General features: G+C 66.7%; 56 protein-coding genes and 1 pseudogene (2 of these 57 cut by a window edge). 31 read left to right on the top strand and 26 right to left on the bottom strand.

The genetic code is table 11. The features are described from left to right. The 5 genes and pseudogenes from THPRO_RS14125 to THPRO_RS14105 form a co-directional block, all read left to right on the top strand. A protein-coding gene (locus THPRO_RS14125) for an efflux RND transporter permease subunit (protein WP_065089783.1) crosses the window boundary here: on the top strand, positions 1 to 1858 show its 3' portion. 1172 nt of this gene lie to the left of the window's left edge; 1858 of the gene's 3030 nt are visible here — the last part of the coding sequence; its start codon lies beyond the left edge, outside the window; it ends in the stop codon at positions 1856 to 1858. Positions 1859 to 1935: 77 nt separating this feature from the next. Beyond that, positions 1936 to 3006: pseudogene (locus tag THPRO_RS14120) on the top strand (carbohydrate porin). Positions 3007 to 3179: 173 nt separating this feature from the next. After that, complete coding sequence (locus THPRO_RS14115; RefSeq protein WP_082954666.1) at positions 3180 to 4862, top strand: methyl-accepting chemotaxis protein; 1683 nt, start codon at positions 3180 to 3182, stop codon at positions 4860 to 4862. Positions 4863 to 5022: 160 nt separating this feature from the next. After that, a complete protein-coding gene (locus THPRO_RS14110; protein WP_038090745.1) occupies positions 5023 to 5382 on the top strand; it encodes a hypothetical protein in 360 nt (119 codons plus the stop codon). Between the two features lie 106 nt (positions 5383 to 5488). Continuing rightward, positions 5489 to 6292, top strand: a complete 804-nt coding sequence (locus THPRO_RS14105) for a hypothetical protein (RefSeq protein WP_038090749.1) — start codon at positions 5489 to 5491, stop codon at positions 6290 to 6292. Positions 6293 to 6337: 45 nt separating this feature from the next. On the opposite strand, the gene THPRO_RS14100 is transcribed toward THPRO_RS14105, so the two are convergent. Further along, complete coding sequence (locus THPRO_RS14100) at positions 6338 to 6742, bottom strand: NUDIX hydrolase (RefSeq protein ID WP_038090759.1); 405 nt, start codon at positions 6740 to 6742, stop codon at positions 6338 to 6340. Between the two features lie 109 nt (positions 6743 to 6851). Here THPRO_RS14100 and THPRO_RS14095 point away from each other — a divergent pair, with 109 nt between their 5' ends. Then, positions 6852 to 7487: a LysE/ArgO family amino acid transporter gene (locus THPRO_RS14095; protein WP_161489994.1), complete on the top strand. Its 636-nt coding sequence runs from the start codon at positions 6852 to 6854 to the stop codon at positions 7485 to 7487. 31 nt (positions 7488 to 7518) lie between these two features. Here THPRO_RS14095 and THPRO_RS14090 read toward each other — a convergent pair whose 3' ends face one another. The 4 genes from THPRO_RS14090 to wrbA all read right to left on the bottom strand — a co-directional run bounded on the left by THPRO_RS14090 (position 7519) and on the right by wrbA (position 13113). Next, positions 7519 to 8181 carry a thiopurine S-methyltransferase gene (locus THPRO_RS14090; protein ID WP_038090764.1) on the bottom strand — a complete coding sequence of 221 codons (663 nt, stop codon included), beginning with the start codon at positions 8179 to 8181 and terminating at the stop codon, positions 7519 to 7521. Positions 8182 to 8220: 39 nt separating this feature from the next. After that, the gene (locus tag THPRO_RS14085; RefSeq protein ID WP_052064431.1) at positions 8221 to 8646 is read right to left on the bottom strand and encodes a rhodanese-like domain-containing protein; all 426 of its coding nucleotides are present in this window, start codon (positions 8644 to 8646) and stop codon (positions 8221 to 8223) included. Positions 8647 to 8712: 66 nt separating this feature from the next. After that, the gene (gene metH, locus THPRO_RS14080) at positions 8713 to 12405 is read right to left on the bottom strand and encodes a methionine synthase (protein WP_065089780.1); all 3693 of its coding nucleotides are present in this window, start codon (positions 12403 to 12405) and stop codon (positions 8713 to 8715) included. Positions 12406 to 12492: 87 nt separating this feature from the next. Further along, positions 12493 to 13113 carry an NAD(P)H:quinone oxidoreductase gene (wrbA, locus tag THPRO_RS14075; RefSeq protein ID WP_038090769.1) on the bottom strand — a complete coding sequence of 207 codons (621 nt, stop codon included), beginning with the start codon at positions 13111 to 13113 and terminating at the stop codon, positions 12493 to 12495. A 241-nt stretch (positions 13114 to 13354) separates the two neighbouring features. Here wrbA and THPRO_RS14070 point away from each other — a divergent pair, with 241 nt between their 5' ends. Further along, complete coding sequence (locus tag THPRO_RS14070; RefSeq protein WP_038090779.1) at positions 13355 to 14071, top strand: arginyltransferase; 717 nt, start codon at positions 13355 to 13357, stop codon at positions 14069 to 14071. A gap of 63 nt (positions 14072 to 14134) precedes the next feature. Then, on the top strand, positions 14135 to 14770 hold the full coding sequence (locus THPRO_RS14065) for a histidine phosphatase family protein (protein ID WP_052064433.1): 636 nt from the start codon (positions 14135 to 14137) through the stop codon (positions 14768 to 14770). Between the two features lie 188 nt (positions 14771 to 14958). On the opposite strand, the gene THPRO_RS14060 is transcribed toward THPRO_RS14065, so the two are convergent. Further along, positions 14959 to 15732: an inositol monophosphatase family protein gene (locus THPRO_RS14060; protein ID WP_038090785.1), complete on the bottom strand. Its 774-nt coding sequence runs from the start codon at positions 15730 to 15732 to the stop codon at positions 14959 to 14961. Positions 15733 to 15845: 113 nt separating this feature from the next. Between THPRO_RS14060 and THPRO_RS14055 the strand changes: the two genes are divergently transcribed. From THPRO_RS14055 to THPRO_RS14035, 5 genes are all read left to right on the top strand, one after another. Beyond that, the gene (locus THPRO_RS14055; protein ID WP_038090789.1) at positions 15846 to 16175 is read left to right on the top strand and encodes a DUF2322 family protein; all 330 of its coding nucleotides are present in this window, start codon (positions 15846 to 15848) and stop codon (positions 16173 to 16175) included. A 72-nt stretch (positions 16176 to 16247) separates the two neighbouring features. Next, positions 16248 to 17405, top strand: a complete 1158-nt coding sequence (locus THPRO_RS14050) for an efflux RND transporter periplasmic adaptor subunit (RefSeq protein WP_038090794.1) — start codon at positions 16248 to 16250, stop codon at positions 17403 to 17405. Beyond that, positions 17389 to 18123 (top strand): ABC transporter ATP-binding protein, encoded by a 735-nt coding sequence (locus THPRO_RS14045; protein WP_052064435.1) that lies wholly within the window; start codon positions 17389 to 17391, stop codon positions 18121 to 18123. The genes THPRO_RS14050 and THPRO_RS14045 overlap by 17 nt, the downstream gene beginning before the upstream one ends. Further along, positions 18120 to 19346 (top strand): ABC transporter permease, encoded by a 1227-nt coding sequence (locus tag THPRO_RS14040; protein ID WP_236717324.1) that lies wholly within the window; start codon positions 18120 to 18122, stop codon positions 19344 to 19346. The genes THPRO_RS14045 and THPRO_RS14040 overlap by 4 nt, the downstream gene beginning before the upstream one ends. A gap of 7 nt (positions 19347 to 19353) precedes the next feature. Beyond that, positions 19354 to 20553 (top strand): ABC transporter permease, encoded by a 1200-nt coding sequence (locus tag THPRO_RS14035; RefSeq protein WP_038090799.1) that lies wholly within the window; start codon positions 19354 to 19356, stop codon positions 20551 to 20553. 18 nt (positions 20554 to 20571) lie between these two features. On the opposite strand, the gene THPRO_RS14030 is transcribed toward THPRO_RS14035, so the two are convergent. Further along, complete coding sequence (locus THPRO_RS14030; protein WP_038090805.1) at positions 20572 to 22836, bottom strand: putative bifunctional diguanylate cyclase/phosphodiesterase; 2265 nt, start codon at positions 22834 to 22836, stop codon at positions 20572 to 20574. A gap of 167 nt (positions 22837 to 23003) precedes the next feature. Here THPRO_RS14030 and THPRO_RS14025 point away from each other — a divergent pair, with 167 nt between their 5' ends. After that, a complete protein-coding gene (locus THPRO_RS14025; protein WP_038090811.1) occupies positions 23004 to 23774 on the top strand; it encodes a hypothetical protein in 771 nt (256 codons plus the stop codon). Positions 23775 to 23800: 26 nt separating this feature from the next. On the opposite strand, the gene THPRO_RS14020 is transcribed toward THPRO_RS14025, so the two are convergent. The 5 genes from THPRO_RS14020 to THPRO_RS14000 form a co-directional block, all read right to left on the bottom strand. Beyond that, on the bottom strand, positions 23801 to 25132 hold the full coding sequence (locus THPRO_RS14020; RefSeq protein WP_201787000.1) for an HD-GYP domain-containing protein: 1332 nt from the start codon (positions 25130 to 25132) through the stop codon (positions 23801 to 23803). Positions 25133 to 25200: 68 nt separating this feature from the next. Then, positions 25201 to 25815: a histidine phosphatase family protein gene (locus THPRO_RS14015; RefSeq protein ID WP_236717323.1), complete on the bottom strand. Its 615-nt coding sequence runs from the start codon at positions 25813 to 25815 to the stop codon at positions 25201 to 25203. Next, positions 25803 to 26726 carry a regulatory signaling modulator protein AmpE gene (gene ampE / locus THPRO_RS14010; RefSeq protein WP_065089779.1) on the bottom strand — a complete coding sequence of 308 codons (924 nt, stop codon included), beginning with the start codon at positions 26724 to 26726 and terminating at the stop codon, positions 25803 to 25805. The genes THPRO_RS14015 and ampE overlap by 13 nt, the downstream gene beginning before the upstream one ends. A gap of 51 nt (positions 26727 to 26777) precedes the next feature. Further along, positions 26778 to 27347: a 1,6-anhydro-N-acetylmuramyl-L-alanine amidase AmpD gene (gene ampD / locus THPRO_RS14005; RefSeq protein WP_038090818.1), complete on the bottom strand. Its 570-nt coding sequence runs from the start codon at positions 27345 to 27347 to the stop codon at positions 26778 to 26780. Then, positions 27344 to 27691, bottom strand: coding sequence for a thioredoxin family protein (locus THPRO_RS14000; protein WP_052064441.1), 348 nt, complete (start codon positions 27689 to 27691; stop codon positions 27344 to 27346). The genes ampD and THPRO_RS14000 overlap by 4 nt, the downstream gene beginning before the upstream one ends. A gap of 114 nt (positions 27692 to 27805) precedes the next feature. On the opposite strand from THPRO_RS14000, the gene THPRO_RS13995 reads away from it, so the two are divergent. From THPRO_RS13995 to THPRO_RS13950, 10 genes are all read left to right on the top strand, one after another. Further along, on the top strand, positions 27806 to 28507 hold the full coding sequence (locus THPRO_RS13995) for a hypothetical protein (RefSeq protein ID WP_038090822.1): 702 nt from the start codon (positions 27806 to 27808) through the stop codon (positions 28505 to 28507). 8 nt (positions 28508 to 28515) lie between these two features. After that, entirely contained in the window at positions 28516 to 28866 is a 351-nt protein-coding gene (locus tag THPRO_RS13990; protein WP_052064442.1) for a hypothetical protein, read from the top strand. Positions 28867 to 28955: 89 nt separating this feature from the next. After that, a complete protein-coding gene (locus THPRO_RS13985) occupies positions 28956 to 29366 on the top strand; it encodes a heavy metal-responsive transcriptional regulator (protein WP_038090823.1) in 411 nt (136 codons plus the stop codon). A gap of 26 nt (positions 29367 to 29392) precedes the next feature. After that, positions 29393 to 31888 carry a heavy metal translocating P-type ATPase gene (locus tag THPRO_RS13980; protein WP_052064443.1) on the top strand — a complete coding sequence of 832 codons (2496 nt, stop codon included), beginning with the start codon at positions 29393 to 29395 and terminating at the stop codon, positions 31886 to 31888. Positions 31889 to 31919: 31 nt separating this feature from the next. Further along, a complete protein-coding gene (locus tag THPRO_RS13975; protein WP_038090824.1) occupies positions 31920 to 32123 on the top strand; it encodes a CopZ family metallochaperone in 204 nt (67 codons plus the stop codon). Then, positions 32107 to 32397, top strand: coding sequence for a glutaredoxin family protein (locus tag THPRO_RS13970; RefSeq protein ID WP_236717322.1), 291 nt, complete (start codon positions 32107 to 32109; stop codon positions 32395 to 32397). The genes THPRO_RS13975 and THPRO_RS13970 overlap by 17 nt, the downstream gene beginning before the upstream one ends. A 69-nt stretch (positions 32398 to 32466) precedes the next feature. Then, positions 32467 to 33783, top strand: a complete 1317-nt coding sequence (locus THPRO_RS13965; protein ID WP_065089777.1) for an EAL and HDOD domain-containing protein — start codon at positions 32467 to 32469, stop codon at positions 33781 to 33783. 192 nt (positions 33784 to 33975) lie between these two features. Beyond that, entirely contained in the window at positions 33976 to 34494 is a 519-nt protein-coding gene (locus THPRO_RS13960; RefSeq protein WP_065089776.1) for a PAS domain-containing protein, read from the top strand. Further along, the gene (locus THPRO_RS13955) at positions 34469 to 35938 is read left to right on the top strand and encodes a methyl-accepting chemotaxis protein (protein WP_082954663.1); all 1470 of its coding nucleotides are present in this window, start codon (positions 34469 to 34471) and stop codon (positions 35936 to 35938) included. The genes THPRO_RS13960 and THPRO_RS13955 overlap by 26 nt, the downstream gene beginning before the upstream one ends. A gap of 62 nt (positions 35939 to 36000) precedes the next feature. Next, a complete protein-coding gene (locus THPRO_RS13950) occupies positions 36001 to 36519 on the top strand; it encodes a PAS domain-containing protein (RefSeq protein WP_038090825.1) in 519 nt (172 codons plus the stop codon). Positions 36520 to 36602: 83 nt separating this feature from the next. Here THPRO_RS13950 and folA read toward each other — a convergent pair whose 3' ends face one another. Genes folA through THPRO_RS13925 form a run of 5 tightly spaced genes read right to left on the bottom strand, consistent with a single transcriptional unit; the run spans position 36603 to position 40706 of the window. Continuing rightward, positions 36603 to 37109, bottom strand: a complete 507-nt coding sequence (gene folA / locus THPRO_RS13945) for a type 3 dihydrofolate reductase (RefSeq protein ID WP_038090827.1) — start codon at positions 37107 to 37109, stop codon at positions 36603 to 36605. Further along, positions 37106 to 37900: a thymidylate synthase gene (locus THPRO_RS13940; RefSeq protein WP_038090828.1), complete on the bottom strand. Its 795-nt coding sequence runs from the start codon at positions 37898 to 37900 to the stop codon at positions 37106 to 37108. Before THPRO_RS13940 ends, folA begins: the two co-directional genes overlap by 4 nt. After that, positions 37897 to 38694 carry a prolipoprotein diacylglyceryl transferase gene (gene lgt, locus THPRO_RS13935; RefSeq protein ID WP_038090829.1) on the bottom strand — a complete coding sequence of 266 codons (798 nt, stop codon included), beginning with the start codon at positions 38692 to 38694 and terminating at the stop codon, positions 37897 to 37899. Before lgt ends, THPRO_RS13940 begins: the two co-directional genes overlap by 4 nt. Before the next feature lie 23 nt (positions 38695 to 38717). Next, on the bottom strand, positions 38718 to 39917 hold the full coding sequence (locus THPRO_RS13930; RefSeq protein ID WP_038090830.1) for a class I SAM-dependent rRNA methyltransferase: 1200 nt from the start codon (positions 39915 to 39917) through the stop codon (positions 38718 to 38720). A 51-nt stretch (positions 39918 to 39968) separates the two neighbouring features. Continuing rightward, on the bottom strand, positions 39969 to 40706 hold the full coding sequence (locus THPRO_RS13925) for a phage protein NinX family protein (protein WP_038090833.1): 738 nt from the start codon (positions 40704 to 40706) through the stop codon (positions 39969 to 39971). 123 nt (positions 40707 to 40829) lie between these two features. On the opposite strand from THPRO_RS13925, the gene THPRO_RS13920 reads away from it, so the two are divergent. Continuing rightward, positions 40830 to 42920 carry a thioredoxin domain-containing protein gene (locus tag THPRO_RS13920; RefSeq protein WP_052064448.1) on the top strand — a complete coding sequence of 697 codons (2091 nt, stop codon included), beginning with the start codon at positions 40830 to 40832 and terminating at the stop codon, positions 42918 to 42920. Between the two features lie 21 nt (positions 42921 to 42941). Here the strand turns inward: THPRO_RS13920 and THPRO_RS13915 are convergent, their stop codons facing one another. Together THPRO_RS13915 and THPRO_RS13910 are read right to left on the bottom strand one after the other, a co-directional pair. After that, complete coding sequence (locus THPRO_RS13915; RefSeq protein ID WP_065089774.1) at positions 42942 to 44540, bottom strand: phospholipase C; 1599 nt, start codon at positions 44538 to 44540, stop codon at positions 42942 to 42944. 106 nt (positions 44541 to 44646) lie between these two features. Beyond that, complete coding sequence (locus tag THPRO_RS13910; RefSeq protein ID WP_038090841.1) at positions 44647 to 45417, bottom strand: oxygen-binding di-iron domain-containing protein; 771 nt, start codon at positions 45415 to 45417, stop codon at positions 44647 to 44649. A 95-nt stretch (positions 45418 to 45512) separates the two neighbouring features. Here THPRO_RS13910 and THPRO_RS13905 point away from each other — a divergent pair, with 95 nt between their 5' ends. The 5 genes from THPRO_RS13905 (at position 45513) to THPRO_RS13885 (ending at position 49401) form a co-directional block, all read left to right on the top strand. Then, the gene (locus THPRO_RS13905) at positions 45513 to 45923 is read left to right on the top strand and encodes a rhodanese-like domain-containing protein (protein WP_038090842.1); all 411 of its coding nucleotides are present in this window, start codon (positions 45513 to 45515) and stop codon (positions 45921 to 45923) included. 93 nt (positions 45924 to 46016) lie between these two features. After that, a complete protein-coding gene (locus THPRO_RS13900; RefSeq protein ID WP_065089773.1) occupies positions 46017 to 46850 on the top strand; it encodes a GNAT family N-acetyltransferase in 834 nt (277 codons plus the stop codon). After that, the gene (locus THPRO_RS13895; RefSeq protein ID WP_052064449.1) at positions 46825 to 47625 is read left to right on the top strand and encodes a lysophospholipid acyltransferase family protein; all 801 of its coding nucleotides are present in this window, start codon (positions 46825 to 46827) and stop codon (positions 47623 to 47625) included. The genes THPRO_RS13900 and THPRO_RS13895 overlap by 26 nt, the downstream gene beginning before the upstream one ends. After that, complete coding sequence (locus THPRO_RS13890; RefSeq protein WP_082954661.1) at positions 47622 to 48875, top strand: glycosyltransferase family 4 protein; 1254 nt, start codon at positions 47622 to 47624, stop codon at positions 48873 to 48875. Before THPRO_RS13895 ends, THPRO_RS13890 begins: the two co-directional genes overlap by 4 nt. Continuing rightward, the gene (locus tag THPRO_RS13885; RefSeq protein ID WP_145930870.1) at positions 48862 to 49401 is read left to right on the top strand and encodes a phosphatase PAP2 family protein; all 540 of its coding nucleotides are present in this window, start codon (positions 48862 to 48864) and stop codon (positions 49399 to 49401) included. Before THPRO_RS13890 ends, THPRO_RS13885 begins: the two co-directional genes overlap by 14 nt. On the opposite strand, the gene THPRO_RS13880 is transcribed toward THPRO_RS13885, so the two are convergent. The 7 genes from THPRO_RS13880 to THPRO_RS13850 form a co-directional block, all read right to left on the bottom strand. Next, positions 49398 to 49700: a FeoC-like transcriptional regulator gene (locus THPRO_RS13880; RefSeq protein ID WP_052064450.1), complete on the bottom strand. Its 303-nt coding sequence runs from the start codon at positions 49698 to 49700 to the stop codon at positions 49398 to 49400. The genes THPRO_RS13885 and THPRO_RS13880 overlap by 4 nt on opposite strands. Next, entirely contained in the window at positions 49700 to 52033 is a 2334-nt protein-coding gene (feoB, locus tag THPRO_RS13875) for a Fe(2+) transporter permease subunit FeoB (protein WP_038090843.1), read from the bottom strand. The genes THPRO_RS13880 and feoB overlap by 1 nt, the downstream gene beginning before the upstream one ends. Positions 52034 to 52099: 66 nt before the next feature. Beyond that, positions 52100 to 52327 carry a FeoA family protein gene (locus tag THPRO_RS13870; RefSeq protein ID WP_038090844.1) on the bottom strand — a complete coding sequence of 76 codons (228 nt, stop codon included), beginning with the start codon at positions 52325 to 52327 and terminating at the stop codon, positions 52100 to 52102. A gap of 16 nt (positions 52328 to 52343) precedes the next feature. Continuing rightward, complete coding sequence (locus THPRO_RS13865) at positions 52344 to 52622, bottom strand: FeoA family protein (protein ID WP_052064451.1); 279 nt, start codon at positions 52620 to 52622, stop codon at positions 52344 to 52346. 82 nt (positions 52623 to 52704) lie between these two features. Further along, positions 52705 to 53508: a zinc ABC transporter permease subunit ZnuB gene (gene znuB, locus THPRO_RS13860; RefSeq protein ID WP_065089771.1), complete on the bottom strand. Its 804-nt coding sequence runs from the start codon at positions 53506 to 53508 to the stop codon at positions 52705 to 52707. Continuing rightward, a complete protein-coding gene (locus tag THPRO_RS13855) occupies positions 53501 to 54277 on the bottom strand; it encodes an ATP-binding cassette domain-containing protein (protein ID WP_236717321.1) in 777 nt (258 codons plus the stop codon). Before THPRO_RS13855 ends, znuB begins: the two co-directional genes overlap by 8 nt. Then, positions 54274 to 54756 carry a Fur family transcriptional regulator gene (locus THPRO_RS13850; protein WP_052064452.1) on the bottom strand — a complete coding sequence of 161 codons (483 nt, stop codon included), beginning with the start codon at positions 54754 to 54756 and terminating at the stop codon, positions 54274 to 54276. The genes THPRO_RS13855 and THPRO_RS13850 overlap by 4 nt, the downstream gene beginning before the upstream one ends. 65 nt (positions 54757 to 54821) lie before the next feature. On the opposite strand from THPRO_RS13850, the gene THPRO_RS13845 reads away from it, so the two are divergent. Next, positions 54822 to 55508: the 5' portion of a zinc ABC transporter substrate-binding protein gene (locus tag THPRO_RS13845; protein WP_052064453.1), read on the top strand. The gene runs 273 nt beyond the window's last position; the window shows 687 of its 960 coding nt (coding positions 1-687); the start codon lies at positions 54822 to 54824; the stop codon falls past the right edge of the window.

The raw sequence follows: 55508 nt of genomic DNA, 5'->3' as shown, positions 1-55508 counted from the left end.
CGCGGTCGGCCTGCTGGCCGACGATGGCATCATCGTCCTCGAGGCGATCTACCATCGCTGGGAACGCGGCGTGGCCGGCATCGAAGGCGTGCGTGCGGGGCTGAAGGACATCGCCGGCGCCGACATCACCGGCACGCTGACCACCGTCGCCGCCTATCTGCCGCTGCTCGCGGTCGGCGGTCTGGCCGGCCTGTTCTCCAACCCCTTTGCCCTCGCCATGAGCCTCGCACTGCTCGCCTCCCTGTTGGTTTCGCTGACGCTCATCCCCCTGCTGCTCTCCCACATCGGCTCGGCCGGCCGGACATCACGCAGCGGCGGCAGCCTGCTCGCATGGCTGCAACGCGGCAACCACCGTCTACTGGGGCTGACCCTGCGCCGGCCAGGCCTCAGCGCGCTGGCCGCGGCAGGGCTGTTCCTGCTGAGCCTGATCGCCCTGGCCGTCGTCCCGATGAATTTTCTCCCGCTGCCCAACGAAGGCGTGCTGCTGGACGGTTTCACCCTGCCGCCCGGCAGCACGCTGGCCCAGACACGCAGTGCCGTGGCCCAGCTCACCCGCCACCTGCGCGCCGACCCCGACGTCGCGCACACCTTCGCGCGCATCGGTTCGGCGCGCGGCACCGCCTACACCGAACGCGCCTTCGCCGGTGAAATACAGATCGTGCTCAAGCCGGGCGTGCATACCGCCTCGCTCAGCAAGGTCGCCGCGCGGCTACTGAACGAAGCGGCGATCGACGGCGTACAGCAAAGCATCGATACCCCCACCATCGAGCGCCTGGGCGAAAGCCTTTCCGGCCTGCCCCAACCCTTCGAAATCACGCTCTACGGCGCCCGGCTCGGCACCCTGGAATCGCTCTCCGGGCAAATCGCCGCGCGCCTGCGGCACGTCCCCGCGCTGGCGGACGTGTTCAACAACGACAGCTATCCCGTACCCGTGCTACGGGTCGAGCCGCGTGACGACGCCTTGCGCGCCCACGGCCTCGATCCGCAGGGGTTCTACCGGCAGATGGCGCTGTTGCTGCGCGGGCGGACACTGGCACGGGTACCCGACGGCGAATGGCCGCTCTCGATCTATCTGCGGCTGCCGCATCCGCAAGCGCTCGGACTGGTCGGCCTGCGCCGGCTGCAGCTGCGCACCGCTCACGGCTGGACGCCGCTTGGGCAGCTGGCCGACCTGACGGTAACGCAGACGCCCAACCAGATCCGACATCTCGACGGCGCGCGCGCCGTCGAGATCCTGGCCACGCCACTGGCGCCACTGGGCACGGTAACCGCCCAGGCTCGGCAGGCACTGCATGACCTCAAGCTGCCGAGCGGCTATCGCTACGCCTTCGGCGGGCTGTACCCGCTGCTGATGCATACCGCCTGGGTGCTGGGCTTGGCCGCACTCGGCGCGCTGGCGCTGACGCTGGGCATCGTGTCCCTGCAGTTCGACGGCCTGCGTCTGGCCGGCATTCTGTTGCTGCAGGCGCCGCTGGCCTTCACCGGCGGCGCGCTGGCCCTCGCCGCCAGCGGCGTCGGCCTCAACGCGACCGCGCTGGTCGGATTCCTCACCCTGATCGGCATTAGCCTCAATCACGGCATCGTGCTGCTCAGCTACGCACGTGCCAACGAACGCGCCGGGCAGTCGCCCGAAGAAGCCGTACGCGAGGCCGTGCGTGCCCGCTTCCGCCCCATCGTGCTCACCACGCTCACGGCGGCCCTGGGCATGCTGCCGACCGCGCTCGGCTGGGGACTCGGCGCCGCACCCGAGCAGGGGCTCGCCATCGTCGTGCTCGGCGGCGTGCTGTGGAGCTCGCTGCTGAGCACCAATCTGCTGCCCGCGCTTTATCTGCGCTGGGGGCGTCGGCAGTCGGCATAGCGGGAAGGGATGGATTGCCCGCCCCCTCGTCTTGTGATAATAATTCTCATTCTTATAAAATAAGACGACCGAAACCCATGCACATGAATACCCGTCTCCTGCGCCGGCTTTGCCTGGCGCCGCTCGTTCTTGCGGCCGGCGCCGCAGCCGCCACCCCGTCGCTCGACACCAGTCTCATCTGGAACAACGAGGCCGTCTACACCCCTGACGGTGCCCTGCGCGCCGGCACCACCTACGACAGCATGCTGCTGGCCGCGCTGGACGCAGGCACCGGCGATGCCGGCGCGCACAGCAGCGTGCACCTGTCCTTCCTCGCCGTGCGCAGCGGCCTGCCCAGCGGCCGCTACATCGGCGATTTTCAGACCGCCTCCAATATCGAGGCCCCGGACGCCACTCGACTCTACAGCGCCTGGTATCGACAAACTTGGTCGCACGCCAACAGCCTGCAGATTGGTCTGATCGACCTCAACACCCTATTCGACGTGACCGATGCCGCCGGCTTGCTGCTCAACGCCTCCTTCGGACTCGATCCGACGCTCAGCGGCAACCTGCCCGTCTCCACCTATCCGGAACCGGGTTACGGCCTCGTCTACGGCCGCAGACAGGGCGCGCTGACCTTGCACGCCGGTCTATTCCAGGCAGACCCCGGCCAGCGCATGCGGCCGCTCGGCAACGGCGCACTGACCATTGTCGAGCTCGACTACGGCTACGGCGCGGAAGCGCCCACGCAGATCGGCATCGGGCTGTGGCGTTACCGTCAGCCGGACACCGCGCTCGCAGCCACCGCGCTCGACGGCGGCTACCTCAATCTATCGCAGGCCCTTAACGGCCCGGGGACGCGTCATGTCCGCGCGTTTCTGCGTCTGGGGCTGGCGCCAGGCGGCGACAGCACGGTGCCGCGCCATCTCAGTCTGGGGGTCGACGTTTCCGCGCCACTGGCATCGCGGCCGGACGATCATTTCTCCCTCGGCATGACGCGTGCCGACCTGCGCGGCCTGCGGGCGTAAACCGCCATCGAGGCGACCTATCAGCTTGCGCTGGACCGGCGCTTCGCGCTGCAGCCGGACATCCAGTACATCCGCAACGTGGCCGGCACTGCCCGCGACGCCACCGTGCTGCTGCTGCGCCTGCAAATGGCACTGGATTGATCTATAAGCCTGCGTAACGGCTCACAAAACACAACGATAATCCGGCATTAAAGGATTTTTATGGCAAGCCGATAAGCTGCATGAGTATCGCGTACCCGTACCGCCGGGGGGGGTAGCTCGACAGGTCACCGCGGTGCGGAAAGCGCATAACCCACCATAAGAAAGGAACCGCCATGACCCTAATGGTCCGCACCATCTCCGCGCGCATCATGGCCAGCGTCGGCGTCGCCGCCCTCTTCGCCATCACCGCCGTGCTCACGCCCGTCTGGTTCGGCAGCATCATCAAGCGCGACACCCTGCGCAGCGATCAGGAAGCCACGCTGCTGCAGACGCTGGAACACATGAACAGCGCCACCCTGCGCACCGGCGTCGCGATACGCGACAACGTACTCAACATGAATCTTTCGCGCACCGGCGGCATGGACCCCAAGCAGGTCGAAAAACTGATGAAGGACAGTATCGACGGCAAATACGTCGCGGCCGCGCGTCGCTACGTGGACGACGCCGACAAGTCCTACCGGCAGGCCGAGGCCATCGTGGCCGACTACCCGGAATTCAAGGAAAAGCTCGACCAGATCGGCGTGCTCTGGGCGCAGAGCAAAGCCGACTACGAGCAGACCATCGAACGTCTGAAATCGCTGCAGTTCGCCGCCGCCCAAAGCGAGCTGGTGACCGTCGCCTATCCGGAATCCGAGGAAATCGACCGCCAGTTAACCGCGTTGATCAAGCAGGTGCAGGCGCGGGCAACCCAAGACAAGGAACAGGTGCTCCACGATCTGCAGGTCTCCAAGATACTCAGTCTGAGCCTGCTCATGCTGGCCCTGCTCGTGGGCGCGAGCCTCATCGGCGCGGCCGTGTTGAGCATGCGCAAGCGCCTGTGCACCGCCGTCAGCACCATGCGCGACATCGCCCAGGGAGAGGGCGACCTGACCCGCCGCATGAGTACCCGCGGACAGGACGAACTGGACCAGCTCGCCGATGCATTCAACCAGTTCGTGGAGCGTATCCAGAAGGTCGTCAGCCAGGTGGCTGGGTCCACCGCGCAGCTTGCCGCGGCGGCCGAGGAGCTCTCCGCCACCAGCGAGGAAACCAATCGCCACGTCGGCAGCCAGCAAAGCGAAACCGAACAGGTGGCCGCGGCGATGAACGAAATGTCCTCCACCGTGCAGGAAGTCGCGAAAAACGCCAACGACGCGGCACGGGCCGCGCAGGATGCCAGCGGCGCCACCACGAAAGGGCAGAAGGTGGTCGGCAGCACCATCCAGGCGATCAGTCAGCTCGCCGACGAGGTCGAACGCACCGCCGAGGTCATCCATGCGCTCGAGGGCGACAGCGCGCAGATCGGGCGCGTGCTGGAAGTGATCAGCGGGATTTCGGAACAGACCAATCTGCTGGCGCTGAACGCGGCGATCGAGGCGGCGCGCGCGGGCGAGCAGGGCCGAGGCTTTGCCGTGGTGGCGGACGAGGTGCGCACCCTGGCCAAACGCACGCAGGACTCAACCGAGGAAATCCGCGGCATGATCGAGCGCCTGCAGGCAGGCTCGAAGGGTGCGGTGGAAGCCATGGCCTCCGGGCGCGAACGCGCCCAGGCAAGCGTGACGCAGGCCCAGGAGGCGGGCACCTCGCTCGACGAGATCGGCACCTCGGTGGCGCGCATCAACGACATGAATGCGCTGATCGCAAGCGCCGCAGAGGAACAGTCCACCGTCGCCGAGGAAATCAACCGCAACATCAGCAACATCAGCCACTCGACCGACCAGACGGCCGCCGGCGCGCAACAGACCGCGAGCGCCAGCGAGGAACTCGCCAAGCTATCGGCCGAGCTGCAGTCGCTGGTCAACCAGTTCAAGATCTGATTCCCGCCCGCGGCCGGCCTCAGGGCCGGCCGCGTCGGCGCCAGCCGGATTTCATTCCCTTCCCACGGAACCTTTTCCCCCGTCTCCGCGTGTCTTGGGATAAGCGCGACGCAAGCGCGCCGACATCATCACAAGACAACACGTCCAGGAGACCGACACCATGAACAAACTCTCGCATACGCGCCATCTGCTCATCGCCCTGATCGCCGCCTTCGGCGTCAATCTCGCGGCCCTGGGCGCTGCCGCCGCTGCCGTCGACACCAGCCCGGACGTGATCACCACTCCCGGCATCAATCCGACGCCGGACACGGATTCGCTCAACACCGGGACCAGCAGCGCCGACGTGGAAACCCCCGACGTCGGCAACTCAGGCATCGAGAAGCCGGAGGTCGAAAAACCCGAGATCGAGAAGCCCGAGGTGGAACGCCCGGACGTGCAGACGCCCGACGTATCCCGTCCCGAGATTCAGCAGCCCGAAATCCAGCGTCCCGAGGTGCAGACCCCCGAGGTCGACCACTGATACCAGCCGCATCCGGGTATCGCGACACTGCCGGCCAACCGCCGGCAGTGTCGCGTCCGGTTTCGGCAAGCCATAACAACAAGATTCGATTCAGGGAGAGACACCCATGACAAACACGCTCCGCACCACGACCTGGATGGCCATCGCAGCACTCGGCACGGCCCTGCTCCCCGGCGGCGCCCATGCGCAGGCCGCGCAGTGGACGGTAGGCAGCGTTCCCGCCTATTTCACCGGCAAGTACGGCACCGCCAATACCATCGATATTTTCTACCTGCCGACCTATATCCAGTACCGCAAGGATCGCCTGCGCATCAAGCTGACCGTGCCCTACGAATCGGTCACAGGCCTGCCGCAGGGCGCCACGCTCGCGGGCAGCAACCTGTCCACCCGCGGCACGCAGACACAGACCCGCTCGGCGTCCGGCATGGGCGACACCTGGCTGACCGTGCGCTATGCGGCCACGCACGCGCGCGACGGACATATCGGCGTACACCCCTACGCCAAGATCAAGATCGCGACCGCCTCGCATTCGGCCGGTCTCGGCTCAGGCCACAACGACTATGAATTCGGCGTCGGCCTGGACGGGCGTGCGGGCGGCTACACCTTTCCCTTCGCGCACGTGGGCTACCGCCTGGTCGGCAAACCCGCGAATTCCAATCTACAGAACATCATGACCTACGATTTCGGCGCGAGCTACGTGCTGCCCCGCTCGCAGGCAAACATCCTCACCGCGATGTTCTCCGGTTCGCAATCCGAGCAGAAGGGGTATGCCGGTCCGGCCGACGTGATCGTCGCCTGGAACCACAACGTCACGCGTGCGGGCAGCGGCTTCCAGCTCTATGTCGACAAGGGCCTGAGCAACGGCAGCGCACGCTACGGCATCGGCTTCGGCGGACAGATCGTTTTCTAATCCGGGCGTCTCGACGTGCCGCACCTTGCGCAAGGTGCGGCACGCTCAATAGGCCGCGTATGCGACCTTGCCGCTGAAATTCAGGCAGTCCTCCACACGCGCGCGCTGCACCGGGCGCAGGGTATCCAGCGTGAAATAACCCCACTCCGAATGTTCCTCGCTCAACACAATGCGTGCCGGCAGGCGCAGGCTGGCGCGATAGATCGCCGAATGCGAATTCACGGCGCCGTGATAGTAGATGCCGCTGAGATAGGCGACCTCGATCTCGCAGCCCAGTTCCTCGCGACATTCGCGAATCAGGGTTTCGATCAGCGTCTCGCCGGGATCGACGGCACCGCCCGGAAGTCCCCAGTGACGCTCGGCATAATCCGCCTTGAGCATGAGAATGCGCCCTGCGTCGTCGGTGATCACCGCGTGCGCGCTCAGACGATAAAAATCCTCGAAGGCCATGGGCCGTTCTCCATCCGTCCTGGCAGACAGATTAGCCGCACGACGGCCCTGCGGCCAGCGTTGCGCAATGCCTGATAGACTGGTGGACTGCCCATTCAAGAGACTCAACATGTTCGGCAGCTACACCAGCGGTCTGCTTCTCGGCCTCAGCCTGATCGTCGCGATCGGCGCCCAGAACGCCTATATCCTGCGACAGGCCATCCGGCGCGAGCACCATTGGCTGGTCGCCTCGCTGTGCAGCCTGAGCGATCTCGGCTTGATCCTGCTCGGGGTCATGGGGCTGGGCGCGGTCATCCAGGCCAGTCCGCGAATCGAAACCGTACTCTACCTTGGCGGCGCCGCATTTCTCGCCCACCACGCCTACCGCGCGGGGCTCGATGCAGTCCGTGCGAAGCAGGCGCTGACCGTCGAAACCGCCGGCATTGGCGCCCCCCCCCGACGCCGCGGGATCGCGCTCAACGCACTGGCGCTGAGCTGGCTCAACCCGCATGCCTGGCTGGACACCGCGGTTTTGCTCGGCACCTTCTCGCTACGCTACCATGGCGGCGAACGGGCGGCCTTCGCGGGCGGCGCCATCAGCGGATCGGTTCTCTGGTTCTTCGGCATCACCCTGCTCGCGGCCACGCTTTCGCGCTGGCTGAAGCGTCCGAAGGTGTGGCGGGCGATCAACATCGCGGTCACCGCCATCATGATCTACGCCGCAACGGTATTCCTGCAGGCGGGCATCACGCTCATTCGCAGCTGACAGGACGCAGGCCCGCGCGGCGGCGGGGATGTCAGGCGCTAGTGCGCCGCAACCGAAACACGCGCTCCTGCATCCGCGACAGACCGGCCTTGCGGAAGCGCTCGTTCTCGGTCAGCACGTCCTCGGCGACCAGCGCGACAACCTCGAAGGCCGCATCGTACAGCGCGTGCACTTCGTCTTCGCTCACCGCGAAGGGCGGCCCCTGCATCTCGGACTGCGGGTAGTCGAAGGTGATCAGCAGGGTTTGCGCGTCCGCCGGCAGCAGGGTCGCCATATGCGCCGCATAGCGGCGGCGCATGTCCGGCGGCAACGCGACCAATGAGGCCCGATCGTAGACCGCCGCCACGCCAGCCAGATCGACCGCGCCCAGGTCGAAGAAATCGCCGCAGCGAATCTCGATCTCGCCCACCCGATAGCACTCGAAATCCCCTTCCCGGGTCACGGTCGGCGACAATCCGCTTTCGACGAAAAAGGCCTCCGCGGCAAGCGGGCTGAGTTCGACGCCGATCACCCGGTGCCCCTGTCCCGCCAACCAGAGCATGTCCCGGCTTTTGCCGCACAGGGGCACGAACACGGCCGTCTCGGCAGGCACGTGCAACGCGGGCCAGTACTGCTCCAGATGGACATTCACCCGATCCTGATGGAAACCGATCTGCTGGTTGCGCCAGCGTTCGAGCCAGAAATCCGCCTGCATGTCGTGACCTCCTCCCGCAAGGGCCGTGTGTCGGGCGTTTCAGACGTAGCGCGCCTCGTGCACCACCGGCTTGCCGGCTTGCGACCAGCCGCCGAATCCGCCGACCAGACTGTAGACCTCGGCGAAACCCATCATCTGCAATACGGCGGCGGCCATGGCCGAACGCCCGCCGGTGGCGCAGTAGGTCACGACCGGACGGTTGCGGGCGGCGGCCAGGATTTCGTCGTGGTTCGGAAAGGCCGGGTCGGCCGCGGCTTCGAGAATGCCGCGCGGCACCAGGTGGGCACCTTCGATATGGCCCTGCTCATGCTCGGACGATTCGCGCACGTCGAGAATCAGCAGGTCGGGCTTTTCCTGCTTCATACGCTGCAGCTCGTCGGGGCCGATCTCGCTCACGCAGGACTTGGCGGCCTTGACGAAATCGATCAGGCCAACGGGTTGTTGCGGTTTGAATACGTCGTACATTGGCATGCCTCGGGTTGTTGAATCGCGTTCGGAATATTGTGGTGATAGCGCCGACGTGCGGCGGGGTCAATCCGGGTCGTAGGCCAGCACCGGCGCCAGCCATTGCTCGGCGGTGGCGATCGTCCAACCCTTGCGACGCGCGTAGTCCTCGACCTGATCGCGGCCGATCTTGCCGACGCCGAAATAGTGCGCGTCCGGGTGGGCGAAGTACCAGCCGGAGACCGCCGCCGCCGGCCACATGGCATAGCTTTCGGTGAGCTGCAGACCCGCATGGTCCGTGGGATCGAGCAGCGACCACAGCGTGCCCTTCTCGGTGTGCTCCGGACAGGCCGGATAGCCGGGCGCCGGGCGGATGCCGGCGTAGGCCTCCTTGATCAGGGCTTCGTTGTCGAGCATCTCGTCGGCCGCATACCCCCAGAATTCCCGGCGCACGCGCGCGTGCATCAGCTCGGCGAAGGCCTCGGCGAAGCGGTCGGCCAGGGCCTTGGCCATGATCGCGCGGTAGTCATCGTGTTCGGCCTCGAAGCGCGCGACGTGTTCGTCCAGGCCTTCGCCGGCCTGCACGGCGAAGGCGCCGAGGTAGTCGGCCAGACCGCTGTCGGTGGGCGCGACGAAGTCGGCCAGGCAGCGGTTGGGGCGCCCTGCCGGGCGCTCGGTCTGCTGGCGCAGGTGGTGCAGCACGGTGCGCACCTCGGCGCGCGTGTCGTCCGTGTAGAGAGCAATGTCGTCATCGTCGATACGGTTGGCCGGGAAGAAGCCGATCACCCCCCGCGCGCGCAGCCACTTCTCCGCGATGATCTGCTTGAGCATGACCTGGGCGTCGGCGAACAGCTTGCGCGCCTCCTCGCCGACGACCTCGTCCTCCAGGATGCGCGGGTAGCTCGCGTGCAGCTCCCAGGCGTGGAAGAAGGGCGTCCAGTCGATGTAGCGCGCGATCTCCTCCAGCGGATAGTCGTCGAACGTCCGGATGCCGAGGAAGCTCGGCTTGGGCGGCACGTAGCCGGACCAGTCGATCGGCATGCGGTTGGCACGTGCCGCGGCGAGCGGGATCAGCTTGTCGCGCCCCTTGCGTGCGGCGAGCTGCTCGCGCACCTCGGCGTATTCGGCACGGATCTTCTCCGCGAACGGACCGCGCAGTTCGGGGCTGATCAGGTTCTGCGCCACGCCCACGGCGCGCGAGGCGTCCTTGACCCACACGGTCGGCGCCCGCGTGTAGCCCGGCTCGATGCGCGAGGCGGTATGCGCGCGCGAGGTGGTGGCGCCGCCGATCAGCAGCGGCAGCTCGAAGCCCTGGCGCTCCATCTCCTTGGCCAGATGCGCCATCTCGTCCAGCGAGGGCGTGATCAGTCCGGACAGGCCGATGAGGTCCACGTCCTGCTCGCGGGCGGCGTCGAGGATCTTCTGCGCGGGCACCATCACGCCGAGGTCGATCACCTCGAAGTTGTTGCACTGCAGCACCACGCCGACGATGTTCTTGCCGATGTCGTGCACGTCGCCCTTGACCGTCGCCATCAAAATGCGGCCGTTGGAGCGCGCGCCGTCCGCTTTCTCGGCCTCGATGAAGGGAATCAGGTGCGCCACGGCTTTCTTCATCACGCGCGCACTCTTGACCACCTGCGGCAGGAACATCTTGCCGTCGCCGAACAGGTCGCCGACCACGTTCATGCCGTCCATCAGCGGCCCCTCGATCACCTCGATCGGACGCGCGGCCTCGAGGCGCGCGGCCTCGGTATCCTCGATCACCCAGGTATCGACGCCCTTGACCAGGGCGTGCTCCAGGCGCTTGGCCACCGGCCATTCGCGCCAGCCGAGATCCTCCTGCTTGGCCTGGGTCCCGTCGCCCTTGTAGCGGTCGGCGATCTCCAGCAGGCGCTCGGTGGCGTCCTCGCGGCGGTTGAGCACCACGTCCTCGACCCGCTCGCGCAGCTCGGCGGGCAGGTCGTCGTAGACCGCGAGCTGGCCGGCGTTGACGATACCCATGTCCATCCCCGCCTTGATCGCGTGGTACAGGAACACGGCGTGGATCGCCTCGCGCACCGGGTTGTTGCCGCGGAACGAGAACGACACGTTGGACACGCCGCCGGAGATCATCGCGTGCGGCAGGCGCCGCTTGATTTCGCGCGTGGCCTCGATGAAGTCCACCGCGTAGTTGTTGTGTTCCTCGATGCCGGTGGCGATGGCGAAGATGTTGGGGTCGAAGATGATGTCCTCGGGCGGGAAGCCGACCCGCTCGGTGAGGAGCTGGTAGGAGCGCGCGCAGATCTCGATCTTGCGTTCGCGCGTGTCGGCCTGGCCGGTCTCGTCGAAGGCCATGACGATCACTGCCGCGCCGTACTGGCGCACCAGCCGCGCCTGTTCCAGGAACTTGTCCTCGCCTTCCTTGAGCGAGATCGAGTTGACGATGCCCTTGCCCTGCAGGCACTTGAGCCCGGCTTCGATGATCGGCCACTTGGAGGAGTCGATCATTACCGGCACGCGCGAGATTTCCGGCTCGGCGGCGATCAGGTTGATGAAGCGGCGCATCGCGGCCTCGCCGTCGAGCATCGCCTCGTCCATGTTGATGTCGATGACCTGGGCGCCGTTCTCGACCTGCTCCTGGGCCACGGCCAAGGCCTCGTCGTAGCGCTCGTCGAGAATCAGGCGCTTGAACTTGGCCGAGCCGGTGACGTTGGTGCGCTCGCCGACGTTGACGAACAGCGAGTCGGCGCCGATGTTGAGCGGTTCCAGGCCGGACAGGCGGCAGGCGACCGGCGTCTCGGGGCGCCGGCGCGGCGGCTTGCCGGCCACCGCCTGGGCGATGGCGCGGATGTGCGCGGGGCTGGTGCCGCAGCAGCCGCCGACGATGTTGAGAAAGCCCGCATCCGCCCACTCGGCGATTTCCTGCGCCATCTCCGCGGCCTGCAGGTCGTAGCCGCCCATCTCGTTGGGCAGGCCGGCGTTGGGGTGCGCCGAGACGAGGTATTCGGAGACGCGCGACATCTCCTCGACGTACTGGCGCAGCTCGTAGGGGCCGAGCGCGCAGTTCAGGCCGATCGACAGCGGCGCGGCATGGCGCAGCGAGTTGTAGAAGGCCTCGGTGGTCTGGCCGGTGAGCGTGCGCCCGGAGGCGTCAGTGATCGTGCCGGAGATCATGATCGGCAGCTCGATGCCGAGCTTGTCGAAGGTCGATTGGATGGCGAACGCCGCCGCCTTGGCGTTGAGCGTGTCGAAAATGGTCTCGATCATCAGCAGATCGACGCCGCCTTCGATCAGCGCCTCGGCGGCCTCGGCGTAGGCGGCCGCCAGGGTGTCGAAGTCGATGTTGCGAAAGCCCGGGTCGTTGACGTCGGGCGACAGCGAGGCGGTGCGGTTGGTCGGCCCCAGCACGCCGGCGACGAACCGTGGCCGGTCGGGCGTCTTCGCGCTGTAGGCGTCGGCCGCTTCGCGTGCCAGCCGTGCCGCGGCCAGGTTGATCTCGCCGCTCAGCGCCTCCATGCCGTAGTCCGCCATGGACACCCGGTTGGCGTTGAAGGTGTTGGTCTCGAGGATGTCCGCTCCGGCCTCCAGATAGGCCTCGTGAATGGCGCGGATCACCTCGGGGCGGGTGATCGCCAGCAGGTCGTTGTTGCCCTTGAGGTCGCTCGGCCAGTCGGCGAAGCGCTCGCCGCGGTAGTCGGCCTCGCCAAGCTTGTAGGACTGGATCATGGTGCCCATGGCACCGTCGAGGATCAGGATGCGTTCCTGCAGGGCGGTCTTAAGCCGCGTGGCGCGATCATTCATCGGGGAGGCTGCGTCGCTGTGTGAAAACGAACGCGGGATTCTAGCATGCCGACGCCGCCGGGCCGGGCGACCCGGCGGCGGGCGCGATCAGCTGCCGGCCTTGAGGCGCCGTGCGATGCCGGTCACGTGCTCGCCCTGGAAACGGGCGATGGCGAGCTCGTTCTCGCTCGGCTGACGCGAGCCGTCGCCGGACGCCAGCGTGCCGGCGCCGTAGGGCGAACCACCGCTGATCTCGTCCATGGTCAGCAGGCGCTGCTCGCTGTAGGGCACGCCGACGATGATCATGCCCTGATGCAGCAGGGTCGTGTGGAAGCTGGTGATGGTGGTTTCATGGCCGCCGTGCTGGGTGCCAGTGGAGGTGAACACGCTGCCGACCTTGCCGATCAGCTTGCCCTGCATCCACAGCCCGCCGGTCTGGTCGAGGAAATTGCGCATCTGCGCGGTCATCATGCCGAAGCGGGTCGGCGTGCCGAAGATGATCGCATCGGCCTCGGCCAGCTGCTCCGGCTGGATCACGGGCACATGGGCATAGGCCGCCTGCGCCTGCTTGGCGCCGTACTTTTCGAGCACCTCGTCCGGCACCAGTTCGGCCACGCGGTACACGTCCACGTCGGCGCCGGCCGCGCGCGCGCCCTCTGCGACCGCCTCGGCCATTTTGTATATGTGGCCGTACATGCTGTAGAAAACGACCTGAACCTTCACGGACATCACGATCTCCTCCAGAATGGGATTGCAGCCGATCTTGTGCGTACAGATTAGAACGATCGCCCAGGCCCGAGCGTGACGTTTTCTCAACGACTCACTCAAATTTTCTGAGCGATCGCGACCGGGCGGACGCGCGGACGCATGCCCATGGAACCGGGTTGTCGGAACTATGCTCTGAAGGGAGGAGGGAGCGAACGATGCATATCCTGGCCGACGCGGACACAGCAGCACGGATACCGCCGATGTGAAACGACTGAGATTCTATGCGACGGTACCGCACCCCTGCCCGTATCTACCCGAACGCAGTGCGGTGGATGTGGTGACCGACCCGGGCATGCCCATCGACCAGGGCACGCTCAGCGATCTGTTTCGCATGGGGTTCAGGCGCAGCGGCATTTTCGTCTATCGGCCCGAGTGCCCGGGTTGCCAGTCGTGCATTGCCGTACGCATTCCCGTGCACGACTTCCGGCCCAACCGCGCACAGCGCCGGTGCCTTGCCCGCAACGCTGAGCTGACGCTCGAATCGCGCCCTCCTCACTACAGCGACGAGCTGTTCCGCCTCTACCGCGCCTATCTCAAGCATCGCCACCCCGGTGGCGGCATGGACAAGCCCACGCCGGATTCGTTTCGCGAGTTCCTCTGCACGCCCGGCGTCGAAACCGAGTTCCTGCTGTTTCGCGCCGGCGGACGGCTGCTCTCGGTGGCCGTCACCGATCGCCTGCACGACGGCCTTTCGGCCAACTACACCTTCTTCGCGCCCAACGCGCCCGAGCGCTCGCTCGGCACCTACGCCATCCTCAGTCAGGTCGCCGAGGCGCGGCGGCGCGGGCTCGACTACGTCTATCTCGGCTATTGGATCGCCGAATCGCCGAAGATGCGTTACAAGAATCGCTTCCGCCCGCTTGAATTCTATGCCGACGAATACTGGCAACGCTGCGAACGCCCGCCCGCTGCCGACTGACCCGCCATCGAACCCTGGCACGGGCATGCGGTCGAAAACCAGAGACCCCAAGCGGCACCGCCCATGCCCAGCGAGCCCGCACAACAACCCGACCTGATCGTGGTACGTCACGGCGCGACGCCCTGGAGCGCCTGCGGCCGGCACACCTCTCGCACCGATCTCGGCCTGACGCCCGTCGGCCGCGCCGAGGCACGACGGCTGCGCCCCTGGCTTGCGCAGTGGTCGCCCGCGACGGTCTGGACCAGCCCACTGCGACGGGCGCGGGAAACGGCGAACGCCTGCGGTTTCCCCGACGCACGCGTGGTGCAGGCGCTGCACGAATGGGACTACGGCGATTACGAGGGTCTGACCCTCCGCGAGATTCAGGCCGAATCGCCTGGCTGGAGCGTGTTCGCGGCCGGCGGCGCAGGCGCAGACGGCGAAAGCCCGGCAATGGTGGCGGCGCGGGTCGACGATCTGATCGCGCGGGTACGCGGGCACGAGGCGGGCCCGGTGCTGATCTTCGCACATGGGCATCTGCTGCGCGCCCTTGCGGCGCGCTGGCTGGGTCAGGACGTTCGCCTCGGCGCGCGCCTCGGCCTGGACTCGGGCGCGCTCGGCCTGCTGGGACGTCTGCACGGGGAACCGGCCCTGCTGGCCTGGAATCTGCGGCCTGCCGATACGGGCGGTCCGGCAGGCGGACTCGGACGTGAGGCCTGAGAAGGCCGGCGCTCCCTGGGAGGAGGTCCAAAGCGCCGCCACCCCGCCGTGCGAGTTCGCCTGCCGGGCCGCCCGACCATCCGGATCGGCCCTGCGCCCCCCGTCAGTGGCTGGACGGTCGGCTTACGATCAGACTAGGCGCTGCCGCAGGCCTCGCCAAGTGACATATTGCCGCAGCGGCGGCCCGCTCAGTCCGCTCGCAGGCGGTCGAGCGCCAGCGTATGCAGGGCGCGGGTGCCGGCCGCCAGCACGCTGCCGGTTTCCAGGCCGATCGCACCACCGTCAAGCGTCGTGAAAACGCCGCCCGCCTCCTCCACGATCACCGACAGCGCAGCGACGTCGAGGATATTGAGATCCGATTCGATCACCAGGTCGAGTTGGCCGGCAGCCAACATGTGGTAGTGGCAGAAGTCGCCATAGCCGCGCGTACGATTGACGCCCGCGACGATGTCGCCCAGGCGTGCCCAGCCCTCGCCCTGCGCCAGGGACTTGATATTGCCGAGCGAAATCGCCGCATCCGCCAACGCCGTCACCTCGCCGGTACGGACCGCCAGGCCGTTGACGAAGGCACCGGCGCCGCGCTCGGCCCAGGCCATTTCGCCGTACAGCGGTGCGTTGGACACCCCCAGCAACAGGCGTTCGCCCTGCATCAACGCAATCTGCGTCGAGAAGAACGGCGTCCGCCGGATGAAGCTCTTGGTGCCGTCGATGGGGTCGATCAGCCAGGTGTATTCGGCCCCCTCCCGCGTACGGCCGGTCTCCTCGCCGTAAAAGCCATGCGTCGGGAAGGCCTCCAGGATCACCTGGCGGATGGCCTGCTCGGCCGCCACGTCGGCCTCGGTCACGGGACTCTGATCGGCCTTCAGGCGCACCTCGACGCCTTCGGCCCAGTATCGACGGATCACATCCTCGGCGGCGCGCGCGGCGGCCAGTGCGGTCTGCAGGTAGACGCTTTGTTGCATGGGCAATCCTTGCATGAACGGTTCGGCGCATTGTAGCAGCCGTCCCGCGCTTGAGCCGCCGCGCCTCGCTCACTACACTGCGCATCCACCCACGGTCGGAGAAGCCACCCGCCATGTCCCGCTTCGATGAGAACCTCAAGGCGCTCAAGCAGCCGCACCAGCGCCTCGCCGCCCTCGAAGGCTATGCCGACGGCTACGAGCCCGTCTTCGTGATCGAGAACCGCCCCGGCAGCCAGGGCGCGCTGGCCGTCTACTACGAAGTCGCCGTCAAACACGGCGGGCTGACGCCCAAGGCCGCCGAGGATGCGCTCGCGCTGTTTGCCGAGCACACCGAGGACGCGCGCGCGAACCCCGGCGCGCACCCCAACATCGACCGTCTGTTCGCGATCGTCGATCAAGGTCTCTACTACTCGATCAAGGCCATCCCCAAGGCCGAAGACTAGGCTGACTCAAATCATGGCGCGAGGCGTCCCGCGGGGCTAGGCTTGAACGGCAGCCGGCCCCAGGGAGACGCCATGCGCCTGTTACGCCCCCGTTATCTGATTCCGCTATCGATACTGGCGGCGGCCGCCGCCCTGACGTTCTGGCTGACTCGCCCCAACCCCGTGATCGTCAGCGTCAAACCGGTCGCAAGCGGGCTGGTCGAGGCCACCGTCAGCAACACCCGCGCCGGTACGGTCAAGGCCTGCCGACGCGCCAAACTCTCGCCGGGCATCGGCGGGCAGATCGAACGTCTGGACGTGCACAAGGGCGAACATGTGACGCCCGGCCAGACGCTGCTGAGCCTCTGGAACGCCGATCTCAAAGCCCAACTCGAACTGGCGCGCGCCGATGAGCGGGTCTCCTCGGCGCAGGCGCGCTCGGTCTGCCTGCAGGCCGCCGCGGCCGCCCGCGAGGCCGCGCGCCAGACCACGCTGCATCGTCGCGGTATGGTTTCCGCGGAACAGGCAGACAAGGCCGAAAGCGCGGCACAGGCGCGCGCGGCGGATTGCGCTGCGGCAAGGGCCGGCGAGCAGGCCGCCGCCGCACGCATCTTGCTGGCACAGGCCAATCTGGCGCGCACGGTACTCACCGCACCCTTTGCCGGCGTGGTTGCCGAGATCAACGGCGAGGTCAACGAATACGTCACGCCCTCCCCGCCCGGCATACCGACCCCGCCCGTCATCGATCTCATCGACAATGGCTGCTTCTATGTCGCCGCGCCCATCGACGAGGTGGACGCCGCCAAGGTGCGGGTCGGCCTGCCCGTCCGCATCACCCTCGACGCCTTCGGCAAGCGGCGCTTTACCGGCACGGTATCACGCATCGGCGCCTACGTTTTGGACCTCGAAAAACAGGCGCGCACCGTCGATGTGGACGTGCGCTTTGCGCGCGGCGACGACATCGGGCAACTGCTGGCCGGCTACAGCGCAGACGTGGAAATCATCCTGCAATCGCGAGAGAACGTGCTGCGCGTGCCCACCGAGGCCGTGGTCAACGGCGATCAGGTCTATCTCTACGATGCGGCGACCCACACCCTGCATCTGACCCGCTTCGAACCCGGCATCGCCAATTGGGCCTGGACCCAGGTGCGCGCGGGATTGAAGGCCGGCGAACAGGTGGTCACCAACGTCGACCGCAAGGGCGTCGAAGACGGCGCCCACGCACGGACCGAAGATGTCAACGCGCGCTAGCGACGCGAGACCTGCGACGCCGGCGGCCGGAGCGCCGGCGATCGCCCTCCATGGCATTTGCCGCAGCTTCCGGCTCGGAGACGAGACGGTGCACGCCCTGCAGGACGTTACCCTGAACGTCGCCCGCGGGGAATACATCGCGATCATGGGGCCATCGGGTTCGGGCAAGTCGACCCTGCTCAACATACTCGGCCTGCTCGATCGCCCGACCGCCGGGCACTATCTGCTCGACGGCGTGGAAACCACGACCCTCGGCGACGCCCGGCAGTCCGCGGTCCGCCACCGCAAGATCGGCTTCGTGTTTCAGTTTTTCCATCTGATCCCCCGGCTCACGGCCTATGAAAATGTCGAATTGCCACTGATTCTCGGCGGCGTACCGGGAGCCGAGCGCCGCCCCCGCGTGACCCGGGCACTCGCGGAGCTCGGGCTTGCCGACCGCGCACGCCACCGTCCGGAACAGCTCTCCGGCGGCCAGCGCCAGCGGGTGGCCATCGCCCGCGCAACCATCATGGACCCCGAGGTGGTCCTGGCCGACGAACCCACCGGCAACCTCGACAGCGCCTCCGGCCGCGACGTGATCGACATTCTGGAATCGCTCAATGCTCGCGGCATCACCCTGATCGTGGTCACGCACGATGCCGATGTCGGCGCGCGCGCGCGGCGACTCGTGCGCTTCGTCGACGGACGTGTCGTCAGCGACACGTCGCGCACCCCATGAACATGCCCGTCGGTACGCTGGCCATCACCGAGGCCCTGTGGTTTTCCCTACACGCGGTGGCCGCTGCCCGCCTGCGCACCGCCATGATGACCCTGGCCATGGCCATCGGCGTGGCCGCCGTCGTGCTCCTGACCGCCTTGGGCGAAGGGGCGCGCAACTACGTGCTGGGCGAATTCGCCAGCCTCGGCAGCAACGTCCTAACCGTAATTCCCGGGCGTTCCGAAACCACCGGCGGCGCGCCGTTGATGCTGGGCATCACGCCACGCGATCTGACCCTGGACGACGCCCTGTCCCTACGCCGCAGCAGCCTGATCGCGGCGGTCGCGCCCATCGTGGTGGGCGGTGCGCCGGCCGCCTACGGCGCGCGCTCGCGCGAGGTCAATGTCATCGGCTCCACCGCCGAGCTCCGCCGCATCCGGCATCTCGAGCTCGAGCGCGGCCGCTTCCTGCCGGCGGGTGACCCCTTCGCGGCCGGCGCGGTCTGCGTGATCGGCAGCCGGCTGCGCGACGAGCTGTTCGGGCATGCGCGCGCGCTCGGCGAAATCCTGCGCATCGGCGACCGGCGCTTCCGCGTGATCGGCATTCTCGCGCCCAAGGGACAATCGATGGGCCTGGACATGAGCGACGTGGCGATCATCCCGGTAGCCGCCGCGCAGGCGTTGTTCGACACCCACTCGATGTTCCGCGTCCTGGTCGAGGTCCGCAGCCGCGACGCGCTGCCGGCAGCCAAGCGCCGTATCGAGGCCATCATCGCCGCGCGTCACGAAGGCGAAAACGACGTCACCTTGATCAGCCTGGATGCCATCCTCGCCACCTTCGATCGCATATTCACCGCGTTGACGTTGACCGTCGCCGGCATTGCCGGCATCAGCCTGATCGTGGCCGGCATCCTGATCATGAACGTGATGCTGGTGTCGGTGTCGCAGCGGACCGCCGAAATCGGGCTGCTCAAGGCGTTGGGTGCGCCGCCGCGCATCATCGAGCGCCTGTTTCTGGTCGAGGCCGGGCTGCTGTCGATGTTCGGCTGCGCGCTCGGTCTCGCAACCGGCTACGGCGGCATCTTCGCGCTGGAGCTGGCCTTCCCGCGCTTTCCGCTGACCGCGCCGCTGTGGGCGGCGCTCGCCGGCATCGGGGTGGCGCTGCTCAGCGGTTTGCTGTTCGGCGTGCTGCCGGCACGCCGCGCTGCCCGCCTGGACCCTGTCCAGGCACTGGCGAAACACTGAATCGGCCATGCTCGGCGGCGACTACCTGCGACTGACCCTGAACGCCGTCATCGGACAGCGCACGCGCAGCCTGTTGACCGCGCTGGGCATTGCGGTGGGCATCGCCGCCGTCGTCCTGCTGACTTCGATCGGCGAGGGCGTGCGCCAATTCATGCTGCACGAATTCACCCAGTTCGGCACTCACCTCATCGCCATCAACCCCGGTCGCACCACCACCCATGGCGTGCCCGGCGGGGTGATCGCCAACGTCCGCCCGATGACGCTGGGCGACGCCGAAGCGATCGCCCGCCTGCCGCAGGTCGAGGCCATGGTCCCGGTCGTGCAGGGCAATGCGCTCGCGGCCGCCAACGACCGCACGCGGCGCACCACGGTCTTCGGCGCCGGCGCGGCACTCCCCGAAGTCTGGCAGGCGCGCATCGCCATCGGGCGTTTCCTGCCGCGCGAAGATGCCCGCAATGCGCGCGCATTCGCGGTACTCGGCGCGCGGCTTCGCGACGAACTGTTCGGGGATGCCAATCCTCTCGGACAGCGCATACGCGTCGGTGGCGAGACCTTTCGCATCGTCGGCGTCCTCGCGCCGAAGGGACAGATACTCGGCATCGATCTCGACGACTCCGTGTACATTCCCGCCGTCCGCGCGCTCGCCCTGTTCAATCGCGACAGCCTGATGGAAATCGACGTGACCTATCCGGCGGACAGCTCGGCCTCCACCGTCGCCAGGCGCATCGCGACCCTGCTTGAACGGCGTCACGGCAGCGAGGATTTCACGATCACCACCCAGGAGGACATGCTCGCCACCCTGAACAACATCCTCGGCATCGTCACCCTCGCGGTGGGGGCGTTGGGCGGCATCTCGCTGCTGGTCGGCGCGGTCGGCATTTTCACCATCATGACCATCGCGGTGAACGAACGCACTGCAGAAATCGGCCTGCTGCGCGCCATCGGCGCCCGCCGTGGGCAGGTGCTGGCGCTGTTTCTCGGCGAGGCCGTGCTGCTGTCCGCGCTCGGCGGGCTTGCCGGACTCGGCGTCGGGCTCGGCGGCGCCTGGCTGCTGCACCTGCTGCTGCCCGCACTGCCCGTGCATACCCCCTGGGCCTATCTGCTCGGAGCCGAACTGTCCGCGGCGCTGATCGGGCTGCTTGCCGGCGGCGTGCCGGCCCACCACGCGGCCCGCCTGGACCCGTTGACGGCACTGCGCGAGGAATAGGTGTCGACAGGGTGGCGGCTAGCGCCAATCCTCAGGCAAGGACCAGACATTTCGCCACGCGATCAAGGCCGGCAAGGGCATCGGGGGCGCAATCGCATGTCCCTGCAGACGCGATACCCCGAGTTCGCGCAGCAGCGTGCCGAGCGCTTCGCTGGCAACGCCCTCGGCCACCAGATCGATATCCAGACCGCCGGCCAGCTGTGCCACAGCGCGCACGATCGCCTGGTCGCGTGGATTGTCGACCAGATCGAGCACGAAGGCCTGATCGAGCTTGAGTTTGCGTATCGCCAGCCGTTGCAGATGGTTCATCGAGGTGAAGCCGCTGCCGAAATCGTCCAGCGCCACCGACAGGCCCTGCTCGCGCAGCCAGCGTACAGTCTCCGTGGCGCGCCCGAGGTCACCCAGGTGCGAGGTTTCGGTAATCTCGAATTCCAGCGCAAAACGCAGGTCCGGATGGCGCCCCAGCAGGTCGACGATGTCGCGCTTGAAGCCCGGCGCGAGCAGATGACGCGCCCCAATATTCACGGCGACCGGCACATCCAGAGCGGCATCCGAGAGCGCGCCCAGATCGTTGGCCACCGCTCTGATCATGGCCAGGCCGAGCCGGCGCACCAGCCCTCGGTCGCCCTCCACCTCCTCGATGAACTCGACCGGCTCAAGGATGATGCCGTCGCGCCCGACCAGTCTGGCCAGCGCCTCAAGGCCACAGACACGGCCGGTGGCCAGGTCGATCTGGGGCTGGTAGTACGGCAAAACCTCGTCCGCCTCCAGTGCACGCTCGATCTGATGCCGGATCTGGTGACGGGCCTCGAGTCGACGCTCCAATGCCGGCGAGTAGGCCACGCGCGAACCGGGCCCGGACAGACGTGCCATCTGCAGGGCCATGCCCGCCCGGCGCAGCAGCGCCTCCGGCTGAGTGCCGTCGTCCGGGAACAGCGCCGTGCTCTGCTCGGTCTTGAGCAACAGGGACTCGCTCAGCCCGACGTCGTAGGGTTGATCGAGCTCCGCATCGATGGCCCGCAGCGAATGGGCAAAGCCGGTCTCGCTGCCGTCGACGGGCTCGATCAGCAACACGGCGAACTCGTCGGATCCGAGCCGGCCCACCACGTTCCATTCACCGATCACCGCGCGCAGACGGCGCGCCATGGCGCGCAGCAGCGCGTCGCCGACATCGTGTCCCAACAGATCGTTGTGAAACTTGAAATCCGCGATATCGATCATCAACAGCTGGGCCCGGCGCGCCCCGGCAGCGCTCAGTTTCTGCGACGCCAGTTCGAGGAAATGCACCCGGTTGGGCAGATCCGTCAGCGTATCGATGAGAGCCAGATACCGTATTCTCGCCCGCTGCTCGGTGGTCCGTATGGCGAAGCCCACATCGTCGGCAAGCTCCTGCAACAGGCGGACGAGCTCGGGGGTAAAGAAATTGATCTCGCTCGAATACACCGACAGCACCGCCTCGACGCGATCGCCCACCATCACCGGGATCGCCGCAGTGGAACGCCCGTTGTAGCGCTTGAACAGCTCGTGCCACGGCGCCATTTCCGCAGTGGCGAGCACATCGTTGACCACCACGGTTTCCTGGCTGCGCGCGGCGCGGCCCACGGTGCCGCGACCGTACGGGCTGTCCGCATCGAGTTCCAGCCTGACGCGGGCGAGATCGGGAAAATCGACGATCCGGCTCGCCTGCTGGGTGTAGTGCAGCAATCTCGCCTCGCGATCGATGGTCGCGATCGCCGCGATCAGGACCGGCGTATGGCTGACCACGATGCGGCAGATATGGGAAAACAGCTCGGCGGTATCGGTATAACGTTCGCGCACGATGCCCTGGTTGATTTCGGACAGGGCGTCGTAGAAATCGCGCAGGCGCTCGCCCTCGGTTCTGGCCACCTCCAGCTCGGTGGTCTCGACCGCAAGCCCGATGACCCCCAGCACGCGGCCGTTTTCCGCCCGTGGCGCGTACTTGTAGACCCTGAAACTGCGCCCGAGGATGTTTTCGCGGCGTTGTATCAGGCCACGCGCGTCCTGCGCCGCGCGATCGCTGATCCGGCTGCTGCCGGCACCGATCTCATCCATCAGATCGGCGTCGGCCTTGCCTTGATAGCGCCTGCGGCCGCCCGCGAACAGCATCACCGCCGCGGGATTGGCATAACGCCAGCGCAACGCGGCATCCTTGACGAAAACCGGCAGCGGCAGGAGGCGCGCCACGCGCAACAGACGGCGCAACAAGGGATCGAACGCCCCGTCCGGTCGCGCTTCCTCCGAGGATGACCCATGCGATTTCATGAACGTGCTATCCCTCGAATGCGGCCGACGGCCGCATTCATCCACCTTCGCATATCGCCCCCTCTACTGTCGGCCCCACCTGCCGCACACCGAGACTCCGGTATCGGCGGCTTGCCCGGCTCGTGACCAGCCTCATAAGATACCCTACTCGCAACCGGAATGACGACATGAACGACCCCATCATCCTCATCGGAATCGGCGAGATCGGCGGCGTCCTGGCACGCGGCTGCCTTCGCGCCGGCCACCCGGTCTACCCGATCACACGCGAGATGGACCTCACGCGCGAAGCGCGTCACACCCCGGAGCCTGCGCTGGTCGTCATCGCCGTCGGGGAACAGGCCCTGCATCCGGTGCTCGACGCCCTGCCTCCGCCCTGGCGCGAACGCTGTCTGCTCCTGCAGAACGAGCTGCTGCCGGCGGACTGGGAGCGGCACGATCTGCACAACCCGACGGTCATGTCCGTCTGGTTCGAGAAAAAACCCGGGCAGGACGTCAAACAGATCGTGGCAAGCCCGGTGTACGGTCCGCACGCCGAACTTCTGCGCACCGCGCTCGGCGCCGTGGGCATCGAATCGACCGCGCTCGCGGACGCGGACGCGCTGCTGCGTGAGCTGGTGCGAAAGAATCTTTACATCCTGAGCACCAACCTCTGCGGCCTGGAGGTCGGCGGCGACGTTGCCGCGCTGGCGAAGGATCACGCGCCGTTGCTTGCCTCGGTGGCCGATGAAGTACTCGATCTGCAACAGGCACTGACCGGCAGGACGTTCGACCGGCCTACGCTGATCGCATCGATGCACATCGCCTTCGAGGGTGATCCCGCGCATCGCTGCCAGGGCCGTAGCGCGGCGGCGCGCCTGCAGCGGGCGCTTGCACAGGCAGATCGTGCCGGACTCGCGGTACCCACGCTGCGCACGCTCGGCGCACGTCATCTGCGTTAGCGTATCCTCGCGCAACGACACGCGGCTCAGGCCGGTTCCAGTGTCGGAAGGGACGCTTCGAGTGCGTCCAGACAGCGCTCGTCGAGTACGCTGCCTACCTGCCCTCGCATGATGCGTAGCGCCTCGGACACTGGAATCGCCCCCCGATAGGGCCGCTCGGCGGTGATCGCATCGAAGATGTCGGCCGTCGTGATGATGCGGGTTTCCAGATTGATTTCCTCGGCCAGCAGGCCATATGGATACCCCTTGCCGTCGAGGCGTTCGTGATGCGCCCCCGCCACCCTGGCCAGTTCGCCGAACAAACCGATACGGGCGAGGATTTCCTCGGTATGCCGCGCATGCGCGCGCATCTGCTTCCACTCTTCCGCATCCAACGCCCCAGGTTTGTCGAGTACGCCGTTGCTGACCCCGAGCTTACCGATGTCGTGCAGCAGGGCGCCGCGTCGCAACCAGCGTCGCCGGGCGGGCGGCAGGTCGACGCGACTGGCGATGGCCTCGGCGCAGTGCGCCACGCGCGCGCTGTGTCCGTAGGTGTAGGGGCTTTTGGCGTCCACCACCTGGCCGAAGGCGGCGGCGATGCCGTCCAGACGGTCCTCGTCGACGAGCACCAAGGATGCGGCCGGTTCGAGATCGGCCACGCGCTGCGACAGACGCGCGTCCGTCAGACCGGCCCAAAAACCTGGCTGCCGCGCGACCCGTGCCAGCGCCTCCGCCAGCGTCGGATCGAACCATTGTCCCGCGCGCCTGCGCACCTCGCCCATCGCGACTTCCGGGCCGCCGCTCAGATGGAATACGTCCACTACCTGGGCAAGCAGCGCGATGCGTGCCTGCAGCGGGATGGCCTCTCCTGCCAGGCCGCGCGGGCGGCCCTGCCCGTTCCAGTGTTCATCCAGGGCGCGGACCCCATCGGCCACCGCCGGGGAAAAGCCCAGCTTCAAGGCAATGTCGGCGCCACGCTCGCAGCGCGTCGCCACCAGCTCGGTTGCCAGCTCTTCGCCATGCCGCACCAGATTCAACACACGATGGAAGCGCTCGCGCAGCGCCGCATCGGGCGCTGCGTGGGTCAACACGAAACGCCCGAGCTGCAACATGCTCTGGGAGTCGACGCGCTTGAAATCGTCCTTGATCAGTCGATCGTCACCGCCATAGAGCTCCCACAGGCGGGCCGCATTGCTGCTGCACCCGGCGTCCTTGAGCAACAGCGTGTAGTAAAGATCCGCACGCCCTGTATCATCGAGCGGCAGCGCCTCGGCGAGATGCATGCCGATCCAGCAGCAGCGCAGGCAATGACCCGGCGCCTGACCCTCCGTCATGTCCAGGGCATGACTCAACGCACCGATGACTTCGGACAGTCGCATGTCCGTGCCTTCCTCGCTTCGCTCGCCCCCCATGCGCCACCTCCCGCGCAAGCGTGGTTCGGTACCGCCTAGGTGCCAGCATGCGAGCGCAGACACCACCCACGGGCATCGCGCGTGATCCGGCTCAGTCCGGCATACGGCACCTTGACTCGCATCATCGCGGCCAGCGAACCCTCAAGCGCGCGGGCGACGGCGACGCGCACCACGCCGGCGTGCGCCACCACCAGTATGGGCCCCTCCCCCGACAACTCGTCGAGTGCCGCAGCCACCCGCGCGTAAAAACGCTCCAGCGGCTCAGCACCGGCGGGCATGCCACGGATTGGATCGGCGTAATAGCCGGTGTAGGCCGCCGGATCGGAGAGCGCCACCTCGGCGGGACGGCGCCCCTCCCAGTCGCCCATGCCGATCTCGCACAAACGGGGTTCGACACGCAGCGGCAGATTGTGACGGCCGGCATAGGCCTCGGCGAATTCGCGCGCGCGCCGCAACGGCGAACTGACCACGGCGGACCAGTCGCCGGCACCTTCCAGCACCGCCCACATCTGACGCCAGCCCTGTTCACTCAAGGGATCGTCCACGCCATGCCCACGGTAGCGTCGTCCGCCCACGGGCTCACCGTGGCGCAGCAGCCCGATCTCCAGCGTGGCCGGAGTGTCCGGGCGAGGTGCGTTCAGCTCGCCCATCCGCCCAGCGTCAGCAACGCCAGAGCCGCCATCCACACGATCAGATTGCGCTGGATGTGGTTGGTCACGGTCGCAAAGGCCGCACTCAGCGTTGCGGCATCGGCTTCCGCCTCCAGCAGTTCATCGAGGCGTACGGCCCCGGCCCCGCTCTCGCTGAGCAATAAACGGTTGCCCGCACGCAGATTGTCGAAGCTGCCCCAGAAGCGCTCGCGCAGACCCACCAGAGCGTGGTCGAAGCTGCCGGTGACGGCATAACCCAGGGCCGCAAGGCGTGCCGGCGCCCATTCCATCAGCGCCGCGAGTCCTGAGGCGACGCGCGCCAGCGAATCATCCGTCACCTCGTCCTCGTCGGCGTCCGCCGTGGGCGTGAGCGTGGGCCATTGCACCCGCGCGAGGCCGTGCACCAGCCGATACAATATCGCCGCAGCCGGGCCCAGCAGGATAAACCAGAAGATCACGGTGAACAGACGGTCGTTGGATTCGGCGAAGGCCGCCAGCGCCACCTGTCGTGCACGCTCGGCAGGCGCTTCCGGCGCCGCCTCGCCCAGCAGGCGGGCGGCGACACGCCGCTGGCGCGCCTCGTCGCCCACCGCGACCGCCTCGACGTAATTGTTAACCTCTTCCTCAAGATCCTCGGGTCCAAGGCAATAGAGCAGGACGGCAACGCCGAAGATCAGCCCCAGCAAGCCCAGCAGCACGCCCGACAGCCACGCCTGCAGCCAGCCCGCGAGCAGGATCGGCGGCAACACGATGAGCAGGAGTCTGAAACCGGGGTGTCTGAGCCCGATGGATTCGAGCAATGCGGAAAAACGGCCTGCGTAGGCATTGAGATACCGCGGATCACGGAAATCGCTCATGTAGCCGAGAAAGCGCTCCAGCGCCAGCGCAAGGAGCAGGGTGATCAGCGTCATGGGTTCCCCTCTTCGTTGTGATGCGCCGCGGGCACCGGCAGTTTTACGGGATTACCGCGAGCTTGCAAGCCGCTTGTCCAGTTCGGCACGCAGGCGCCGCCAGTCGAAACTCTCGCCCGGGTCGGTCTTGCGGCCAGGCGAGATGTCCGCGTGCCCGACCACCCGCTCGGGCGACAGCGTGGGATAGGCCGCGAACAGCGCGCCCAGCAGCTCGGCGAGCCGCCGGTACTGGATCGGCTCGTACGGCAGGTCATCGGTGCCCTCCAGCTCGATGCCGACGGAAAAATCGTTGCAGCGCTCGCGGCCGTTCCAGCAGGACAGGCCCGCATGCCAGGCTCGCCGATGCCATGGCACATACTGTATCAGTTCGCCGTCGCGTCGTATCAGCGCATGTGCCGACACCTGCAGGTCGGCGATCGCGGCGAAATACGGGTGGTGGCGGGGCGGCAGGCGGTTGGTGAACAGCGCCTCGATCCACGGACCGCCGAACTCGCCGGGCGGCAGGCTGATATTATGGATCACTGCCAGTTCCGGCAGGGTACCTTCGGGACGCTCGTCCGCGTTCGGCGACGCGCACCAGCGCGCCGCGTCGGTCAATCCCGTCGACGGGTCGATCCTCATGGCGCCTCCTCGGGCGGCTGCGCGGACAAGGCATCCACCGCGGCTTCGACGCGTGCCGGTATCGACGCCACTTCGAGCGCGGCGTGGTAGCGCCCGCCGCGATACAGGAACAGACCCGGCAGGTGGAACACCTCGAACTCGCGGGTCAGGGCCAGGTCCTGCCCGGCATCCACCTCGAAGATCCGCCACTCCGGATGTTCCGGCGCCAGCGCCGCCAGCGCCGCGCGCATGCGTCGGCAGGCGCCGCAACCGGGTGCCGTGAACAACACCAGCGCCGTACCGGGCGTCTCGGCCAACCGATGATGGAAGTCGAACTGGGTCAGGACGGGAAAGCGCATGCGCATAGTATATAAGCTCCTCACCCATCGGCGAGCGACTTGCCTCGCGCGGCCGGTGGGCAGAAAATTCCCGCCTGGCCGTGCCATGGGCGGCGCGGCCCGCCACTGGAATATCCGTGCATGTTCTACACCCTCGCCGGCCTGCTCAATGCCGGCCTCGTCCTGCTCAGCCTGTTCGGCATCGGCGCACAGATACGCACCATCTGGCGACGAAAATCCGCGCCCGCGGGCGGCGCACCGACCGCGCAGCTGTCGCTCAACCAGTTCAGCGCCAGCTTTCTGTCCTACTACGCGGTCTTCGTCTATGGCTATTCGATCCAGCCGTTCAACCCCTATCTGGTCTGGTCGCGCCTGATCGCCGCGCTGCTGGTGCTGGTCATTCTTTTCGAAATCTGGCGCGACCGCCGCAGCCGCCCGGCTACCGCGGTGGTGACGATCGCGCTGGCCGCGATGGCGGCTGGTCTTGCCGGATTGGCCTGGGGCGGCCATCTGAGCGACCAGGGCCGCCATCTCTCGACCGCCTTGATCCTGGCCAATGCCGTGATCCTGGCACAGGGCGGCCTCCATCAGATCCGTGTGATCCTGCGCGCCGGCGACACCGGCGCGGTCAATCTGCGCATGAACCAGCTGGTGCTAGCGATGCACCTGTCCACCCTGCTGTTCGTGTCCGCCATGGGCCTTGCCAGCGGCTGGCCGCTGCTGGTGCTGGCCCTCTCCGGCGGCACGGCCAAAGCGGTGGTGCTTTATCTATTCCGCTGGATCCGCACCAGCGAGACGGCGCGCGCACGACGGCGGGGCAACGGCACTGAGCTACTACAATGAGCGATATAATGGACACGCAACCGACCCGCCCCAAGGACGCCGCCCTCGATGCCCTCTACCTTGAGGCCCACCGCGAGTTCCTCGTCCGCCAGCGCAGCCCCGCGCTCGCCCTGACGCTGAGCTTCCTGCTCACCGGCGCCGGCCAGATGTACAACGGCGAATACCTGCGCGGCCTGGCGTTGGCCGCACTCTATGTCGCCGGCGCCGCGGGGGCGGTGCGCTACGGCTACCCGGTGTTGCTCTGGATACCCTTCTGGCTGTGGGGCATGGCGGACGCGCGCCAAGGGGCGCGCCGCGGCAATCGCGCCCTGCTCGACCGCCTCGCGGCCGAGGTGGCTGCCCGCAAACCATCGGCCTGAAGCCCTCCCGCCCAGCCCTTTGCGTCTTGACCCTGTAGTTTACTTTAAGGTGTAGAGTTACACCGTCAGCCAAACGACGGAGGCACGATATGCGCGAATCCATGACCATCGGCACCCTGGCCCATCGCGCCGGCCTGACCGCGGAGACTCTGCGCTATTACGAGCGCCTGGGCCTGATCGAGCCAAGCCGGCGCACCGCAGCCAACTACCGCCTCTACGGCGAGGAAGCCGAACGCCGCCTGCGCTTCATCCGCCGCGCCCAGGCCCTCGGCTTCTCGCTCGGCGAGATCGCGCAATTGCTGTCGCTGCATACCTACCCCGAGTCCGACATGGGCGAAGTGAAATCGCTGGCCGAACACAAGATCGGCGAAATCCAGACCAAGATCGACGATCTGCAGCGGATGAAGCAGGGTCTGGAGGCATTGACCGGCCAATGCCCCGGGCATGGCGACACCGCCGGCTGCCCGATCCTCGGCGCCCTGCTCAAGGCGGAAGACTGAGCGCCCGCCTTTCGAAGGAGGAAACCATGAGCGCACTTGAAATCGACATCCAGGGCATGACCTGCGCCTCCTGCAGCGCCCGGGTCGAACGAGGCCTGAGCAAGCTGCCCGGCGTCGAGGCGGCCAGCGTCAATCTCGCCACCGAGCGTGCCGAAATCGACTACGATCCCCAACGGATTTCACCCGCCGACCTGATCCAGGCCGTAACCGACACCGGCTACAAGCCCGTTGTCGAAGAGACCGAGCTCGCGGTCGAGGGCATGACCTGCGCTTCCTGCGTCGGCCGCGTCGAACGCACGCTGCGACGTGCGCCCGGCGTCATCGATGCCAGCGTCAATCTCGCCACCGAACGCGCCCACCTGCGATTCCTGCCGGCGATGACCGAGCCGGACACTCTGGCCGCGGCCGTGACCGCAGCAGGCTACGCCGCACGGCCGCTGCGGGAAGAGGCCGCGGCGGACGAGGACCGCCAGCAGGCCGTGCAGCACGCCATGCGCCGCGACGTGATCGTGGCCGGCGTGCTGGCCCTGGGCGTGATGCCGCTGGCGATGGGCGCCGAGCTGATCCCCGCCGTCGGCCATGCGCTGCAGGCCGCCAGCCCCTTCCCCGGTTTCTGGGCATGGGTCCAGTTCGCCCTCGCCAGCGGCGTGCTGTTCGGCCCCGGAAGACGTTTCTTCCGCCCCGGCCTGATCGCCTACCGTCATCTGTCGCCGGACATGAACTCGCTGGTCGCGACCGGCACCGGCGCGGCCTGGCTGTACAGTACGCTGGTGCTGCTGCTGCCCGACCTGTTCCCCGCGCAGGCCCGGCATGTCTATTTCGATTCCGCCGCCGTCATCATCGCCGTGGTGCTGTTCGGCAAATACCTGGAGCTGCTCGCCAAGGGCCGCACGTCCGCCGCCATCCGCCGCCTGGCGGGCCTACAGGTCAAGACCGCCCACCGGCTCGCGACGGACGGCCGCGAGGAAGACATCCCCATCGCCGCCCTGCGCGTCGGCGACCGTTTGGCCGTGCGTCCCGGCGAGCGTATGCCGACCGACGGGCGCATCGTCGAAGGCCGCGCGCACGTCGACGAGGCCATGCTCACCGGCGAGCCGCTGCCCGTGGCCCGGCGCGCGGGCGATGAAGTGGTCGGTGGCACCGTGAATCTCGACGGCCGCCTGCTGATCGAGGCCACCTCGGTCGGCCGCGACACCGTGCTCGCGCAGATCATCGCGCTGGTCGAACGTGCGCAGACCGGCAAGCTGCCCATCCAGGGCGTCGCCGACCGTGTGATCCGCGTGTTCAGCCCCGCCGTCATCCTGATCGCCATCGCGGCCTTCGCGGCCTGGATGCTGCTGGTCGGCAACATCAGCCTCGCGCTCGTGGCCGCCGTCGCCGTGCTGGTGGTCGCATGCCCCTGCGCCATGGGTCTCGCGACGCCCGCGGCCATCGTGGTCGGCACCGGCCGCGCCGCGGAGCTGGGCGTGCTGTTCCGCAAGGGCGAGGCGCTGGAAACACTGTCCGGCGTCGATACGGTGCTGTTCGACAAGACCGGTACGCTGACCGCCGGGCGACCAAGCGTGGCGGAAATCGTTGCCGACGACGAGGACGAGGCGTTGCGCCTCGCGGCCGCGCTGGAACTCGGCTCCGAGCATCCGCTGGGACGCGCCATCGTCGAGGCCGCCACCGCCCGCGACCTGGACCCGCCGCCCGCGGAAGCCTTTGAGGCCGTCGCCGGCCACGGCGTTTCCGGACAACTGCAGGGACGTCCCGCCCGCGTGGGCGCCGAGCGCTTCATGCGTGCATCCGGCATCCCGGTGGAAGCCGATTGGAGCGCGCGGGCACGCGCGCTGGAAACGGCCGGACGCAGCGTGGTGTTCGTCGCCCGCGATCAGCGTATCTTGGGCCTCGTGGCGATCGCCGATCGGATCAAGGACGAGTCGGCGGCGGTAATCGCCGCGCTGCACCGGCACGGACTGCGCGTCGCCATGGTCACCGGCGACGCCCAGGGCAGCGCGCAGGCGGTCGCCGACGCCCTGGGCATCGACGAGGTGCACGCCGGCGTACTGCCGCAAGGCAAGACCGAGGTCGTGTCGCGGCTGCAAAGGGACGGGCATCGGGTCGCCTTCGTCGGCGACGGCATCAACGACGCGCCGGCGCTGGCGCAAGCCGATGTCGGCATCGCGCTCGCCTCGGGCACCGACATCGCCATGGAAGCTGCCGACATCACCCTGACCCACGGACATCTGGGCGGCGCCGTCACCGCCATCCTGGCCGCGCGCCGCACCCTCGGCACCATCCGCGGCAATCTATTCTGGGCCTTCATCTACAACATCCTCCTAATCCCGGTCGCCGCCGGTGTCGCCGCACCGCTGGGCATCCACCTCAGCCCGATGCTGGCGGGCGTGGCCATGGGGCTTTCGTCCGTATTCGTGCTCGGCAACAGCCTGCGGCTCAGACGCATGCGCGGGTTTGCGGCCGCGTCGCCTGCGCCGGCCCGCACCGACACGCCCACGGACGCCAGACCGGCGCACACGTAAGCCTGAATTCACACTCGCAACGGAGATCACCATGAACGACATCACCCTCAAGATCACCGGCATGACCTGCGGCCACTGCGTGCGCGCCGCCGCCCAGGCGCTGGAGGCCGTGCCCGGCGTCACCAAGGCCGAAGTCACCCTCGAGCCGGGGCAGGCCGTGGTGCATGGCGACGCCCCGCTCGAAGCTTTGATCGCGGCCGTTGCCGAGGAAGGCTACAGTGCCGAACGGCTCTAAAGCTGCAGCCGCGACCGGCGTGCAGCTCTACACCAGCCCAGGCTGCCCCGATTGCGCGGCGGTCCGGCGCCTGCTCCTCGAACGCGGCATCGCGTTCGAGGAGCGCAGCGTGACCGCGCCCGGCGTCGCCGACGAGGCCAAACGTCGATACGGCGTGCGCGTGGCGCCCATCACGGTAATCGGCGATACCGTGCTCTACGGCACCTTCGCAATCCAAAGGCCCGAGCTGGAACGACTGCTGGCGCTCCACAGCCAGGTTTTCGACACCAGGTAGACGTGCGCACGCAGCAAACCAGCGTGCAACGCCTACACTGTGATTTAACCAGGCCGACCACGACAGCCCATGCAGGCAGGCAACCGCAGCACGCAGCACACGCCCGCGACTCCGGCATTTCTCGCGCGCCAGCCGATACTCGATGCCCGCGAGCAGATCGTCGCCTACGAACTGCTCTACCGCAGCGGTCCGGGGAACTGCGCCCCTGACAAGCCCGAACGCGACGCGACGGCTTCGGTCATGTTGCACGCATTGGGGATCATCGGCCTGTCGGTGCTGTCCGCCGGACGCCCCGTCTACATCAACTTCGACGACGCCAATCTGCTCGAAGACACGCCCGAGCTGCTGACGCCCGAACAGGTGGTGCTCGAGATTCTGGAAACCGCCACGCCAAATGCCGAACTGCTGGCGCGCTGTCTCGAATGGAAGGCGCGCGGCTACCGGCTCGCGCTGGACGATTTCGTCTACCGCCCCGTCTGGGAACCCTTTCTCGACACCGTCGATATCGTCAAGCTCGACGTCCGCGCACTGAACGCCGGAGCGCTGCTGGCCCACGTGCGGCAAGCCAAATCCCGCGGACTACGCATCATTGCCGAAAAGGTCGAGAGCCGGGAAGAATTCGAGTATTGCCGCGGTCTGGGCTGCGACGCCTTCCAGGGCTATTTCTTCGCCCGCCCCGAAATTTTCGAAAACACCAAGCTGCCGGCCGCTACCGCGACGCTGCTCGACGCCTTGCGCCGCGTGCAGGAGGACGACGACAGCCAAGCGGTCGAACGCACCCTGAGCCGCGATGCCGGCCTGCTTTACCGCCTACTGCGCTACGCCAGTTCGATTGGCTTCGGCAATGCCACCACCCCGCGCAAACTGCGCGATGCCATCATGCGCCTGGGCAGGCGCAACCTGCAGCGCTGGCTCACGCTGGAACTCTACGCAGGCGCCCGCGACACGCATGCCGCGGCCGAATCCCTCCTGGAACTGGCCGGCCAGCGCGCCGAGCTGATGAGCATGCTGGCGGTCGCGAATCCTCAAACCCGAAAACGTATCGACGAGGCCAGCGCCATCGGCTGCCTGTCACTGCTCGACACGCTGCTCGGACGCCCGATGCAACAGCTCGTCGAAGGTTTGGCGCTGCCTAAGGACATGAGCGACGCGCTGATCATGCAAACCGGACCGCTCGGACGGATGCTGGCCCTCACCCAGGCACTTGAGCACGCCGATCACGCGGCCATCGCAGGGCAATGCCAGGCACTGGGGCTTCACGCAGACGAACTTCCCGGCCTGCAGGCCCGTGCGCTCGAACACCACCTCGAACAGGCCGAGCGACTGCGGCAGGCTGAATGCGCAAGGGAGGACGGCGCCCCCCCGGGCACTGCCGCGGGCAAGTAACGGGACTCCACCGCCCAGGCGCACACGGCCGGCCTTCCCCTCTCGCCCCATGGTCAACCGTCGCTAATGGATTGCGGTTATCGGCCGATAAAACCAGACAAATAGCAGCGCTATTTTACCCGCATAAAGGTAACAAGCTGCTAAAAGATAAATAAACCACGACCCCAAATATCATCGGTGGAGCACGACGCCATGCCTTCGCGTCCCATTCCGACTCAGCGGGAAGTCATCCTCCCCGCCGATTCGTTCATCGTCTCGAAGACCGATCCGCGGGGGCGGATCACCTACGCCAACCGGGTGTTCATGTCGATCTCGGGCTATCTGGAACCCGAGCTGCTCGGCGAGCCGCAAAGCATCGTTCGTCACCCGGACATGCCGCGCGGCGTGTTCAAGCTGCTCTGGGACACCATCCGCACCGGCGACGAATGCTTCGCCTACGTCAAGAACCTGTGCAAGAGCGGCGACTACTACTGGGTACTCGCCAACGTCACGGCCGACCGTGACGCCAACGGAGGCATCACGGGCTATTACTCGGTGCGGCGCAAGCCTTCGGCGGAAGCGGTGAAATTCGTTGCCGGGCTGTACCGCGACATGTGCGCCATCGAAGCGGGCAGCACAGCCAATCAGGCGCCCGCGGCCTCGCTAGAACACCTCAATCGACTGATCGCGGATCGGGGGATGACCTATGAAACGTTTATTCTTAGTCTCTAAGTTCCGGCTCATCATCGTCGGCTTCGTCGCCTACATGGCGGCCACCACGGTCGTCGACGCCGTCACGCACGGCGGCTTGAATGCCTGGCTGCTGGCCATGCTCGTCATCAGCATCGCATTCGGCGCCTACCTGTGGCGCGCCGTGCTGCCCGTGGTCGAAGCCATGCATCGCATCCGCCATGTGATCCGCGAGGCGCATGCGGGCAATCTGAGCAACCGCATCACCAACGTCCGCTGGATGGGCGAGGTCGGGCAGATCGCCTGGGAGCTCAACGAATTCCTCGATCAGGTCGAAACCTTCTTCCGCGAGGTGAACACCACCTTCACTCTGGTCAGCCAGGGCAAGTACTACCGCCGCGCGCTGGCCGTCGGCCTGTCCGGCACCGCCGCCACCACCCTGGACAACATCAACCAGTCCATGGGAGCGATCGAGGAAAACGCGCGCTATGTGCAGCGCAACGCCCTGCTTTCCCAGCTCCAGCAGCTCAACGCCGAGAACACCATGGGCAACCTGCAGCAGAGCCAGAACGACCTCGGCCGCATCAACGACGAGGTCGACCGCATCAGCGCCATCGCCAGCACCAACGCCAGGCAGGCGGCGGACAGCGTAAGCAACGTGCGCGATATGGTCGGCTCGCTCAAACGCACCGAGCAGATGCTCGAACAGTCGCGCGAATCCATGAAGGCCATGACCCGCATGAGCGACGAAATCGCCAAGGTCATGCAACTCATCAATCAGATCGCCGACAATACCAACCTGCTGGCGCTCAACGCCAGCATCGAGGCCGCGCGCGCCGGCGAGCACGGCCGAGGCTTCGCCGTGGTCGCCGACGAGGTGCGCGCGCTCGCCGCCAACACCAAGCGCGCCACCGAGGAAACCCGCAGCGTGGTCGATACCTTCCGCCGAGAATCGGCAACGATGCAGGCCAATTCGAAGGACATGCTGACCATGTCCCAGCAGCTCGGCTCACAGGTCTCCGGCATCGAAACCCTGTTCACCCAGTTCACCGAAACCGCCCAGGCCACCACGCACTCGATGCAGTATGCCAGCGACCTGTGCTTCACCTCGCTGGCCCGCGTGGATCACATGATCTACAAGCAGAACGGCTATCTCGTGATCTACAACGGCACAGAATCGCGCGAGGCCGAAGCCATCCGCTCGGATCAGCACGACTGTCGCTTCGGCCGCTGGTACGACGAAGGCGACGAACGCTTCGCCTCGCTCAGCCAGTACCGCGCCCTGGAGCAGCCACACGCCTTCATCCACAGCAATCTCGCCCACGTACTCGAGCTTCTGGGGCAGGACTGGGAGCACGATCCACAACTGCAGAACGACATCCTCAAGAGCTTCCGGGCCACCGAACAGGCCAGCGAACGCCTCGGCGAAACGCTTGAAGCCATGGTCGAGGAACGGCGCGGCGAGCAGCAGCGCTCGGCGGCCTGAACGCAGCGGCCGAGACGGCCTTGGTGCCGTCTTCGGCCCGCCCGAACCGGAGAAAGTCCAGGATGGCGGCACGCCCGACACCCACTCAGCGCGAAATCATGCTGCCCGACGACTCGTTCATCGTCTCGAAGACCGATCCGCGAGGCCGAATCGTCTACGCCAATCGCGTGTTCATGTCGATCTCGGGCTATCTCGAACCCGAGCTGCTTGGCCAGCCACACAGCCTCATCCGCCACCCCGATATGCCGCGCGGCGTATTCAAGCTGCTCTGGGACACCATTCGCAGCGGCGAGGAATGCTTCGCCTACGTCAAGAACCTGTGCAATAACGGCGATTACTACTGGGTGCTCGCCAACGTCACGGCCGACCGCGACCAGGCCGGCAACATCACCGGCTACTACTCGGTCAGGCGCAAACCCACCACGCAGGCCATCGCCACGGTCAGCGAACTGTATCGCGAGATGCGCGCCATAGAGGAGCGCAGCAGCGCCAACCAGGCGCCTGCCGCCTCGCTGGATTACCTCAACCGACTCGCCGGCGAAAGCGGCGCCACCTACGACACCTTCGTGCTGCGCCTGTAGCGAACCACCCGCAAAGCGAACAGGCGTCCCATCAGGGACGCAACGACGAAGTTCATGCTGCGCGTCGACCGCCGGCCCGAACCTCAGTTACCGCGAGGCGCGGACCGCCGCTCCAACACGCGAAACACGAAGCCATGGGCGTGGCGATCATCCACCGCGTGCGGTTCGCGGCAGGTTTCCTGCCATTGCGCAGGATCGATGACCGGGAAGCGTGCATCACCCTCGGCCTCGGCATCGACCTCGGTGAGATACAGACGGTCCGCCAGGGGCAGCGCCTCGGCATAGATCTGCGCGCCGCCGATCACCATGATCTCCTCCTCGGCACCGGCAAGCGCGTCCTCCAGACGCTGGAACACGCGGCATCCCTCGATGCGCAGGCCCGGTTGGCGCGTGACGATGCGGTTCTCCCGCCCCGGCAGCGGCCGACCGATGGACTCGTAGGTCTTGCGCCCCATCACCACGGGCTTGCCCAGGGTGACCGCCTTGAACCGCTTGAGGTCGTCGGGCAGCCGCCAGGGCAAGTCGTTGTCGCGGCCGATCACGCCATTGCGCGCGACCGCGACCACCAGCGAAACGATCGGCCGACTCACACCGCCACCGGCGCACGGATCGCCTCGTGACTGGCGTAACCCTCGATGGCGATATCCTCGAAGCGGAAATCGAAGATCGACTTCACCTCCGGGTTGAGGACGAGACGCGGCAGCGGCAGCGGCTCGCGCGAAAGCTGCAGGCGCGCCTGCTCGAGGTGATTGAGATAGAGATGCGCGTCGCCCAGAGTATGCACGAAATCGCCGGGCTCAAGGCCGACGACCTGCGCGATCATGTGCGTGAGCAGCGCGTAGGAGGCGATGTTGAACGGCACGCCGAGAAAAATGTCGGCGCTGCGCTGATAGAGCTGGCAGGACAGCCTGCCGTCGGCGACGTAGAACTGGAACAGCAGATGGCAGGGCGGCAGCGCCATCTGGCTCAGCTCGCCGACGTTCCACGCGCTCACGATCAGGCGGCGCGAGTCGGGGGTTTTCCGGATTGCCTCGATCACTTGAGTGATCTGGTCGACGGCGCCGCCGTCGGCGGTCGCCCAGGACCGCCACTGCTTGCCGTAGACCGGGCCGAGATCGCCGTTCTCGTCGGCCCATTCGTCCCAGATGGTGACCTTGTTGTCGTGCAGATAACCGATATTGGTGTCGCCGCGCAGGAACCACAGCAGCTCGTGGATGATCGAGCGCAGGTGCAGTTTCTTGGTGGTCACCACCGGGAAGCCCTGCGCCAGATCGAAGCGCATCTGATGGCCGAACACCGACAGCGTGCCGGTCCCGGTGCGGTCCTCCTTGCGCGTACCTTGCTCCAGCACGTGGCGCATCAGGTCGAGATATTGCTTCACGTCCTTACCCCTTGGTTGCGCGCGCGATAGGCCCAGCGCAGCAGACCCGCGCCGAGCAGGATCATCGGCAGGCTGAGCACCTGCCCCATGGTCACCCAGCCGAAGGCGAGATAGCCGAGCTGGGGATCGGGCTCGCGCACGAATTCGACCAGGAAACGGAACGTGCCGTAGAGCAGCAGGAACAACCCGGACACGGCGCCGAGCGGGCGCGGTTTCCTGGAAAACAGCCACAAGGTGCTGAACAGCACCACGCCCTCGAAAAAGAACTCGTAAAGCTGGCTCGGCTGGCGCGGCAGGGGGCCCGCGTTGGGGAACACCATGCCCCAGGGCAGCGTGGTGACCTTGCCCCACAGCTCGCCGTTGATGAAGTTGCCGATGCGCCCGCAGGCCAGACCGATCGGCACCATCGGCGCGATGAAGTCGGTCACCTGGAACAGCTTCAGGCCGATGCGTCGGGCATACCAGGCCATCGCCAGGATCACCCCCAGCATGCCGCCGTGAAAACTCATGCCGCCGTCCCACACGGCAAACACCTGCAGCGGATGCGCGAGATAGAACGGCAGGTTGTAGAACAGCACGTAGCCGATGCGCCCGCCGAGCACCACGCCGAGCGCGCCGTAGAACAGGGCATCGCCGACCTGCTCGGGGTTGAGCGGGTATTCCGGCTTGCGCGCGCGATAGGTCCCGAGCGCGAGATAAGCGGCGAAGCCGGCGAGATACATGATGCCGTACCAGTGCACCTTCACGGGGCCGATGGCGAAGGCGATCGGATCGATATGCGGGTAGGGGATCATGGGCGGCTATGCTACCAGAGCGCTCAACGATGCACGCGGGCGTACACGGCCTTGAGATAGGCCGTTTCCGGGATCGCCGGATGCATCGGGTGGTCGACCGACTGATACCCCTGCGCCAGTACCTTGAGTCCGCGTTCGATATGCCGCGCGCCCTGCTGCATCTGCGCGATGAGGGTATCGCGCGGGAGATGATACGAGCAGGAGCAGGAAACGAGGAAGCCGTCGCGGCCGATCAGCTGCATGCCGAGCTGATTCAGCCTTCGGTAGGCATCCTCGCCGGCGCGCTGATCCTTGCGCCGTTTGATGAAGGCCGGGGGGTCGAGAATCACGACATCGAAATGCTCGCCCGCCTCGCGCAGCCCGCGCAAGACCTCGAAGGCCTCGCCGCGCCGCGTCGTCACGCGATCTTGCACTCCGTTGAGTACCGCATTGCGCGCGGCGTAATCGAGCGCCGTCTGCGATTCGTCCACGCACACGACCTCGCGCGCGCCGTCGAGCGCTGCACGCACGCCCCAGGCACCGACATAGCTGAACACGTCGAGCACGCGCATGTCCGCCACGTAGGGCGCCAGCCGGTCGCGGTTGTCGCGCTGATCGTAGAACCAGCCGGTCTTCTGTCCGGCCCCCAGCGGGGCGACGAAACGCCGCCCGCCTTCCTCGATCTCGATCTCCTCCGGCGGCTCGCCCAACGCCGGGCGAACGTAACGATCCAGCCCTTCCAGCTCGCGGATCGCGGTATCGTTGCGCAGCAGGATGACCACCGGCCGCACGACCTTCTCGAGGGCCGCCAACAGGGCGTCGAGCTGGCGCTCCATCCCCGCGGTGGTCACCTGTACCACCAGGACGTCGCCATAGCGATCGACCACGAGCCCCGGCAGGTCGTCGCCCTCGCCGTGAACCAGGCGATAATAGGGCGCGCCGATCAGCCGCTCGCGCAGACCGAGCGCAACCTTGAGACGATGCACGATCAGCGACTCGTGCCAAGGGTGCCGGCGGTCGCGCGACACCAGACGCACGCAGATCAGGGAACGAGGGTTGACGTAGCCTGTGCCCAGATAATGCCCCTGGGCGTCCTCGATGGTCACGGGGTCGCCGGGCGCAAAGGCGGTCAGCGGAGTGCGTGCGACATCGACCTCGTTGCTGAACACCCAGAGGTGCCCTGCACGCAGACGGCGATCTTCCCTCGGCTTGAGCCGAAGCGGGGGTAGCGGGGTTTCGGACACTTCGACTCCTGACCGTGGACGGGCGGCCATTGTACGGCAAAGCGCCTGCCCTCAGGCGTCGTCCGCACCGTCATGCAGCAGCGCGTCGAGCGCCTGGCGATGGCGGTCGACGTAGGCGCGCGCGGCAGCGACGAAATCCGCGGCCTCGCTGCCCGGCATATAGCTCGACACCCCCGCCGCCTCGCGTTTCAGGCGCAGGATGCCAAGCGCCGCCAGCCGGGCCAGATCGCCGGCCAGCGCCTCGCAGTATTGACCGTAGGGACGCTCGATGAAGCCGTAGCCCAGATCGACGCCGGCCTGCTGCAGACGATCGACCAGCCGCTGCAGGCGCATCGGCGTTGCCGGGCAGCGGATACCCGCACGACGCACCAGCTCGACCAGCAGCGCCATGATCTCGCGACGCCCCGCCTCGTTCCAGTCGTCTTCGCTGGCGGCCGTTGTCCGGTGCAGTGCGCGGGCGGCAACCAGGGCGCGCATCGCGGCCAGTAGCGGGTTCGGACCGGTGCTCCAGCCATGCGCAAAGCCTTCCGTCTCGAAACCGAATCCCGGGAACTCGGCAGCCCACAAAGCCTGACCGCGCCCCCAGCTCAGCTCCAGCACATGGATGCGCATCCGGAAGCGCTCGATCAACGGCCCGCCGTCGGCCCAGTCCCGCGAAGGTGCGAAACGCACGCCGTCGACGGATACGATGCCGTCGTTGGTTTCCGGCGACAGCCGCAACGCCTGCGCCACCGCCAGATCGAGTGCCGAGCCTTCCAGAGCGGCTGCTTCGGGCCTGTCCATTTCCATGTAGACTTCATATCAGTCGGCGCAGTCGCATGCAACTGCGTCCGCCGCGCGCCGGCGCTGGCGCGACAGCCGGCAACCGCCTGGGCTAAAGTGCCGCGACACCCGGAACCCAGAGAGTCCTCGATGCCGAACGCCACAACCAACCGGCTGGCCCGCGAAACCAGCCCCTACCTGCAGCAACACGCGGACAATCCCGTGGACTGGTACCCCTGGGGCGAGGAAGCCCTCACCCGTGCCCGCGAGGAAGACAAGCCGATCCTGCTGTCGATCGGGTATTCGGCCTGTCACTGGTGTCATGTGATGGCGCATGAGTCCTTCGAGGATCCCGCGATCGCCGCCGTGATGAACGCGCATTTCATCAACATCAAGGTCGACCGCGAGGAACGCCCGGATATCGACCGCATCTACCAGACCGCACACTATCTGCTGACTCAGCGCGGCGGCGGCTGGCCGCTCACCGTGTTCCTGACCCCGGATCAGAGCCCTTTCTTCGCCGGCACCTACTTCCCGAAAGCGGCACGCTACGGCCTGCCAGGCTTTCCCGAACTGCTCGGCCGCCTGGCCGATATCTATCGCGACCGGCGGGCGGACATCGACCAGCAGAACGCGCAGTTGCTCGGCATGCTGGGTCGCCTGGGTCACGGCGAACCCGCGGACGCGCCGCTCAGCGCCATGCTGATCGACCGCGCGCGCGCCGAGCTGGCCCGACATTACGATCGCGCCTGGGGCGGCTTCGAGGCCGCGCCCAAATTCCCGCATACGGCGAGCCTCAATCGCCTGCTGCGACACTGGTCGGCCACCCGTCTCGACGGGCACGAGGACAGCGAAGCGCTGCACATGGCCCTGCACACCCTGGAACGCATGGCCGAAGGCGGATTGTTCGACCACCTGGGCGGCGGTTTTGCGCGCTATTCGGTGGACGAGCGCTGGGCCATCCCGCATTTCGAAAAGATGCTCTACGATAACGGGCCGTTGCTCGCGCTCTACGCCCAGGCCCATGCGATCACCGGAGGCGAGGACTTCCGCGCCGCCGCCGAGGCCACCGCGCGCTGGGTGATGCGCGAGATGCAAGCGCCCGAAGGCGGCTACTACTCCTCCCTGGACGCCGACTCCGAGGGCGAGGAAGGCCGCTACTACGTGTGGACGCGCGAGGCGGTGCGCGAGGCGGTCGGCGAGACCGACTTCCCGCTGTTCGCGGCGCGCCACGGCCTCGATTCGACACCCAACTTCGAGGGCCGCTGGCATCTGGTCGGCGCCCGCCCGCTGGCCGAAGCGGCCGCGACTGCGGGCCTCGACGAGGCGACCGCAGCGGCACATCTTGCCGCGGCCCGCGAACGCCTGTTCGCATTGCGCGAGACCCGTGTGCGTCCGGGCCTGGACGACAAGATCCTGACCGCATGGAACGCCTTGATGATCCGCGGCATGGCCATCGCCGCGCGGCACCTGGAACGCCCCGAATACGCCGACAGCGCCGAACGGGCGCTCGACTTCGTGCGCGGCACGCTCTGGCGCGAAGGCCGCCTGCTGGCCACCTGCAAGAACGGCCACGCGCATCTCCCCGCGTATCTGGACGACTACGCCTTCCTGATCGATGCCTTGCTGGAGCTGCTGCAGCTGCGCTGGCGCTCCGAAGACGCCGAGTTCGCGCGCGCGCTGGCCGAGGTGCTGTTGGCGCGATTCGAAGACGGCGAACGCGGCGGCTTCTACTTCACCGCCGACGATCACGAGACGCTGATCCAGCGACCCAAGCCGATGGCCGACGAGGCCATGCCCTCGGGCTACGGCGTGGCCACGCGCGCCCTGATCCGGCTCGGGCATCTGCTGGGGGAACCGCGCTACCTTGAGGCCGCGGAGCGCGCCCTGGCGGCGGCCTCCGGCGCCATCGACCAGGCGCCTTCCGCCCACTGCAGCCTGCTCGACGCGCTGGAGGAGCAGCTCAGCCCGACCCGCCTGGTGATTCTGCGCGGCCCCGGCGGCATGCTCGCACCCTGGCAGGCACGCTGCCTGAGGCCCTTTGCGCCCGCACGCCTCGCGTTTGCCATTCCTTCCACTACGGAAAGCCTGCCGGAGGCGCTGGCCAGCAAACCTGCCGCCGACATGCCGCAGGCCTTTTACTGCCGCGGCCCGCAGTGCGCGCCCGCCATCGGCGAACTGCCGGCACTGGACGACGCGCTGCGCGCGGACGAACCCGGCGCCGCCGTATCAGCCAGCTGATGTGGCGGCGCCGGCCGGGCGCTAGAGAAACGCCGGTTCGCGGGCGCGCTGGGTGAAATCCAGCGCGCCCAGCAGGTCGTAGGCGTGGGCATCCCGGGCGGTGAGGCTGGGCAGGCCGAAGCGCCGTTCGATCAGGCGCAGCACGGAGGTGGTGTCGGCCACGCGGGAATCTACATACCCGCGGCGCACGTACGGACCGACCATCAGCGCCGGAATCCGCGTGCCGCAGCCGTAGGCGTCCGGGCGCGGCGGCGCCACGTGATCCCAGAACCCGCCGCCCTCGTCGTAGGTGATCACCACCAGGGAGCGGCTCCACGCAGGGCTCGCCGCCAGTTCCTTGAGGCGCTCCATCACCCAGTGCATGCCGACGGCCGGGGCGGAGTTCTCCGGGTGCTCGTCGTGCGCGGCGCTGGCCTTGATGAAACTCACCGGCGGCAGCTTGCCGTCGCGCGCGTCGGCGCGGAAATCCTCCACGTCGCGCATGTGACCCCCGCGCACGTAGCCCGGCCAGCGCGGGAAATACTGGAAGGGGTTGTGGTGCGGGTTGTAGATGAGGTCCGACTGCACCACCGCCGAGCCGTCGCCCGGGCCGAAGGCGGTCTTGAGCGCCCAGGGCTTGACCTTGTCCCAGCCCTCGGCGTACCAGGCCCAGTCCTGGCCGGCATGGTTGAGCAGATCCCCGATGTTGGCGAAGCGCTGCTCGTCCGGCGGGGGCGCGATCTTGAGCGCGCCGTACCAGGATTCGGTCGGTCCGAGCAGCGGCGGCAGGTCGTTGATCAGGATGCCGTGGCGGTCGTAGGGCTTGTCGAGAATCGGCGGATCGAGCTGCCCCTCCAGCTTGGCGGGCGCCTGCGACCACTGGCACGAGCGCGCCGCTGCCAGGTACAGGGCGTTGCCCGTGGAGCCGCCCGACATGGCCTGGAAGAAATGGTCGAACAGCGCGTACTCGTCGGCCAGCGCGTGATAGGCCGGGATGTCCTCGCGACGGTAATGCCCGATCACCGCGCCGGACGGCTTGGAAGCCTCGGTGAGCAGCTTGACCACCCGTTCGTGATAGGCGGTCGTACCGACCTTGGGCATGTTGCGGATCTGCGCCTCGATGTCGGCCACGTGCCGGGTCAGCGCGAGACCGACGAAACGATCCATGGCGCCGCCGTTGACCTGCTCGTACATGCGAAAGAAATGGTGCGCGGGATCCCAGGGCACGTTGTCGCCGGCGGGGATGTAGGGTGCGAGATGGAACGGCCGGTTGGGCAGGCTCGCGCTGTCGAAGGCGGGGATGTCGAGCGGCACCGGCAGCACCCCGTAGGCCACCCCGGCGGGATCCTTCTGCAGGCCGTCGAAGCGGGGGTCGAGCTCGCCCGAGGCATTCAGCAGATTGGCCACTGGGTGACCGTTGGGGTTCCGGTAAGTGCCGAAATAGTGATCGAAGCTGCGGTTCTCCTGATAGATCACGATGATGTGGTCGATACGGTCGCGCAGCCCGCTCAGCGGCTCCGTGCCCGCCGCCTTGGCCAGCGGCGCCAACCACGGCGCGGCAACGGCCAAACCGGCCGCGGCGCCGGCAGACTTGAGCAACCTGCGCCTACTGTTATCGATACGATCCCTGGATTCGCTCATGTGACACCTCATTGGATGTGCCGATCGGCGGGCACGCGCCCGTTCCGACGAAAAGACCCGCGCGCGGCGGGCCTAGTTCGTGAACATTCGGTGTCAGGCACGCCGCTCAGGGAATGGCGTAGCTGCGCTCGCTCATCAGGTCGACCCCGCAGCGGAGTTCCGAGATCCAGTCGAGGAAGCGGCCGATCATCTTTTCACCCCGAAACGGCTGGCCGTGCTGGGGCACGATCATCTCGACGTCCAGCCGGCGGATATTGTCCGCCCACAGACGGCAGGCGCGATTGCCGGTCATGTAGCGCTGGTGGAAACCGAGCATGTGCGGTACATGGGCGTCGAAATCGGTGACCGGACGGTCCACTCCGCCGCCGCCCATGGACGCGCCCATGTCGCCCGAAAACAGAATCTTGCTGACCGGGTCGTAGAAATGGAAGTTGCCTACCGAGTGCAGGAAGTGGGCCGGCACCGCCTTGAGCACGGACTCCCCGAGCGGAATATCCATGCCCTCGTCCGGCAGCGGCATGCAATTGCCACCCACCTTGTCACCCAGATAGGACGGCAGCAGATGGGGCAGGAAGCGCGACCACAACTTCGAACACACCACCGTCGCGTGCGTGCGGGTCACCCAGCTCTGCATCGAGGAAATGATGTCCGGATCCTGATGCGAGGCGATCAGATAGGTCAGCTTGTCCAGGCTCAGGTGCTTGCGCAGTTCCACCGACAGCGCAGTGAAGGTCAACTCGCCGCCCGGATCGAGAATCGCACTCTGATCGCCGTCCAGGATCAGAAACTGATTGGCCTGCACGCCGCTGCCGCCCGTCACCAGATCACCGAAAGCCAGGCAGGCATGACTACCCTTCCGATACAGCGTCACCGACATTGGCCGAACCTCCATTAGTTATTCATAATTTGTCGACGAACCGTCACATTACCACTTTTTGAACGCGGTCATACGACCGACCGACAGGGAGACTCATGAACAGGACACTTGCGGATTTCATCGCCGACGCGCGTACCCGGGTGACGGACATTTCGGCCGACGATCTCGCGGAACGGATCGAGGATGGCGAGGACATCGTGCTCGTCGACACCCGCGAACCATACGAGTATGCGAAGGCTCATATCCCTGGCGCCCTGCTGATCCCACGTGGCCTGATCGAAAGCGCGGCGGATCCGAACAACGCCAGACGCGTCGCGGCATTGCACGAGGCGCGCGCAAAAACCGTCGTGCTCTACTGCGATACCGGTGGGCGTAGCGCGCTGGCGGCGGACATTCTGCAACTAATGGGCTTCTCCCGTGTTCTAAACCTCGCGGGCGGGATCAAACTTTGGGATGCGGAGGATTACCCGACCGAGTCCGGCGAGTACGCCATGCCGCTCCCCTGAGCGGTCCGGATGTAATCGAAGCATCACCTGCCGGTCACGGCGCTGACAACTCGGCCACCTAGCATGCGCGAAATGCCGGACAGGAGATGGATCATGGGTGAGAATCTGGCTCGCGCCAGCTTGGCGCAGATGCACCTGGTAGCCGAACTGGCGACCACCGACGCGCAGGTGCGCGAGTCCCAGCGCCTGCGTTATCGGGTGTTCGCCGAGGAAATGGGCGCGCAGGTCCATTCGGCCGCCCCCGGCCTCGAAACCGACGGATTCGACCCCTATTGCCACCATCTGCTGGTACGCGACACCCGCAGCGGCGAGGTTATCGGCAGCACGCGCATCCTGACCGATACCCAGTCGCGGTTGTCGGGCGGTTTCTACTCGGAGTCGGAATTCGATCTGAGCCCGATCCTGGCCCTGCCCGGGCGCATCATCGAGATCGGCCGCACCTGCATCCATCCGGAACACCGCAACGGGGCTGCGATCGGCGTATTGTGGTCCGCGCTCGGCCGGTTCATGAGCATCCATCGGGTGGACTACATGATCGGTTGCGCCAGTATCGGCCTGCGCGACGGCGGGCACGAGGCGCAGGCGATCATGGCCCGCATCCGCAAGCAGGGCTACCTGTCGCCGGAAACGCTACGCGCCGCACCGCGTCATCCGCTGGAGACCCCGGCCACGCATGGTACGCTATCATCCCTGAGCATCCCGCCGTTGCTCAAGGCTTACCTGCGTCTGGGTGCCTGGATTTGCGGAGAACCCTGTGAGGACAAGGCTTTCAATGTCGCCGATCTGCTCATTCTGCTTGAGGTCGATCGCCTCAATCCGCGCTATGGCCGGCATTTTCTCCAAGCCGGCTCCTCGCGGCGCCTGCCCGTGGCCTACTTGAGTCATCCCGGTCGACACGTCGATGCGCAACCTGAGACGTATTCGTAGACTCCTGAGTCTACTGCTGCATGCCGCGCTGGGCGCGGTGCTCACGCTCGCGTTCACGCGCCCGCGGCAGGTCGCGCCCGGACCCGTCTTTGATGCCATCGCCTGCTGGTGGCGGGCGCGCATCGGCCGCATCCTCGGACTGCGCATCGTGACGCACGGGCAACCGCTGCCCGGACCCGCCCTGTGGGTCGCGAACCACATTTCCTGGATCGACATCGCGGCTCTGGGCGGTTTTGTCCCGGTCAGTTTTCTGTCGAAGTCCGAAGTCCGGAACTGGCCTTTGATCGGCTGGCTGGCCGCACGCGGCGGCACCCTGTTCATCCGCCGCGGCCAGCGCGGCGGTGCCGATACCGCCACCGAGGAAATCACCTGGCATCTGATCCGCGGTCGCCGGGTGATCCTGTTCGCCGAAGCCACGACCACGCGCGGCGATCGCGTGCGGCCCTTCCACCCCCGCCTGTTCGCGACCGCCATTCGCGCCGGCGTCCCGGTCCAGCCCGTTGCGCTGCGTTATCCGCCCCACCCTGGCGCGGAGGCCGGCGCGCCCCATCCAACCGTGCCGTTCGTCGATGACGACACCCTGCTGGCACATGCCTGGCGCGTACTCGGAGAGCCTCGCATCGACGTCGAAATGACCTTTCTGCAACCACTGGCCACCCAGCACGGCCAGGAGCGCAAGGCGCTCGCGCTGGCAGCCCATGACGCCGTCGATGCCTGCGTCACAGGCGCCGGAACGCGCGCGGCCCGCATTGAGCAGCCGGGCGGTTACGCATGAACACGCTGGCCGACAACCTGCCGGCCGTGCCGCACCCGCACGAGGCCGGTGCGGCCACGCCACCCGTCCGCCTGCGCATCGCGCTGATCACGGAAACCTGGCCACCCGAAATCAATGGCGTCGCCAACACGCTCCGCCACTGGGCGGGCGGCCTGCTGGAACGTGGGCATCGCATACAGCTGACCCGTCCCGGCCAAGGCGGCCATGACCGCAGCCGCGCTGAAGCCGGCGGCCTGGAGGAATGTCTTGTGCCTGGTCTGCCCATCCCAGGCTATCGCGGCCTGCGCTTCGGCTTGCCCGTGACGCGCGCACTGCACCGCCAGTGGGCGCGCTTCCGCCCGAGCATCGTATATATCGCCACCGAAGGCCCACTCGGCATGGCCGCATTGCGCGTTGCCCGCCGGCTGGGCATCCCCGCGATCACCGGGTTCCACACGCGCTTCGATTTCTATAGCCGGCATTACCGGCTGGGCTGGCTCGAACCGGCGATACGGGCCGTTCTGCGCCGTTTCCACAACCGCTCTGCCGGCACCCTGGTGCCGACCCGCGAGCTCGCGCGGAAACTCGGCAACGAGGGTTTCGACAACGCCAGTGTCATCTCCCGGGGCGTGAACACGCAGCTTTTCGGCCCACATCGGCGCGATCCCACGCTGCGGCACGAATGGGGCGTCGACGAAAATACGCCGGTTGCACTCTACGTCGGGCGCCTGGCACCCGAAAAGAACATTGCGCTGGCGGTGAGCACCTTCCGGTACATGCAGATACACACGCCCGAACTGCGCTTCGTCGTGGTCGGGCATGGCCCCCACGAAACGTCGCTGCGCCGCGAGAATCCCGACCTGATCTTCGCCGGCCCCCGCATCGGCGAAGATCTGGCCAGGCATTACGCGAGCAGCGATATCTTCCTGTTTCCGAGCATCAGCGAAACCTTCGGCAATGTGGTCCTGGAAGCCATGGCCAGCGCCTTGGCGGTCGTCGGCTTCGATTATGCGGCCGGCCGCGAGCATATCGAATCCGGCATCAACGGCCTGCTCGCCCCGCTGGGAGACGAGGCCGCCTTCCGTGAGCAGGCCGCAACGGCGGCCAGCGACGTCAACTTATTGGAACGTCTGCGCCCCGCGGCGCGTCATACGGCTGAAACCCTAGACTGGTCACATATCACCGACCAGCTCGAAGCGCTACTCTACGAGTATGCGTTATCCGATGATGGATCCCCGTCTGCGGAGGAGGATTGCCATGCGTCTGCTTGAACGTCTGACCGAGGTGGACCAGCACGTCTGCCGTCTGTTCAATCGCGCCAATCGCCGCCGGATGCCCGCACGCCTATTCGCTGCGGTCAGCCGCCTGGGCGATGGCGTCTTCTGGTACGCCATCATACTGGCTCTGCCATTGATACACGGAGCGGCAGCCGCACGGGTCAGCCTGCAGATGGTTGCGGTCGGCCTGATCTCGCTGTTTCTGTATCGCTGGCTCAAACACACCACCAGCCGTCCGCGCCCCTGTCAGGCCGAAGTCGGCATTCTGCAAAGCGTGGCGCCGCTGGACGAATTCAGCTTTCCGTCCGGGCACACCATGCATGCCGTCGGCTTCAGCATCATCCTGGTGGCCTACTATCCGCTTTGGGCGGTGGTGGTGATCCCCTTCACCATCCTGGTGGCCCTGTCGCGGCTGGTACTCGGCCTGCACTACCCCAGCGACGTCATTGCCGGCGCCCTGATCGGCAGCCTGACCGCAGCGGCCAGTCTCTATGCGTTTTCCGGCGGCATGATCAGCTAGCCTCGACGTTCCGACCGCCACTGGCCGACAGGCACGAAGCACAGCGGCTGGGCCGTGCCGACCCACTCGTAGACCACCGTCAGATCCGGCGCACGGGCAGCCACGCCGCAGTCCTGGCCACAGCCGCCTGCACAATTTCCGGCAACCACCCCGGGCAAGCGCCTCACGCGACCTCGCTGCATCCAGAACTCGAGCACACCCTCCAGCGCGCGCGGATCGCTGTCGAACCGGTTGACCAGATCCATCATCGGCGCACGGCCTCGGCGAACCAGGTAATCCTTGATGACTGCCGGTCCCATCACGCTTCCCTCGACAGCGCCGTGGCGGGCGACCGACGCAATCCATAGCGCCTCAGACCCACAACCACCATTGCCAGCGTGGCCAGCACGGCAGCCAGCCAGAACAGCGCGCTGGCGGGATGTGCCGAAAACGTCGCCATCTGGTAATAGATCACCGCCAGGCCGTAGGCCCACAGCAAGCCCCAGAGAACAGCAAAAGTCGTCCAGCCGCGACTGCCTGTTTCGCGTCGAATCGCGGCGATGGTGTTGACGCAAGGCATGTAGAGCAGAATGAAGATCAGATAAGCGATGGCTGCCGGCACGGTGAACAGACTCCCAAGGCGCGTAAGCGTGTTGACCTCCAGTCCCTGTGCCTCCGCCGAAGTCGCAAGACTGCCAGAGGCGCGCTGAAGGCCGCCGAAGCCCAGCGGATCGAGGAAACCATGCGCAAAGGCGGCTGCATTGGCCGGAATGGTGGCGACGGCCGCGCCGAGCTGCTCGGATAGGCTGGTCGAAGGTGTCGTAGCAGTCGCTTCGTCGGCAGGCGCGCCCATCTTGCCGTAAACGCCGTTGAGCGTGCCCATCACGATTTCCTTGACGACCACGCCGGAAAGCAGACCCACGGTCGCCGGCCAGTTTTCCTGGGTGATGCCCATGGGCGCGAACACCGGCGTCAGCCCCTTGCCGACCTCGGCGAGTATCGACTCGCCCACCTCATGATCGCCCAGCCCCCGGCCCGTCGGGCTGATGCTGGCCAGTGCGGTCACGATCATGGAGGCGATGATGATGACCTTGCCGACCCGCAACAGGAACACCGACAGCCGATCCCAGGTATTGCGCAGGGTCCCGCGCAGCGTCGGGAAGTGATAGGCCGGCAACTCCATGACGAAAGGACTCGCCTCACCGCGCAGCGCCGTGCGCTTGAGAATGAAGGCGGTCAGGACCGCAACCACGATACCCAGCACGTACAGGGCAAACACGAGCTGACCGCCGTATTCGCGGAAAAACACGGCCACGAAGGCCATGTAGACCGTGAGGCGGGCGCTGCAGGACATGAAGGGCTGCATCAGCGCGGCCACCAGCCGCTCGCGGGGATCCTCTAGGGTGCGCGTCGCCATTACCGCCGGCACATTGCAACCGAAGCCGACGATCATCGGCACGAAGGCCTTGCCCGGCAGGCCGATGCGGCGCATGAAACGGTCCATCACGAAGGCCGCGCGGGCCATGTAGCCCGAGTCTTCGAGAATCGAGAGAAACAGGAAAGTCATGCCGATCGGCGCGATGAAGGTCGACACCAGCTGGATCGAACCGCCCAGCGAATACGCCAACAGGCTGATCAGCCAGCCAGGACTGCCCCAGGATGCCAGCAGGCGCGCAAAGCCCTCGACGAAAATCGCACGCGTGGTCTGATCGAAGAAATCGAGAAAGATATTGCCGCCGTTGAAGCTGACCACGAACAGCAGATACATCACCAGCAAAAAAACCGGAATGCCGAGATAGCGATTGAGGACCAGACGATCGATACGATCCGAAGTGCTACGCCTCACCAGGCCCTCGCGGCGCATCGACTCCTGCAGCAATTCATGTACGAAGGTATACCGCGCCTCGGCAATGAAAACGTCTGCGGGTTCGCCGAGATGCCCCTCGATACGCGTCTGATGGTGTCTGGCCAGGTCCAGGGCCGCCTCGGGAGCCAGCGATTCCGCCTGCGCATCGCCTTCCAGTAGCTTGACACCCAGCCAACGGGGATCCATGCCGTGCGCCTTTGCCGGCACGGCCAACAGGCCGACGAGTTCCTGCAGCGCATCTTCGATCAACGGCGCGTAGTTCAGTGCGACGCCCCGCCGCGCACCCCCCAATCCCTGCGCAACCGTACGTTTGAGCGCGTCCACCCCTTCGCCCCGCGAGGCCACCATCGGCACCACGGGGCACCCCAGCCCTTCGGCCAGACGCTCCAGATCCAGGCGCACGCCCGCCTCTTCCGCGGCATCGAGCATATTCACTGCCAGTACCAGCGGCAGGCGCATCTCCAACAGTTGGGTCGTCAGATACAGATTGCGCTCGAGATTGGATGCGTCGACGATATTGACGATCAGGTCCGGTTCGCCGGACAGCACGTAATCGCGCGCGATCGCCTCGTCCAGCGAGGCGCTTGACGCGGCATCGAGTGAGTAGGTGCCGGGCAGGTCGACCACCTTGATCGAACGCCCATTCCATTCGAAACGCCCTTCCTTGCGCTCGACCGTCACGCCGGGCCAGTTGCCGACCTTCTGTCGCGAACCGGTCAGGGCATTGAACAGCGTAGTCTTGCCGCAATTCGGGTTGCCGATCAGCCCGATGACACCTTGGGTCATGCCAACACCTTATTGATTGATAATCATTATCGTCTGCAGATAAAAAAATACCGCGCTGGAATCCCGTCAAAGACGTTCGATTCGCAGCGCGGCAGCCTCATCCTTGCGCAGGGTCAGCGCAGAGCCCCGCACTCGGATTTCAACCGGATCGCCGAGTGGAGCCAGGCGGGTGACGGTGAACTCCGCCCCCAGGGTCAGTCCCATCGCCATCAGCCTGCGGCGGTACACTGCCTCGGATTGTGCGAAGCCCCGCACCCGTCCTGACTCCCCGACCTTAAGGTCCGCTAGGACCATCGCCTTACTCCCCCCATCAAACCTTCACAACCCATATCCGGTGCAGCATGCCGAGACTCAAGGCCAAGCGCGACGAAGCCAGGCTGACCACGGCGCCAGCGCCGCCCTCACGCTGCGCGAGCATGAACTCACTGCCCAGCCCGAGCCCCATGGCCGCCAGCCGTCTTTCCAGGGCCTCGCCACCGCCCAGATTCACGATGCGCACGCGCTCGCCTGTCGCCGCCATCGCCAGCGGAAAACCGCCCACGGCGGGATGCTTCGAGGCAGCGGCCAATCCGGTTACGGCAGCGGTCATCGGCGAACTCCGGTGTTGCGTTGAACTTGATGGAGAGTATACGCCGTTTTTTTATTAATGAGAACTATTATTGTTAACAATCTCATGAAGGCCTGGGGCGCGAGTGTCGCGACGGCCATAACAGACTCAACAGAAACAGTGTCGCCGCCGCCACGACAATCGAAGGCCCCGCCGGTGTATCCCAATGCAGCGAGCCGAACACCCCGCCCATCACGGCCAGCACGCCCGCCAGCGCCGCGAGCACGGCCATGTGCTCGGGCGACGAGGCGAAACGACGCGCAGCCGCCGCCGGAATGATCAGGAGCGCCGTGATGAGCAGCATGCCGACCACCTTCATCGCCACGGCGACGACCAGCGCGAGCAATAAGACGAAGACCAGATTGTCGCGTGCCGCAGGCACGCCCTCCACGCGCGCCAGATCCTCATGCACAGTGGCCGCCAGCAGGCCGCGCCAGATGCTGGCCAGCACCAGCAGCACCAACAGGCCGCCGAGCGCGATGGTGATCAGGTCGTCACGGCCGATCGCAAGGATGTCGCCGAACAGATAGCCCATCAGGTCGATGCGCAGCGACGGCAGAAAGGCGATGGTCACCATACCCAGCGAAAGCGCAGTATGCGCGATGATGCCGAGCAGCGTGTCGCTCGCCAGGCGCCGGCGCCCCTGCATGGCCACCAGCATCAAGCCAGCGATCAGACAGACCGCCAAAATCCCGATACGCAAATCCACGCCCAGCAGAAAACCGAGCGCCACGCCCAGCAATGCCGAGTGCGAAAGCGTGTCGCCGAAATAGGCCATTCGGCGCCACACCACGAAACAGCCCAGCGGCCCCGCCACGCAGGCCACCCCCATGCCGCCGAGCAAGGCATGCCAGACGAATTCAGGCATCGCTGCCCCCCTTATCTATAGCCCCTTCCTCCCCCATGGCCGGGAGGACATCATGGGCGTGATCATGATCGTGAGCGTACACGGCCAGACCGCGCGTGTCGGTGCCGCCGAACAGCTGGCGGTAGGCCGGATCCCGGCTGACGGCCTCGGGCCGCCCCGTGCAGCAGACGTGACCGTTGAGGCAAATCACCCGGTCGGTCGCGGCCATCACCAGATGCAAGTCGTGCGACACCATGAGCACGCCGCAGCCCTGTTCGTCGCGTATCTGGCGGATCAAGCGATAAAATGCGGCCTGCAGGCCGACATCCACACCCTGGGCCGGCTCGTCCAAAACCAGCAGTTGCGGATCGCGCAATAGCGCACGCGCAAGCAGCACGCGCTGCATTTCACCTCCGGAAAGTCCCTGGATCGGGCTGCCCAGGAGTCCCTCGACTCCCAGCCTCGCAGCCGTACGCGCCACCGCGGCCCGGTGACGCGCGCCGAGACGCAGGAAGCGCGCCACGTTCATCGGCATCACGGCGTCCACGGTCACCCGCTGCGGCATGTAGCCAAGACGCAGGCCCGGACGGCGCGACAGGCGTCCGGCACTCGGCCTTTGCAGCCCGAGCAAGGTTCTGACCAATGTCGTCTTGCCCGCACCGTTGGGGCCGATGAGCGTAACGATCTCACGCTCACCCAGCGTCAGATCAATGCGATCCAGCACTCGCCGCTCGTCGAAATCCACGCACAAGCCGGCGGCGCCAATCAAAAACTCCTGAGAAATGCTCACGCGCGCCGGCACCGTCGGCAACGTCCGCTGACCTCGATCAACTGCGACGCCGGCTCGAAACCGTGGGCCGCTGCCACCTCCCGCACCGCGCCGCCGAGCGCGCCATGGTCGATCTCGGCGGCATGTCCGCAATCCCGGCAGATCAACAACACGCCGCCATGAGTGTGGGTGTCTCCGGGGTGATCGCAGGCCACAAAGGCGTTCGTGCTGCGCACGCGGTGGGCGAGCCCCTGACTGCGCAGAAAGTCGAGCGCACGGTACACCGTCGGCGGCGCGTCGGCGAACCCGGCTTCACGCAGATCCGCCAACAGTTCGTAGGCGCCGGCAGGCGCCCCACGCGCAATCAGGCTTTCGAACACACGGCGGCGCAGCGGCGTGAAGCGCACGCCGCGCTCGCGGCACAAGGCCTCGGCCTGCGCCAGACGGCGCCCAAGCGCCTCGCCTCGCACCGCCGCACCGGACTCTGCGGTTTCGCTCATGACGGTCCCCAATCTAGATTTGTTATATTATAACTTCACTCCAACCAAGACCCACAAGGCCCTCCATGTTCTCTCACGCCTCCGCGCGACCGACCCGCCGCGCTCTGTTCGCCATCAGCCTCGTGATATGGCTGCTTTCGCCCACCAGTCAGGCCGCGACGCACGTGGTGGCCAGTATCAAACCCATCGACTCCCTGGTCGCGGGCGTCATGGCTGGCACCGGCGAGAGGCCGCATTTACTGGTACCGGGTGCCGCGTCGCCGCATACCTACAGCCTGCGTCCGTCCGACATGGCCGCGCTGAGCAGCGCCCAGGTGGTCTTCTGGGTAGGTCCCATGCTGGAAACCTTTCTCGCCCGTCCGCTCGCCCAGCTTCCGAGCGGCGTACGGGTAGTCGCCCTTGCGCGCGCGCCCGGTGTCCGCCTGCTCCCCGTCCGCGTCGGTTTCGGTGTCGCCCAGGAGGAACACGACGACGCGCACGAGTCCCCGGACACGCATGCTGGGGATGCCGGGATCAATCCGCACATCTGGCTCGACCCGCGCAACGCCGAGGCCATGGTACGGGAGATTGCCCGCACCCTGAGTGCCGTCGACCCGGCCCATGCCGCACGCTACCGCGCCAATGCCGATGCCCTGGAGGCGCGACTGCGTCGACTCGACGACGCGCTGCAGCGCACGCTGGCGCCCGTCAGGGGCGTGCCCTTCATGGTCTTCCATGACGCCTACGCCTATTTCGACGCGCGTTACCGATTG

It is taken from the genome of Acidihalobacter prosperus (assembly GCF_000754095.2).
Classification (GTDB): Bacteria; Pseudomonadota; Gammaproteobacteria; order DSM-5130; family Acidihalobacteraceae; genus Acidihalobacter; species Acidihalobacter prosperus.
This window is presented reverse-complemented; position numbering and strand designations above follow the sequence as displayed.

What these genes read in the sequence shown, in the direction of transcription:
- feoB (WP_038090843.1), bottom strand. Translation starts at nt 52,033, where the DNA reads ATGACCCAAGGTGTCATCGGGCTGATCGGCAACCCGAATTGCGGCAAG.
- THPRO_RS13870 (WP_038090844.1), bottom strand. Translation starts at nt 52,327, where the DNA reads ATGGTCCTAGCGGACCTTAAGGTCGGGGAGTCAGGACGGGTGCGGGGC.
- THPRO_RS14040 (WP_236717324.1), top strand. Translation starts at nt 18,120, where the DNA reads ATGAACATGCCCGTCGGTACGCTGGCCATCACCGAGGCCCTGTGGTTT.
- ampD (WP_038090818.1), bottom strand. Translation starts at nt 27,347, where the DNA reads ATGAGGATCGACCCGTCGACGGGATTGACCGACGCGGCGCGCTGGTGC.
- THPRO_RS14045 (WP_052064435.1), top strand. Translation starts at nt 17,389, where the DNA reads ATGTCAACGCGCGCTAGCGACGCGAGACCTGCGACGCCGGCGGCCGGA.
- THPRO_RS13895 (WP_052064449.1), top strand. Translation starts at nt 46,825, where the DNA reads ATGCGCAACCTGAGACGTATTCGTAGACTCCTGAGTCTACTGCTGCAT.
- THPRO_RS14050 (WP_038090794.1), top strand. Translation starts at nt 16,248, where the DNA reads ATGCGCCTGTTACGCCCCCGTTATCTGATTCCGCTATCGATACTGGCG.
- THPRO_RS14095 (WP_161489994.1), top strand. Translation starts at nt 6,852, where the DNA reads ATGTTCGGCAGCTACACCAGCGGTCTGCTTCTCGGCCTCAGCCTGATC.
- THPRO_RS13975 (WP_038090824.1), top strand. Translation starts at nt 31,920, where the DNA reads ATGAACGACATCACCCTCAAGATCACCGGCATGACCTGCGGCCACTGC.
- THPRO_RS14035 (WP_038090799.1), top strand. Translation starts at nt 19,354, where the DNA reads ATGCTCGGCGGCGACTACCTGCGACTGACCCTGAACGCCGTCATCGGA.
- THPRO_RS13890 (WP_082954661.1), top strand. Translation starts at nt 47,622, where the DNA reads ATGAACACGCTGGCCGACAACCTGCCGGCCGTGCCGCACCCGCACGAG.
- THPRO_RS13850 (WP_052064452.1), bottom strand. Translation starts at nt 54,756, where the DNA reads ATGAGCGAAACCGCAGAGTCCGGTGCGGCGGTGCGAGGCGAGGCGCTT.
- THPRO_RS13900 (WP_065089773.1), top strand. Translation starts at nt 46,017, where the DNA reads ATGGGTGAGAATCTGGCTCGCGCCAGCTTGGCGCAGATGCACCTGGTA.
- THPRO_RS13915 (WP_065089774.1), bottom strand. Translation starts at nt 44,540, where the DNA reads ATGAGCGAATCCAGGGATCGTATCGATAACAGTAGGCGCAGGTTGCTC.
- THPRO_RS14020 (WP_201787000.1), bottom strand. Translation starts at nt 25,132, where the DNA reads ATGCGACTGTCCGAAGTCATCGGTGCGTTGAGTCATGCCCTGGACATG.
- znuB (WP_065089771.1), bottom strand. Translation starts at nt 53,508, where the DNA reads ATGCCTGAATTCGTCTGGCATGCCTTGCTCGGCGGCATGGGGGTGGCC.
- THPRO_RS14025 (WP_038090811.1), top strand. Translation starts at nt 23,004, where the DNA reads ATGAACGACCCCATCATCCTCATCGGAATCGGCGAGATCGGCGGCGTC.
- THPRO_RS13885 (WP_145930870.1), top strand. Translation starts at nt 48,862, where the DNA reads ATGCGTCTGCTTGAACGTCTGACCGAGGTGGACCAGCACGTCTGCCGT.
- THPRO_RS14085 (WP_052064431.1), bottom strand. Translation starts at nt 8,646, where the DNA reads ATGTACGACGTATTCAAACCGCAACAACCCGTTGGCCTGATCGATTTC.
- THPRO_RS13955 (WP_082954663.1), top strand. Translation starts at nt 34,469, where the DNA reads ATGAAACGTTTATTCTTAGTCTCTAAGTTCCGGCTCATCATCGTCGGC.
- THPRO_RS14090 (WP_038090764.1), bottom strand. Translation starts at nt 8,181, where the DNA reads ATGCAGGCGGATTTCTGGCTCGAACGCTGGCGCAACCAGCAGATCGGT.
- THPRO_RS13920 (WP_052064448.1), top strand. Translation starts at nt 40,830, where the DNA reads ATGCCGAACGCCACAACCAACCGGCTGGCCCGCGAAACCAGCCCCTAC.
- THPRO_RS13965 (WP_065089777.1), top strand. Translation starts at nt 32,467, where the DNA reads ATGCAGGCAGGCAACCGCAGCACGCAGCACACGCCCGCGACTCCGGCA.
- THPRO_RS14055 (WP_038090789.1), top strand. Translation starts at nt 15,846, where the DNA reads ATGTCCCGCTTCGATGAGAACCTCAAGGCGCTCAAGCAGCCGCACCAG.
- THPRO_RS13925 (WP_038090833.1), bottom strand. Translation starts at nt 40,706, where the DNA reads ATGGAAATGGACAGGCCCGAAGCAGCCGCTCTGGAAGGCTCGGCACTC.
- THPRO_RS13995 (WP_038090822.1), top strand. Translation starts at nt 27,806, where the DNA reads ATGTTCTACACCCTCGCCGGCCTGCTCAATGCCGGCCTCGTCCTGCTC.
- wrbA (WP_038090769.1), bottom strand. Translation starts at nt 13,113, where the DNA reads ATGTCCGTGAAGGTTCAGGTCGTTTTCTACAGCATGTACGGCCACATA.
- THPRO_RS13990 (WP_052064442.1), top strand. Translation starts at nt 28,516, where the DNA reads ATGGACACGCAACCGACCCGCCCCAAGGACGCCGCCCTCGATGCCCTC.
- ampE (WP_065089779.1), bottom strand. Translation starts at nt 26,726, where the DNA reads ATGACGCTGATCACCCTGCTCCTTGCGCTGGCGCTGGAGCGCTTTCTC.
- THPRO_RS14030 (WP_038090805.1), bottom strand. Translation starts at nt 22,836, where the DNA reads ATGAAATCGCATGGGTCATCCTCGGAGGAAGCGCGACCGGACGGGGCG.
- THPRO_RS13960 (WP_065089776.1), top strand. Translation starts at nt 33,976, where the DNA reads ATGCCTTCGCGTCCCATTCCGACTCAGCGGGAAGTCATCCTCCCCGCC.
- THPRO_RS14015 (WP_236717323.1), bottom strand. Translation starts at nt 25,815, where the DNA reads ATGGGCGAGCTGAACGCACCTCGCCCGGACACTCCGGCCACGCTGGAG.
- THPRO_RS13865 (WP_052064451.1), bottom strand. Translation starts at nt 52,622, where the DNA reads ATGACCGCTGCCGTAACCGGATTGGCCGCTGCCTCGAAGCATCCCGCC.
- THPRO_RS13905 (WP_038090842.1), top strand. Translation starts at nt 45,513, where the DNA reads ATGAACAGGACACTTGCGGATTTCATCGCCGACGCGCGTACCCGGGTG.
- lgt (WP_038090829.1), bottom strand. Translation starts at nt 38,694, where the DNA reads ATGATCCCCTACCCGCATATCGATCCGATCGCCTTCGCCATCGGCCCC.
- THPRO_RS13950 (WP_038090825.1), top strand. Translation starts at nt 36,001, where the DNA reads ATGGCGGCACGCCCGACACCCACTCAGCGCGAAATCATGCTGCCCGAC.
- THPRO_RS13980 (WP_052064443.1), top strand. Translation starts at nt 29,393, where the DNA reads ATGAGCGCACTTGAAATCGACATCCAGGGCATGACCTGCGCCTCCTGC.
- THPRO_RS14100 (WP_038090759.1), bottom strand. Translation starts at nt 6,742, where the DNA reads ATGGCCTTCGAGGATTTTTATCGTCTGAGCGCGCACGCGGTGATCACC.
- THPRO_RS14105 (WP_038090749.1), top strand. Translation starts at nt 5,489, where the DNA reads ATGACAAACACGCTCCGCACCACGACCTGGATGGCCATCGCAGCACTC.
- THPRO_RS13985 (WP_038090823.1), top strand. Translation starts at nt 28,956, where the DNA reads ATGCGCGAATCCATGACCATCGGCACCCTGGCCCATCGCGCCGGCCTG.
- THPRO_RS14065 (WP_052064433.1), top strand. Translation starts at nt 14,135, where the DNA reads ATGCCCAGCGAGCCCGCACAACAACCCGACCTGATCGTGGTACGTCAC.
- THPRO_RS14000 (WP_052064441.1), bottom strand. Translation starts at nt 27,691, where the DNA reads ATGCGCATGCGCTTTCCCGTCCTGACCCAGTTCGACTTCCATCATCGG.
- THPRO_RS13880 (WP_052064450.1), bottom strand. Translation starts at nt 49,700, where the DNA reads ATGGGACCGGCAGTCATCAAGGATTACCTGGTTCGCCGAGGCCGTGCG.
- THPRO_RS14060 (WP_038090785.1), bottom strand. Translation starts at nt 15,732, where the DNA reads ATGCAACAAAGCGTCTACCTGCAGACCGCACTGGCCGCCGCGCGCGCC.
- metH (WP_065089780.1), bottom strand. Translation starts at nt 12,405, where the DNA reads ATGAATGATCGCGCCACGCGGCTTAAGACCGCCCTGCAGGAACGCATC.
- THPRO_RS13910 (WP_038090841.1), bottom strand. Translation starts at nt 45,417, where the DNA reads ATGTCGGTGACGCTGTATCGGAAGGGTAGTCATGCCTGCCTGGCTTTC.
- THPRO_RS14115 (WP_082954666.1), top strand. Translation starts at nt 3,180, where the DNA reads ATGACCCTAATGGTCCGCACCATCTCCGCGCGCATCATGGCCAGCGTC.
- THPRO_RS14110 (WP_038090745.1), top strand. Translation starts at nt 5,023, where the DNA reads ATGAACAAACTCTCGCATACGCGCCATCTGCTCATCGCCCTGATCGCC.